The sequence below is a fragment of the Marinifilum sp. JC120 genome (genome assembly GCA_004923195.1).
Lineage (GTDB): Bacteria > Desulfobacterota > Desulfovibrionia > Desulfovibrionales > Desulfovibrionaceae > Maridesulfovibrio.
In genome coordinates this window covers 461,374-519,044 of the sequence record RDSB01000001.1, presented here as the reverse complement: position 1 = coordinate 519,044, position 57,671 = coordinate 461,374, and the positions used below count along the sequence as shown (strand labels likewise).

The 57,671-nt window shown below is 47.2% G+C and carries 52 protein-coding genes and 1 tRNA gene (2 of these 53 only partly in view); 30 read left to right on the top strand and 23 right to left on the bottom strand.

All coding sequences use genetic code 11. From position 1 onward, the window contains the following. From thrS to D0S45_02410, 8 genes are all read right to left on the bottom strand, one after another. Positions 1–151 carry the beginning of a threonine--tRNA ligase gene (gene thrS / locus D0S45_02445; GenBank protein ID TIH20220.1) on the bottom strand. Its footprint begins 1,778 nt before the window's first position, so only the first 151 of its 1,929 coding nucleotides appear in the window; it begins with the start codon at positions 149–151; the stop codon falls past the left edge of the window. Positions 152–552: 401 nt separating this feature from the next. After that, on the bottom strand, positions 553–822 hold the full coding sequence (locus tag D0S45_02440; GenBank protein TIH20219.1) for a hypothetical protein: 270 nt from the start codon (positions 820–822) through the stop codon (positions 553–555). Next, positions 755–2,008, bottom strand: coding sequence for an MFS transporter (locus D0S45_02435; GenBank protein ID TIH20218.1), 1,254 nt, complete (start codon positions 2,006–2,008; stop codon positions 755–757). The genes D0S45_02440 and D0S45_02435 overlap by 68 nt, the downstream gene beginning before the upstream one ends. A gap of 331 nt (positions 2,009–2,339) precedes the next feature. Continuing rightward, on the bottom strand, positions 2,340–4,016 hold the full coding sequence (locus D0S45_02430; protein TIH20217.1) for a hypothetical protein: 1,677 nt from the start codon (positions 4,014–4,016) through the stop codon (positions 2,340–2,342). Positions 4,017–4,080: 64 nt separating this feature from the next. Further along, positions 4,081–5,319 (bottom strand): anaerobic sulfatase maturase, encoded by a 1,239-nt coding sequence (locus tag D0S45_02425; protein TIH20216.1) that lies wholly within the window; start codon positions 5,317–5,319, stop codon positions 4,081–4,083. A 100-nt stretch (positions 5,320–5,419) separates the two neighbouring features. Continuing rightward, positions 5,420–6,145 (bottom strand): acyl-ACP thioesterase, encoded by a 726-nt coding sequence (locus tag D0S45_02420; GenBank protein TIH20215.1) that lies wholly within the window; start codon positions 6,143–6,145, stop codon positions 5,420–5,422. 2 nt (positions 6,146–6,147) lie between these two features. After that, entirely contained in the window at positions 6,148–8,265 is a 2,118-nt protein-coding gene (shc, locus tag D0S45_02415; GenBank protein ID TIH20214.1) for a squalene--hopene cyclase, read from the bottom strand. A 67-nt stretch (positions 8,266–8,332) separates the two neighbouring features. Next, positions 8,333–8,941, bottom strand: coding sequence for a TetR/AcrR family transcriptional regulator (locus D0S45_02410; GenBank protein ID TIH20213.1), 609 nt, complete (start codon positions 8,939–8,941; stop codon positions 8,333–8,335). 381 nt (positions 8,942–9,322) lie between these two features. Here D0S45_02410 and D0S45_02405 point away from each other — a divergent pair. Beyond that, positions 9,323–9,399, top strand: a tRNA-Arg gene (locus D0S45_02405). A 139-nt stretch (positions 9,400–9,538) separates the two neighbouring features. Here D0S45_02405 and D0S45_02400 read toward each other — a convergent pair. The 3 genes from D0S45_02400 to D0S45_02390 form a co-directional block, all read right to left on the bottom strand. Beyond that, entirely contained in the window at positions 9,539–10,330 is a 792-nt protein-coding gene (locus tag D0S45_02400; protein TIH20212.1) for a DUF4145 domain-containing protein, read from the bottom strand. 29 nt (positions 10,331–10,359) lie between these two features. Continuing rightward, on the bottom strand, positions 10,360–11,214 hold the full coding sequence (locus D0S45_02395; GenBank protein TIH20211.1) for a hypothetical protein: 855 nt from the start codon (positions 11,212–11,214) through the stop codon (positions 10,360–10,362). A 475-nt stretch (positions 11,215–11,689) separates the two neighbouring features. Further along, positions 11,690–12,319 (bottom strand): trimeric intracellular cation channel family protein, encoded by a 630-nt coding sequence (locus D0S45_02390; protein TIH20210.1) that lies wholly within the window; start codon positions 12,317–12,319, stop codon positions 11,690–11,692. A gap of 248 nt (positions 12,320–12,567) precedes the next feature. Here D0S45_02390 and D0S45_02385 point away from each other — a divergent pair, with 248 nt between their 5' ends. Beyond that, the gene (locus tag D0S45_02385; protein ID TIH20209.1) at positions 12,568–12,840 is read left to right on the top strand and encodes a Nif11-like leader peptide family natural product precursor; all 273 of its coding nucleotides are present in this window, start codon (positions 12,568–12,570) and stop codon (positions 12,838–12,840) included. A 135-nt stretch (positions 12,841–12,975) separates the two neighbouring features. Here the strand turns inward: D0S45_02385 and D0S45_02380 are convergent, their stop codons facing one another. From D0S45_02380 to D0S45_02340, 9 genes are all read right to left on the bottom strand, one after another. Continuing rightward, positions 12,976–13,644: a GntR family transcriptional regulator gene (locus tag D0S45_02380; GenBank protein TIH20208.1), complete on the bottom strand. Its 669-nt coding sequence runs from the start codon at positions 13,642–13,644 to the stop codon at positions 12,976–12,978. A 251-nt stretch (positions 13,645–13,895) separates the two neighbouring features. Beyond that, positions 13,896–15,125, bottom strand: a complete 1,230-nt coding sequence (locus tag D0S45_02375) for a hypothetical protein (GenBank protein TIH20207.1) — start codon at positions 15,123–15,125, stop codon at positions 13,896–13,898. Between the two features lie 60 nt (positions 15,126–15,185). Beyond that, positions 15,186–16,466, bottom strand: a complete 1,281-nt coding sequence (locus tag D0S45_02370; GenBank protein TIH20206.1) for a TRAP transporter large permease — start codon at positions 16,464–16,466, stop codon at positions 15,186–15,188. Between the two features lie 13 nt (positions 16,467–16,479). Next, positions 16,480–16,998: a TRAP transporter small permease gene (locus D0S45_02365; protein TIH20205.1), complete on the bottom strand. Its 519-nt coding sequence runs from the start codon at positions 16,996–16,998 to the stop codon at positions 16,480–16,482. 33 nt (positions 16,999–17,031) lie between these two features. Further along, a complete protein-coding gene (locus D0S45_02360; protein TIH20204.1) occupies positions 17,032–18,030 on the bottom strand; it encodes a TRAP transporter substrate-binding protein in 999 nt (332 codons plus the stop codon). A 129-nt stretch (positions 18,031–18,159) separates the two neighbouring features. Further along, positions 18,160–19,161 (bottom strand): D-cysteine desulfhydrase, encoded by a 1,002-nt coding sequence (locus tag D0S45_02355; protein TIH20203.1) that lies wholly within the window; start codon positions 19,159–19,161, stop codon positions 18,160–18,162. Between the two features lie 17 nt (positions 19,162–19,178). Then, the gene (locus D0S45_02350; GenBank protein ID TIH20202.1) at positions 19,179–19,562 is read right to left on the bottom strand and encodes a RidA family protein; all 384 of its coding nucleotides are present in this window, start codon (positions 19,560–19,562) and stop codon (positions 19,179–19,181) included. A 372-nt stretch (positions 19,563–19,934) separates the two neighbouring features. Continuing rightward, a complete protein-coding gene (locus D0S45_02345; GenBank protein TIH20201.1) occupies positions 19,935–21,167 on the bottom strand; it encodes a dicarboxylate/amino acid:cation symporter in 1,233 nt (410 codons plus the stop codon). A 410-nt stretch (positions 21,168–21,577) separates the two neighbouring features. Continuing rightward, entirely contained in the window at positions 21,578–21,859 is a 282-nt protein-coding gene (locus D0S45_02340; GenBank protein ID TIH20280.1) for a hypothetical protein, read from the bottom strand. 238 nt (positions 21,860–22,097) lie between these two features. On the opposite strand from D0S45_02340, the gene D0S45_02335 reads away from it, so the two are divergent. The 10 genes from D0S45_02335 to D0S45_02290 all read left to right on the top strand — a co-directional run bounded on the left by D0S45_02335 (position 22,098) and on the right by D0S45_02290 (position 32,020). Beyond that, positions 22,098–22,904 (top strand): ABC transporter permease, encoded by an 807-nt coding sequence (locus D0S45_02335; protein ID TIH20200.1) that lies wholly within the window; start codon positions 22,098–22,100, stop codon positions 22,902–22,904. Beyond that, on the top strand, positions 22,891–23,658 hold the full coding sequence (locus tag D0S45_02330; protein TIH20199.1) for an ABC transporter ATP-binding protein: 768 nt from the start codon (positions 22,891–22,893) through the stop codon (positions 23,656–23,658). The genes D0S45_02335 and D0S45_02330 overlap by 14 nt, the downstream gene beginning before the upstream one ends. Before the next feature lie 54 nt (positions 23,659–23,712). After that, positions 23,713–24,615 carry an aliphatic sulfonate ABC transporter gene (locus D0S45_02325; GenBank protein TIH20279.1) on the top strand — a complete coding sequence of 301 codons (903 nt, stop codon included), beginning with the start codon at positions 23,713–23,715 and terminating at the stop codon, positions 24,613–24,615. A 6-nt stretch (positions 24,616–24,621) separates the two neighbouring features. Beyond that, positions 24,622–25,161 carry a hypothetical protein gene (locus tag D0S45_02320; GenBank protein TIH20198.1) on the top strand — a complete coding sequence of 180 codons (540 nt, stop codon included), beginning with the start codon at positions 24,622–24,624 and terminating at the stop codon, positions 25,159–25,161. A gap of 233 nt (positions 25,162–25,394) precedes the next feature. Beyond that, a complete protein-coding gene (locus D0S45_02315; protein ID TIH20197.1) occupies positions 25,395–26,612 on the top strand; it encodes an HlyD family efflux transporter periplasmic adaptor subunit in 1,218 nt (405 codons plus the stop codon). Beyond that, the gene (locus D0S45_02310) at positions 26,609–27,526 is read left to right on the top strand and encodes a hypothetical protein (GenBank protein ID TIH20196.1); all 918 of its coding nucleotides are present in this window, start codon (positions 26,609–26,611) and stop codon (positions 27,524–27,526) included. The genes D0S45_02315 and D0S45_02310 overlap by 4 nt, the downstream gene beginning before the upstream one ends. A gap of 416 nt (positions 27,527–27,942) precedes the next feature. Then, entirely contained in the window at positions 27,943–28,938 is a 996-nt protein-coding gene (locus D0S45_02305; protein ID TIH20195.1) for a DUF1611 domain-containing protein, read from the top strand. Further along, a complete protein-coding gene (locus D0S45_02300; GenBank protein TIH20194.1) occupies positions 28,938–29,906 on the top strand; it encodes a dipeptide epimerase in 969 nt (322 codons plus the stop codon). The genes D0S45_02305 and D0S45_02300 overlap by 1 nt, the downstream gene beginning before the upstream one ends. A gap of 34 nt (positions 29,907–29,940) precedes the next feature. Beyond that, on the top strand, positions 29,941–30,786 hold the full coding sequence (locus D0S45_02295) for a D-amino-acid transaminase (GenBank protein ID TIH20193.1): 846 nt from the start codon (positions 29,941–29,943) through the stop codon (positions 30,784–30,786). A 187-nt stretch (positions 30,787–30,973) separates the two neighbouring features. Then, a complete protein-coding gene (locus tag D0S45_02290; GenBank protein TIH20192.1) occupies positions 30,974–32,020 on the top strand; it encodes a hypothetical protein in 1,047 nt (348 codons plus the stop codon). A gap of 14 nt (positions 32,021–32,034) precedes the next feature. Here D0S45_02290 and D0S45_02285 read toward each other — a convergent pair whose 3' ends face one another. Continuing rightward, entirely contained in the window at positions 32,035–33,582 is a 1,548-nt protein-coding gene (locus D0S45_02285; protein ID TIH20191.1) for an FAD-binding protein, read from the bottom strand. Positions 33,583–33,743: 161 nt separating this feature from the next. Here D0S45_02285 and D0S45_02280 point away from each other — a divergent pair, with 161 nt between their 5' ends. The 7 genes from D0S45_02280 (at position 33,744) to D0S45_02250 (ending at position 41,612) form a co-directional block, all read left to right on the top strand. After that, positions 33,744–34,346, top strand: a complete 603-nt coding sequence (locus tag D0S45_02280; protein TIH20190.1) for a flavodoxin family protein — start codon at positions 33,744–33,746, stop codon at positions 34,344–34,346. A 300-nt stretch (positions 34,347–34,646) separates the two neighbouring features. Then, complete coding sequence (locus D0S45_02275; protein ID TIH20189.1) at positions 34,647–34,862, top strand: hypothetical protein; 216 nt, start codon at positions 34,647–34,649, stop codon at positions 34,860–34,862. A 166-nt stretch (positions 34,863–35,028) separates the two neighbouring features. Further along, entirely contained in the window at positions 35,029–36,543 is a 1,515-nt protein-coding gene (locus D0S45_02270) for a hypothetical protein (GenBank protein ID TIH20188.1), read from the top strand. 2 nt (positions 36,544–36,545) lie between these two features. Beyond that, positions 36,546–38,312, top strand: coding sequence for a hypothetical protein (locus D0S45_02265; GenBank protein ID TIH20187.1), 1,767 nt, complete (start codon positions 36,546–36,548; stop codon positions 38,310–38,312). Between the two features lie 72 nt (positions 38,313–38,384). Further along, the gene (locus D0S45_02260) at positions 38,385–39,287 is read left to right on the top strand and encodes a formylglycine-generating enzyme family protein (protein ID TIH20186.1); all 903 of its coding nucleotides are present in this window, start codon (positions 38,385–38,387) and stop codon (positions 39,285–39,287) included. 27 nt (positions 39,288–39,314) lie between these two features. Continuing rightward, positions 39,315–40,238 (top strand): formylglycine-generating enzyme family protein, encoded by a 924-nt coding sequence (locus D0S45_02255; protein ID TIH20185.1) that lies wholly within the window; start codon positions 39,315–39,317, stop codon positions 40,236–40,238. Positions 40,239–40,445: 207 nt separating this feature from the next. Further along, positions 40,446–41,612 (top strand): MFS transporter, encoded by a 1,167-nt coding sequence (locus D0S45_02250; GenBank protein TIH20278.1) that lies wholly within the window; start codon positions 40,446–40,448, stop codon positions 41,610–41,612. Positions 41,613–42,139: 527 nt separating this feature from the next. Here D0S45_02250 and D0S45_02245 read toward each other — a convergent pair. Further along, the gene (locus tag D0S45_02245; protein ID TIH20184.1) at positions 42,140–44,548 is read right to left on the bottom strand and encodes a CoA-binding protein; all 2,409 of its coding nucleotides are present in this window, start codon (positions 44,546–44,548) and stop codon (positions 42,140–42,142) included. Between the two features lie 293 nt (positions 44,549–44,841). Here D0S45_02245 and D0S45_02240 point away from each other — a divergent pair, with 293 nt between their 5' ends. The 10 genes from D0S45_02240 to D0S45_02195 all read left to right on the top strand — a co-directional run bounded on the left by D0S45_02240 (position 44,842) and on the right by D0S45_02195 (position 55,980). Further along, positions 44,842–45,177, top strand: a complete 336-nt coding sequence (locus D0S45_02240) for a hypothetical protein (protein ID TIH20183.1) — start codon at positions 44,842–44,844, stop codon at positions 45,175–45,177. Beyond that, the gene (locus D0S45_02235; protein ID TIH20182.1) at positions 45,174–45,812 is read left to right on the top strand and encodes an endoprotease; all 639 of its coding nucleotides are present in this window, start codon (positions 45,174–45,176) and stop codon (positions 45,810–45,812) included. The genes D0S45_02240 and D0S45_02235 overlap by 4 nt, the downstream gene beginning before the upstream one ends. A gap of 205 nt (positions 45,813–46,017) precedes the next feature. Continuing rightward, positions 46,018–46,986, top strand: a complete 969-nt coding sequence (locus D0S45_02230; protein TIH20181.1) for a hypothetical protein — start codon at positions 46,018–46,020, stop codon at positions 46,984–46,986. A 17-nt stretch (positions 46,987–47,003) separates the two neighbouring features. Next, positions 47,004–47,396, top strand: a complete 393-nt coding sequence (locus D0S45_02225; GenBank protein TIH20180.1) for a hypothetical protein — start codon at positions 47,004–47,006, stop codon at positions 47,394–47,396. A 475-nt stretch (positions 47,397–47,871) separates the two neighbouring features. Next, positions 47,872–48,465 (top strand): hypothetical protein, encoded by a 594-nt coding sequence (locus D0S45_02220; GenBank protein ID TIH20179.1) that lies wholly within the window; start codon positions 47,872–47,874, stop codon positions 48,463–48,465. A gap of 2 nt (positions 48,466–48,467) precedes the next feature. Continuing rightward, positions 48,468–50,564, top strand: coding sequence for a hypothetical protein (locus D0S45_02215; GenBank protein TIH20178.1), 2,097 nt, complete (start codon positions 48,468–48,470; stop codon positions 50,562–50,564). Then, a complete protein-coding gene (locus D0S45_02210) occupies positions 50,561–51,058 on the top strand; it encodes a hypothetical protein (GenBank protein ID TIH20177.1) in 498 nt (165 codons plus the stop codon). Before D0S45_02215 ends, D0S45_02210 begins: the two co-directional genes overlap by 4 nt. A gap of 151 nt (positions 51,059–51,209) precedes the next feature. Then, complete coding sequence (locus D0S45_02205) at positions 51,210–51,935, top strand: hypothetical protein (GenBank protein ID TIH20277.1); 726 nt, start codon at positions 51,210–51,212, stop codon at positions 51,933–51,935. Between the two features lie 125 nt (positions 51,936–52,060). Then, positions 52,061–55,756 (top strand): hypothetical protein, encoded by a 3,696-nt coding sequence (locus D0S45_02200; GenBank protein ID TIH20176.1) that lies wholly within the window; start codon positions 52,061–52,063, stop codon positions 55,754–55,756. Beyond that, positions 55,756–55,980 (top strand): hypothetical protein, encoded by a 225-nt coding sequence (locus D0S45_02195; protein TIH20175.1) that lies wholly within the window; start codon positions 55,756–55,758, stop codon positions 55,978–55,980. Before D0S45_02200 ends, D0S45_02195 begins: the two co-directional genes overlap by 1 nt. Before the next feature lie 49 nt (positions 55,981–56,029). Here D0S45_02195 and D0S45_02190 read toward each other — a convergent pair whose 3' ends face one another. Further along, positions 56,030–57,016 carry a DUF3089 domain-containing protein gene (locus tag D0S45_02190; protein TIH20174.1) on the bottom strand — a complete coding sequence of 329 codons (987 nt, stop codon included), beginning with the start codon at positions 57,014–57,016 and terminating at the stop codon, positions 56,030–56,032. A gap of 243 nt (positions 57,017–57,259) precedes the next feature. Here D0S45_02190 and D0S45_02185 point away from each other — a divergent pair, with 243 nt between their 5' ends. Continuing rightward, positions 57,260–57,671: the 5' end (the start) of an 8-amino-7-oxononanoate synthase gene (locus tag D0S45_02185; protein TIH20173.1), read on the top strand. 764 nt of this gene lie beyond the right edge of the window; 412 of the gene's 1,176 nt are visible here — the first part of the coding sequence; its start codon is at positions 57,260–57,262; its stop codon lies off the right edge, out of view.

The window sequence follows — 57,671 nt, the reverse complement described above, 5'->3', positions numbered from 1 at the left end:
CGGCAGGCACGGTGGTGGTGAGGTCAAGAAGCGTTTCGCCACTTTTGGCAACTACAACGTTCTTGAACTGCTTCTTGGACAAGGCCTCTTTGAGGACCTCGCCGCAAAGCGCACCCTGCTGAACCTCAAGTTCTTTACCTGCAACTTGCATAATCCATTCTCTCTTTGCGGAAAAATTGTTAAATGCCCGGCAAGCCGGACAAGCATAAAAATGTCGTCGCGGGGATAATAATGTTGCCCTTGCAACTCACTATTATCCTTGAATTCATAAAAGGCGAAGACCTAGTACATCATAAAGAGCGCGCAATAATATTACTGCACGAAAGGCGGTATATTTAGCTGACAAATGATGGGAAGTCAAGCTGGATAGCGCATTAACCGTCTATTTTCGCGTATTTATTGTGATTAGGGAGGTGGGAATATGTATGAAGAGATGTAACTGCATTTAGCTCAGCTTGCGAATTGCGGAATGAGCTTATTTTCCTGTCTGGATTTGAACACGCCCGTCTTTACCAAAAGACGAGCGTGTTCAGCGGTCCGTGACTTAACATCTTAAAGTTCTGTCAGGTTATGGGAGTCCTCACTTGTCAAATCAAGTTCATATATCTTTTTTAGGTCTTGTATGCGTTGCAGGTTGTTTTCATTGAAAGGGGGTTTGCCGTCAAAGGAATGGAGCACGATACCTTCAATTAGGTCCCCTAGGCTTATGTCATGGTATTCAGCAAGTCCTTTTAGAACCTTAAGCAGTCTTTTTTCAAGTCTCACCCCGGTTTGAACCCGATGCACCTTCCGTGCTTCGGGCGCTGCATTTTTCCGTGTCATGTCTTTCCTCCTTGAATAGAACAAAAGCGATCAGGCCTAGTACTGTCAAGGCAAATCCTGAAATTGGAAGAAGATTTGAGTAGTCAGTGTAGTCCAACAGCAGTCCGAATATTATCATTGCTGCGGGGATTGACGCGTTTCCGATTGTTGACGCCACAGCAAAGATTCGTCCACCATAAGTGTTGTCAACATAGGTCTGAAGTATGGTCTTGAAGGAAACTGCGGCTCTGATCATTGCTGCTCCCCAAAGGAAGAAGCAAACAGCATAGCCTGCTGTTGCCATCTTGTTTGCGGGTGAAATAAACCATGTAAGAATCTGAACACCTCCCATAGCTATAACGGATGAAAATAAAGTGTTTTTCTCTTTTCCTGAAATTGTAAAACGACTGAGTATTAGGGACATTACAAGAATTCCCGCACCTAATGCCGCCTGAAATGCTCCCAGTGCCTGAGGTCCGTTTTCTGTGTGTTGGGCAATGATCGGCATGAAAACTTCTATGCCACCTACGAAGAAGTGAATGAGCATCACTAGGAACAGTACTATCAGCAGTGATCTGCTGCTGAAAAGGTATGAGTATCCGTCTATTAAGTCTCTCTTAAAACTTCCTTTGAATTTCTCTTTCGAGATTTTAGGAATCCTGATCAGGGATTCAAATCCCGCTGAGATTAGAAATGAGATGCCGTCTAGCGCAAATACCCACACATACCCGAGTGCGCCCACTGCAACACCTCCCAAGATAGCTCCACCGATCATGGCAAAGCTGTATACGCTCTGGTGCAAGGCATTGGCTTTGCTTAATTGTTTTTTTTTTACGATCTGGGGAATAATCGATGGAATTGCGGGATCAAAGAAAGCCGCATTAATGGACAAGATCACTTGCAGGATCAGAATCAGGTAAAAGTTCATCTGTCCCGAGGCCATCATCCATGCAAAAATCAATAGAACCAGTCCGCGGATTATATCTGTGCCGACGATGATAATCTTCCTTGGATAGCGGTCAATGACGACACCTGAAAACAAGCCCAGTATAAGGCCCGGGATCATTGAGGCTGCCAGTACTGTACCCATTTTTGCTGATGATCCGGTAGTCTCCAGTACCCATAACGCCAATGCAATCATATGAAATTTGTCGCCTACCTGTGAAACAAGTTGCCCACCTAAAAGCAGCTTAAAGTCTCTGTTCATGTCTTTTAATCCTTGAAAAATGTTAATAATAAGGTGTTTTTGGTAACATGTTACCGTGGTAACATCAACTGATTGTTGATTTCGAGCAGAGAATTAATGTGCTAGGTAACTATGTTTTAACTGGTAATATTTAAAAAATGATGGACTGAATTTTCAATTGCATAAAAAAAGCTCAGGATACGAAGAACGCATCCTGAGCTTTAATTATTAATATTTAACTAACTGAATCAATTTTACTTTTTTACGTCCCGTTGAACTTCTTGCAACTCGGCCTTCTAGGAAAGTGAATAGGGAATTATCTCATACTTATATTCGTATGCCGTTAACAGAACTATACGGATTCGGTTCCTGTCTTTGTAGGCCACTGGAACCCATTAGGCAGAGCCTTGTAGGTGACCAGTTCAGCTGTCAGCATGTCATGCAGCTTCTGCATCCGGACAAGGTTGGCTTTTTTTCGTGATCCCCAAGCCAGATTGATCATCTGTCCCGGATCATCGCTCAGATTGTACAACTCATACTCAAGTTTGCTGCCTTTATTTGTGAAGTATACAGCGTACATCCAGTTCTTGTAACGGATGCTGCGGATTTTCCCCGGTATTGTCTCATAGACATTGTTTATCCCGAGAAGTCCTTCAAAGAGTGATTCACAGTCCTCAGTGAAGAACATTATCCGGTCTCGTACGCTAGTCTTGGGATCGTCCATTACTGGAACAAGTGACTTGCCAAGGATGCCCGCTTTCTTCAGCTCTTCAGGAGTAGCGGCTCCGGTCAGTTCAGACACGGTGGGAACCAGATCGATCAGGCTTGAGAAGGATTCGGTTTTCTTTCCTTTTGGAAAAAGTTTCGGATTGGAGATGATTAGCGGGACATTGATGGTTTCCTGATAGCTGTTGACTCCTTTCTGGATCATTTGGTGGGACCAGCTTTGCTCTCCATGGTCTGCGAAACGGAAAATGACGGTATCCTCTGTGAGTCCCTTTTCTTCGAGTTTATCCAGAACTGCTGAAATCTGTTTGTCGACCACTCTATGCAGGTGGGCATAGAAGCGGCAGAATCCTACGCGGTCTTTTTTCGTGGGACAGCTGGATACCTTGTCGCAGAGTTTTTGGTATTCCTTTTGAGCGGACGGTTTTTCATCCAGATTGTCATTATAGTTTGGCGGCAGGTTGATTTCCGTGAGATCTGCATAGTCTTCCTTGGGGTAACCCCATTTACCCTGATCGGGCCAAGCACTGATGTCGTGCGGGTTGCCGAAGGAGGCGACCATTAGAAAAGGTTTGTCTCTTTCTGGATCATGGTTGTCCAGATATTCGAAAATAGTCTCGCCCTTGGTTATGGCGGGTGTCATGCGGTTGTAAGTATCCGGTACTCCATCAACAAAGCGCTGGTCGTTGCTTGGAGTTCCCCCGCCGATCCATGGGTTGCCGCCGATGTCTACTGCACAATCCGGTGGATTCCAGCGGTGGGCACTGTAGTTGTCCGAGGCCCATTTGATATCGTAGCTGGTGAAATTGTCTGTGGAAGGATTGCTCTGCGGGGTGAATAGATGCATTTTGCCTTTATAAGCTACGTCGTATCCGGCTTCTTCTACCAACTTGAATATATTGGTGATATCACTGCTTAGAGGAGGCTTGGGCGGAACCTGTGTTACGCCGTGAACACTTGGATAAACACCGGTCAGGAAGCTTGCACGGCTGGGAGAACATGCAGATGCTGCCGTAAAGTTGTTGGTAAAAGTCACGCCGTTCTGCTGCAAACGCGCCATACTGGGCATATGTTCTTCAATCCATCCAGTGGGCCAGTGCTGGGACTGCCGTTGCTGATCGGTGATGATCAGCATGATGTTGGGGCGTTTCTTCCCGGTCTTTTTTGCTGAGGTTTTTTTTTCGCCTTTGCTTGTGGATTTTGCCGAGGCTACTTTGGTGTCAGCCAGCACGCCGGAGGCCACAGCCCCTGCCGTGAGTGCAAGTCCGTCTTTCAAGAATTCACGCCGTGTTTTTTCTTTCATTGCCCGCTCCTTATACTTAAAACCACTATACGTGAAAATGATGAATAGGTGCAAGTTTTATTAATTATGCTCCGCAGCACCGCTTATACTTTTTCCCGCTTCCGCAGGGGCAGGGCTGATTTCTACCGAGTTTGTTGGAGCTCTTTTCTGTGTCGCGGCTTTTCGCCTGCATGGCAGAATATTGTTTTTTCCATTCTTGGGATAACTGGCGGAATCTTTTGTCTGAATATTCAAAGAACATCTTGTATGCCGGGCATAGATGGTTGAAGGCATTTCCGTCCTCAGTTGTAAATCGGTCCTTGGGACATCCGCCCCGGCAGAGAGGTAGCCAGCAGCAGTGGATACACTGGTTTGGCAGATTGGCTTTTCTACAACCGAAAGTCTGTTGCCTACCGGAATTCAGCATATCAGACAGGCTGGAATCTTTCAGACTCCCGAGATACCATTCCGGCTGAACAAAGAAGTCGCAGGAAAAGACATCGCCGTTGTGCTCCACCACCACATAGGTTCCGCATTCATCCAGCAGGGTGCATTCCGGCGGAGGGTGCCCTATGTAATGATGAAATAATGAATCAAACATGCGTACAGAAGTGGTAGGCGTAAGGCCTGAAAAATCTTCCATCCAAAGGTCGAAAATGCGGCATAGAAAAGAGCCGTATTCTTCGGCAGGAACTGAGAAAGATGATAGACAGGAGGGATCGTTGTTGTCCGTTTCCACACAGGGGATGAATTGCATATGAGTTAAACCAAGATATTTATGAAACTGGTATATCTCGTCTGGAAAACGAACCGTGTGATCGTTTACAACAATGAGTGCGTTTACTGCCAGATCGGCGACAAGCATTTTTTCGGCATTGGCTACGACATTTTTCCAAGTGCCGTTTCCGTTTCGGCTTTTGCGGTAGTGGTCGTGCACGTGCTCCGGGCCGTCCAGAGACAAACCTACGAGCCAGTTGTATGATTTAAGGAAATCTACCCATTCATCGTTAATGAGCAAACCGTTGGTCTGTAGTCCGTTGCCTACCATTTGCCCACGCCCGAAGCGTTGCTGCAACGCAACGCATTTTTGGTAGAATTCCAGCCCCATCAACGTAGGTTCTCCGCCCTGCCAGATAAAATTGACCTGATTATCCGATTGCTCCATGGTTTGGCGAATCAGCTCTTCCAGTACATCCCCAGACATGCGATGGATCGGGCTATCATTAAATAGTTCGTTTTTTTTCAGATAGAAACAATAGGTGCAGGCCATGTTGCAGTCCGGTCCTGCCGGTTTGATCAGGATGGTTTGGAGAGGTTTACGCATCCTTTTTTGTATCATCCTGGTGTGGTGATGTCTGCACAAAAAAGCTCAGGATACGAACATCGCATCCTGAGTTTCTAATCTTTATCTATAAATAAATTGTCTATTCAACTTTTATGGCAAAAGCAGCTTTTCCTTCAGTCTCATTCAATCCGATCAATTCAAACCCGCCATTTTCACAGCCACAATCCATCAAGTTTATAGAGTTGCCCTCAAAGACTTCAGACAAGAAGGCGATGCGGATGGAGCTGACTTTGTTTTGGTCAAATCCTTTTTGACGCAAACTGTCAAAGGACCAGCGCAGGTATTCGGTGTTGTTGACGTGACCATTGGCATCGAGGGAACTGTAGCCTACGTTTAGGGAACGTATTTCCTTTTCAGGTGTGCCCGGACGCAGCCGTTTCATTGCATCAGGGAATACACAGCGATCCTGCGCATGCAGATTTAGTCGCTGGTCGATGGCTATGGGCCTGCGCGTTTCAGCGTTCAGCACCATCCATTCGGAAGAGGCGCGGACGATCTCGCGACCGTTTTCATCACAGCCGGAAAACTCGCGGAAGGCACGCAGTTTCTTTGCTCCCCGTGACCATGTGGTCAGGGAAAATGTCTTTTCGCGTAATGGAAGTTCCTCGATCTCTATGCGCATGGAGGTCAGCACCCAGAAGCAGTTCAGCTCCGCCATATCTTTAATACCGAATCCCAGAGAGTCGGCATGGGCAGTGGCGGCCTCTTGCAATCTGCACATGAGCCAGTGGCAGTGCATGCGGTCATCAGGGCCTGTTTCATAGGCCGGGACCGTGTTGCTGATCAGAAGTGAACCGTTGTTCATTTCTACCACTTCCTGCCGAGGTCAAGCGGAGAAGTGCGGCGCATCATGATCTGTTTGGTGTCTTCCTCTGCTGAGAATCGCTGGTACACGCCCAGCGCCCACATGGGGAAGTATTGGGAGTAGCCGTGATAGCGCAGGTAGAATACACGCGGGAATCCGGTTCCGGTGTACAGGGTTTCATCCCAGCTGCCGTCCTCTTTCTGAGTATCCAGCAGGTAACGGACGCCTCGGCTGACAGCCTTGGAGTTTACCCGTCCGGCTGCCATGAGTCCCAGCAGGGCCCATGAGGTCTGGGAGGCGGTGGAATCACCAAGCCCGGCGTAATTCTTATCGTTGTAGCTCAGGCAGGATTCACCCCAGCCGCCGTCTTTGTTCTGGTGGTTTTCAAACCATTCCACAGCCTTGCAGACGTAGGAAGAATTCATGTCTTCCCCGGCCTGACGCAGACCGCAAAGCACGGACCATGTTCCATAAATATAGTTAACACCCCAGCGACCGAACCATGAACCGTCGTCTTCCTGTTCTTTTTTCAGGAATTCAATACCGTCCTTGATGGGGCGGAAGCTCTTGTCGTAACCGATTACGCCCAGCAGCTCGATAACACGGGCTGTCAGATCTGAAGTGGGCGGGTCGAGCAGGGCTCCGTGATCCGCAAAGGGGATGTCGTTCAGGTACTCAGCGCAGTTGTCGATATCGAATGCTGCCCAGCCGCCGTTGGAGGACTGCATGCCGATGAGCCAGTTTACGCCCTTGACGAAATTTTCGTTGTGCTCGGGCTGATCCAGAACCCCGGCGCGGCACATGGCCATGAGTACCATGGCGGTGTCATCAAGGTCCGGGTAGAAGGTGTTCTCGAACTGGAAAGCCCAGCCACCGCCTTCAAGCTTGGGGGCTTTGGAAATCCAGTCGCCACGGAAGAAAATCTGCTGATCCCAGAGCCATTTCAGGGACTGCTGAGTGCATTTGCTGTCATGATCTTCGCCCGCTTCCATCATGGCTGAAAGGGCCAAACAGGTATCCCAGATGGGAGAGTTGCAGGGCTGGCACATGGCCTGTTCAAGGTTCTCCGCAGTTCCGTGGTTGGGGGAAAGATCCAGTTCCGGTGCAGCAGAAAGCTCTGCGCCACCTGTGATTACAGTGTGTTCCCACGGAGATTTTTCAGGCACGTGGAATTTATCGACCATGAGATCGTCCACAGACTGCATGCCGCGTGCGAAATCCGGGTCCGATTCATCGTATCTGAGCAGGTGCATGGCTGTGACTGCATTAGCCATTGCCGGGAAGATAGCACCGATGCCGCCGCGTCCGGCCATGTGTTCGCGGGTCCATTTTTCCGCAAAGTTCAGGGCCTTTTTGTTGATGGACTTGGGCACCAGATGCATGGTCCGCTTGAGTACGCGGTCCAGCAGGATGAAAAGATTTTTGCGCCAGCCTTTATCACGGAACTTATCTATATGAATGTGTTCTTCCGCTGGTTTGCAGAAGAGTTCAGGCACAGCTTCTTCGGGACGCAAGCGGCAGACCGGCTGCTTGGCGTAAATGATCAGTAGCGGATAGATAACCGAGCGGGACCAGTAGGATACTTTATCCAGATGGAAAAAGAACCATTTAGGCAGCAGCACGATTTCAATGGGCATGGCCGGGGGGCAGTGCCACGGAATCTGGCCGAAGGTGGCAAGGCAGATGCGGGTGAAAACATTGGACGTTTCCGCTCCGCCCTTGGCAAGGATGATCTGGCGGGCTCGGACCATGTGTTCCGCATCTTTGTTATCGCCGAGAATTTTGAGGGCCATGTATGCTTTGACTGAAGCACTGATGTTCACCGGGCCGTCATTATCATGCAGGGGCCAGCCGCCATCGGGCATCTGTTTGGCGCGGATGTAGTTGCCCAGCCTTTCAGCAAGGCCTTTATCCATCTTGCGGCCCAGAAATCTATTGAACATGATGTATTCGGAAGGGATGGTTACATCCGCTTCAAGTGCGAAAACCCAGTATCCTTCAGGGGATTGCAGGGAGCGGAACCGTTTCATTACCCGGTTCAGGGCGTCCTTGGGCCGCAGGAGCGATACAACGTGGTTTTTGGCCTTCTTGTTTATTTTCATGGCGGTTTTCTTGTTCATGGTGAATTCCTTTATATAAGCGGATTTTATCCGACCCGTGCGAAAAAGATTTGTTCGATTATAGTAATCAGCCGATGGCGTCAACAGCGGAGTCAATTACCTGCGATTTTAACCTATCAAGCGGACCCCATTCAAAAGTGGGATAGGTGATCAAAAGGGAGGTCAGTCCGTGGGTGGCGGCGACCACTGAGTTGGCGGTGACTAGAATTTCTTCGTCGGAAGAATTGGCAGGTAGGCAATCCTTTACGCATTTATTGATGCGATTATACATGGTCTTGCCAAGTGGATTGTGCTGGAAGTGTGAATCGTGGTCCTTCCAGAGGTCGCTTTCCATCATAAAGCCCACCCGGTAGGCACTGGGGTTTTCAAGGCCCATGTCCACAAGGGTATAGAGAATATTTTTTAAAGCCTCACGCGGGGGAGGCGTAGTAGCGATGATTCGGTTTATGCGATGTAGGAAATCCCGGTAAGTCTCTTCGGTAAGGCAGAGGAAGAGTTCTTTTTTATCTTTAAAATGATGATAAATAGTAGTGGGCGAATAGCCGATGGTGGTAGCCAGCTTACGCATGGAAACCTGCGCGTACCCGTGCTCGGCAAAGAGCTTGCGGGCAGCGTCCAGAATTAGCATGCGCAAGGGCTGCTGCGGCGTATCTATTGTTTTTGAAGTAGCATTCATGGTTGATTCTCCTGTGCTTAACGGTGTTAAGCTGAGAGCGTTCTGTCATGAATGTATGCGGCTGTCAACAAAATGTAACGTCAGACAACTAAGAAAGCACCATCTGCGGCGTTGCTGCGAAAAAGGTTGAAACTCACGTATGTCAATATACGCTTCGTTCCAACCTTTTTCTTGCGCCTTGCATCTGGCACTTTCTTAGTTGTCTGAGAGCTTGATTCTGACAATTGGTGTGGTACGGGCGGACAACAGTGGTTATCCTGACTATGTAGAAAAATAAGAAGAATGTTTAAAAATTGCTTGCAATCAAAAACCGGTTTGGATATAAATTCTCGCCTCGGACGGAGAAATGCGTTAGCTTTTTTCCATCCGGCCACATAGGGTGGCCCCGTAGCTCAGTCGGATAGAGCACAGGATTCCTAATCCTGGTGCCGCAGGTTCGATTCCTGCCGGGGTCACCAATTAGTACAAAACTATTATAATATTAAAGGGTTAACTTATTTTCTGAGTTAACCCTTTTCTGCGTTTATTTGCGGTTTTTTTGGTGTGCTGCCAACCGGGGTGGGTGAGTAGTGTTGTGATTGTTGTTATAGTTAAATGTTATTGCTTATTATCTCTTTTTTCTATTCCGTCTAACTTAGACTGAGGAAGATCGCTATATAGGTCATCAATTTGTTTGGGACGTGAAATCATCTCATCTGCAATAATGTTAACTAAGTTAAAAAGTTTGTATGCAACGTCTTTGTTATCATTGAGGTCTATTTCGCCGGGGTGCACTGCGTCATTCCCTATAACTCGTACAATGTCTAAAGCTTTTTGAATTTTAGAATTAAGTCCTTTAGAGACTAAACTAGCGATATCTTTATTGATGTTTTTGCCGTCTTCTCCAAGATGTTTGCACATTTTTTGAATAGCTAGACGAAGTAAGGCTGCAGCTCCTCTAGGAGAGTTGTCGACAATGTTTCTGGCTTCTTCAAAGTCTGTCAGAATGTCATCGGGAATGTCTGCGTTAGGTTTGATATTATATTTTTGATTCGGGTAAATGAGTTTGTCATGTACCCAAATACAGATTTTTTTGCATGCAAAGCACTTACTTGTATGAACGTTTACAACATTTGTTGAGTTGTAAATGTTTTTTTCAGAACCCTCGTAAAAGATATTGCCTGCTCTGACTTCTTCAACATATTTTATGATTCCTTCTTTGGCTTCAAAGGAATGGTCATTGTTATTTCTTATGTCGTCAATAGTGCTCTGAGTGGGAATCCATGGTAAACCTGATTTGCCAATGTCTTTTAAACATAGTCTTTTCCATGATTGACTTGTGTAAGCCCCACAATGAGGACATTCGAATGCATTTTTTGAAATCGATGCTGGGTGGCTTTGTGTTTTCATTTGTTTATTTTATATGATTAAATGTTTATCTACGAATCAATCCAGTTGTTAATTCCTGAATCAGAAGTTATTATGCTTTTTTTGTCTAGTTTTCTGAAAAACATAAAACCTGATTTAGTTAATTCTCCTTCAGAATCAGCATAGCCACGTAAAATTAAAGCTGCTATAAACTCTTCTGGCATAGTTTTAATGCTCTGACGAAAATAGGCTTTACTTTTTGAATATCTTGAAAATGAAATTTTCTTAGCAAGATCTTTTGCAAACTGTATAAAGAATGGACCTTCGTCCGGAAAAACTTTTAATTCTTCGATCTCTCGTTCCTTTTCTCGTAGTGCAGCACTTAATTGTTCAATGCGAACAAGAAATTCATCAGCTTTAGCACTGTTGCCACTTTCTTTCTTAAATGTTTCTTTTACAAATTCTTTAAGCTCAGCTTTAGCATCCTCTACTTCTTCTTTCTTTTTATTTATTTCTTCAGGTGTGCCTTGTGGGGGTAAATAGTCAAATATTCTATCCTGCCACTTTGAATTATTTTCATCAATGTTGCGTAATTTTTCCCCAAATCCACTTTCTATCTTGGCAAGTAGTTCACTAATATCTTTGGTGAATTTATATGTATTGTCATAGAATAAGTTGCTGGACTCAGTAGCCTTAAAATAAAACAGGGCAGAAATAAGAATGGAAAAGAATGCCAAGACAAGTGAGAGTAAAGTGGGAAAATCAATTGTCAAATCTGTTTTGACTGTCACTATTTTATAGCCACAGACTGCAACAAAAATGATAGTGCAAATAGATTTGACCAAGTCCCATAATGTTGCTGTTTTTATCTTATATCTTTGAGACATTGTTTTATTTTCAACCATATTTCTTTGACTCTCTGACATTTCGATCGCTCCTGAAACGATTAAAAAATATACAAATTTCTATATACCCAGCAAAAACAAAAAGGAAGTCATAAATCGAAATAACATATATTGACCTGATTTTTTGTTTCATGGGTGTCTCTTCATGTTCAACAGCGTATAACAAAATAAACTTCGGTCAACCGAAGAATCCGAGCAACCACGACGATCAAAAGAAAAACAGTATCCAAATCTAATCAAACAATCAGACCACACCACAACCTGATCCACAGAATCACCAAAAAAATCAACCCACCCCAGTGACCAAATCAAACCAATCAGGATAACCTTCAATTTTCATAATTATTTAACAATATGAAATTGAAGGAGATTTGCTGATGCACGGACTTGACGACTCACTGTTTAACGTAATCTTTTCATACACCAGAAAGCAGGCAATCGAAGACGGAAACCTGATCGATGTGACCGGGCAGGCGAAAGAAACCGAATTCAAGGTTCAATTGTTATCCTGACTGTCATCACCACAATAAGTCAGCCAGCGCGGATAATATAAGTTGTAATGAATTGCGAGAAGGCGAAAAGCAATTATCGTTGCGACACCGCATAGCCATGAACTGTTGAAAGCTGGGAAAAATTGGTCGAGTAGTGCATACAGAATTGCACCTAAGAGAGCAGGGGTTGCATAGAATTCTCTTCCAAGTAGCAAAGGCATTCTTCCGGTGAGAACGTCACGCAGCATGCCGCCTGAAATACCGGTGACAAGTCCCATCAGTACTGAAACCGTATAGTTGTTACCTAGGCTCAGGGCTTTTTGCATGGCGGTTATAGTAAATAGGGCCATTCCGAATGTATCAATATAGACAAAAAATTTCAGGATGCGGGAAACGTGGCGGACACAAAAGAATGTAACGATTGCAGCGATTATAGCCACCCATAGATAGGTCAGGTCCGCTATCCAGAATACCGGGTGGGAATCGAGAATCATGTCCCTTAAAGTTCCGCCGCCGAGTGCTGTAACTACGCCGAGCAAGACGATACTGAATATATCCATATTCCGTTTTCCTGCTGCAATTACTCCTGTTACGGAAAAAGCAACAATTCCCAACATTCCAAAATAATACACCATGGAGATTTATCCTTTGCCTATTTAAGGTAATCTATAGTCGTAACCGAATCAGCGCAGTGGCTGAAATAACTCAAAATACCTCAAAATAACAACCACTCCTTTCTGTCCCTGCAATTCAAAAATGGATCTATCACGGCAAGTGTCTAGCCTTAATCTGTGTGAAAAAATATACCTTACCTTGCTCCAAATCACAGCCCAAGTTAATATCAGACATGACCGTGTAACCCAAAGACCGTTGGAGGGCAGGTATGTCAGTCGAAAATGCCAGAGCTTTTATTGAAAAGGTCAAGTCGGACGGCGCGTTCAGCGCACAAATCAACAATGCAGAATCCAAAGAGGCGCGTGTGCGGATAGCCAAGGAGGCTGGATTAGAATTTACCGAGCAGGAATATCAGGACGTAACCTCGCAACTTCCAACTTGGACCATGGATGACTGGCTGGCGGCCCGGCGGGCTTATGACGCTTTCGAGACAAGTTGGCTGGCAGGTGAATTTAATCCTTGGCGTAGCGACTTAGAGTAGCCTCGAAGCTGAAACATTAAATATACGTCAGTTCCTAAAAGTACGTGTGCCGGACACAATAAAAAAGGGTTAACTCTTAAGCAGAGCTAACCCTTTCCAATTCCATTAAGAATCAAAATATCTTAACTAAAAAAACTACCCCTTATGAACATCCACGCCATACTTGGACATGCGCTTTCCGGAATCGGTGTAGTGCTTGCGGATGGTCTTTTCCAATCTGCTCGGACGCCCGGATTTGAGGGCTTCCAGAATTTCGAGATGGCGTTCGTATACCTGCGTGGAGGTGTAGAGGTTGATCCAGTATTTGTAGAGCAGGAATTTTGAGATGCCCTGACAGGATCTGCGGCAGAGCTCGATGAGCAGTTCATTATCAATGCGTGAGAAAAGGATATTGTGAAACGTGGTATCCAGCTTGGTCAAAGATGCATGGTCCTTGCCGGACTCGGCTACTTCGCGCATTTGTTCTAAAATCTGCTCAAGATTGGAAATATCTTCGTCTGTGTAGAGCGGCAGGGCCTGTGTTACGGCTGCGGCTTCCAGCACTCCACCTGTGAAGTAACTGTCTACTATCTGCTTGGCTGTGAGGGCTGAAACGTGTTTGCCTTTCTGCGGCTCGGATTTGATGAGTCCTTCTCTGGCAAGTATCTGTAATGCTTCACGGATGGGCGCACGGCTGATACCGAGTTTCTCTGCAAGCAGCACTTCCTTGACCTGATCGCCGGGGGACAGTTCTCCCTCAAGGATGGATTGCTTAATATATTCAGCAACTTGTTCGCTGTATGTGAGTTTCTTGATGCCGTCCATGGAATCTCCGGTACTGAAAGGGTCGTGTGTATCTGATAGTATTTTATTAAAAATTTGTGTCATTTAGATATCGTGAAGTTTATGGGTTGTCGAGTTTTACCAGCAGGAATTTTCTGTGGAACGGTGTGTCCGCGCCGCGTTCAGTGCTTGGTCTTGCGGAGAAATGTTAATGAGTTTTCGGGTCTTACTGGTTGAAAAACAGAAGCAGACCTTCCATTTGGAAGGCCTGCATGTCAATATTATTAATCTGTTTAGAACAAAAATGAATGTTCAGCCGGGCTGAATGCGAAACGCTCTTCCAATTGGGCCTGTGCTTTTTCGGCATTTGCTGCCAGCACAGGTAATGAGCGTCCGATTACATCCATGTATTTGGTTGCGTCAGCGGTGTTGAATGCCGGGATCTTCCATTCATTGATGTAACCTTCGGAAACAGCCATAGATAGTACCGCGCTGGTGCCGGGCATAATTCCGCCACCACCAACCTGATCGTTCATGTGCGAACTCATGAAAGTTACGCCGCCTGCGTCCTGACTTACGATTAAAGCCAGCTCGCTGATGAGCTTTACCTTTTCTGCGGAAGTTGCCGCATTGGTAAAAGTTTCGCCGATTTCGGTGATGCGTTTGCCGAGAGCCTGCACCGCGTCTTTGAGTTCGCCAGTGTGGCGGGGGTAGGCTGCGTCGGAATTGATATAGGGCAGGCCTGCTGCTTCTGCGCCGGAAAGCAGGGCTTCGTATACGTACTGGTTGTCCGCTTCGGCATTGATGCGCACCCACATGCGGTCATGATCAATGCCTGCGCAAAGGGACGGGACGTAGGCTTTGCTCTCGAGGATGATGGTCGGCAGACGCTCAAGCCCGAGATCTTTCATGGCCCGGCCCTTGTCACCGAGGGCGATGTTGCCTTCGAGATCTTCGTCAGGCCCAAGGCCGCCTTCATTGGCGTTGACCAGTGCCATTACGGAGACCGGAATTTCATCTATGAGCAGACGGGTTCCGATGCAGCCGCCGATTTTGTTGGGCATGTCTTCATTGCCGCGAATGAAACTGCCGGGAAATTTCTTTTCAAAGGTGTCCATTACAGCCAGACAGCAGGCAGCCTGAAATGCCACCGGACCTTCCAGAACTCCCTGACCATAAATACGGCCGAAGACCTGAAAAGCTACGGACTGACTGTATGTTGCATCCAGACCTTTTGCGGAAGTGACGAAGGTGGCTTCGTACGGGGTAAAGCTGCGGCGGGCGGTGGCCTTGCCTGTGCCGCCGTCTGTGGTGGTGACAGTCACTTCGCCGGAAAGGACGTCTACTGATGCTTCGGCGATGGTGGTGTCAGCGGGATAGGCTTTTTTGATGATCTCAATGGCGGTGGCGAATCCGGCGGAATCATCCTGCACAAAACCGCAATGGCTGTGTACGTGTCCGACTCCGGCATGGCCGGAAATACCGAGGATGCTTTTTCCTTCAGGATGGGGAGTAATCTGCATGCGTTTTGCTCCGAAAAATGATTGCCCGCCGTCTGGAGGAAGACGGCGGGCAAAGTATTATTACAGCCCGGGCAGCCAGAGTGCCAAGGGCGGGAAGAAGACAATAACAAGAAGTGCCAGAATCATAGTGAACAGGAAGGGCATAACTGCGGCACTGAGTTTCTCAATGCTGATGTTACCGATACTGCAACCTACGAAGAGGTTAACGCCAACCGGAGGAGTCAGGAAGCCCATGGAAGCACAGACGATCATGACAATACCGAAGTGGATCGGGTTCATGCCCAGAACCTTGACCACAGGCAGGAGCAGCGGGGTCAGGATCAGGATGTTTGCAAGTGCGTCCATGAAAGTACCCATGATCAGCAGGAATACCAGAATGATCGGGATGAGAACGTACTTGTTATCGGAAACTCCAACAAGGAAGTTAACGAGCATGTCGGGCACATTGTAAAATAGCAGGATCTGACCCAGCGCAGTCGCTGTTGCAACCACCAGAAATATGGATGCGGTGGTCAGGGCAGTACCCTTGAAGATTTCAGTTACCTTGTTCCAGCTCAGGGTGCGCAGTACAAGTCCTTCGGCAACAAAGGCGTAGAGAACCGCGATAACACCTGCTTCGGTGGGAGTGGTCAGACCGCCGTAAATGCCGCCGAGAACGATGAGCGGAACCATGAGAGCAACGATGGAGTCTTTGAGAGCAACCATGATTTCTTTGAAGGTGGCGCGTTCACCGGAACCGGTGTAGCCGTACTTCTTGGAAAGAAAGTAGCTGCATGCCATGAGGCAGAGACCAACGAAGATACCGGGAAGAACACCTGCGATGAACAGGTCACCGACAGAAACACCGGCTGTGGTGCCGTAAATGATCAGCGGAACACTGGGCGGAATCATAACGCCCAGACAACCTGCTGCGGTGTTGACGGCAGTAGAGAAGGAGGTGCTGTATCCTTCTTTTTTCATGGAGGGGACCATGATTCCGCCAACAGCCGCAACAGTTGCAGGTGCTGAACCGGACAATGCTCCGTAGAACATGCTGGTTAGGATGGAAATGTGGGCCATTCCGCCGGTGATGTGGCCGACGAGGCGCTTAGAAACGGTCAGCAGACGCTGGGCCATACTTCCTTTCTGCATGATCTCACCCGCCATAATGAAGAACGGGACAGCCATGAGCGGGAAGACATCAAGAGATGTGACCATTTTCTGAATCAGGAACTCGTAGGGCAGCATGTCGCCTGCCCAGATACCCACGACAACGCTCATTCCGATGGCGACGCCGATGGGCACGCTCAGGAACAGAAACGACGCGAGTGAAAGAAATGTAAGAACAATTGCGGTATCCATATATATAAACCTTCTATTTTTCCACCGGGGAGGCGAATTTAATATCTCCCCGCAGGATGGAGAGCACGCGCTGTGCGGTGCGGATGGCCATGAAGCTCATACCGACGGGAACACTAAGGAAGACCCAGTACATTTGGATTTCAAGGGCTGGAGTCTTCTGGCCTGTGCCTGCGAGGAAGTTAACCATCTGAAACCCCCAGACTGCGGTGCAGACGCAGAATCCTATGGTGCATACATAGGCTGCAAGGGTCACATATTTTGCGAAATTATGGCCGAAGGTGCGGAGAATGGTTACTTCCAGATGGCGGTCTTTTTGGGTTGCGTAGCTACAACCGACATAGACGGACCAGATGAAGAGGTAGCGGGCCAACTCTTCAGACCAGTCCAGCGAACTTTGCAGGACGTAGCGCATGAAGACCTGCACTGCGATGATCAGGGCCATGCCTGCGAGACAGGTAGACGAGACGACCCCTTCGACTTTATCGAATAAATTTTTACTCATGGCGCTCACGCTTTTTTGAACAGCGGCCACCGGGAAAGGTTGTTCCGGTGGCCGCTGTATGTTTTATTTATTGCCGGAAGCGATAGTTGCTTTAGCTCTTTCAATCAGGTCTTTACCGATACGTTTTTCAAACTGTGCGTATACGCCTTTGGTGGCTTCAGCCCAGCGAGCACGTTCTTCAGGAGTGAGAGTGTAAACGGTCACGCCTTTGTCGGCCAGTTTAGCCATGATTTCTTTTTCGCCGTCACGGATAAGCTTACGCTCGTACAGTTTAGCTTCTTCGAAAGCTTCGAGAACGATTACTTTGTCAGCGTCGTCGAGAGAGTCGAGGAAACGCTTGGACATCATAACGAGGTGGGGGGAGTACAGGGAGTTAACGATGGTCAGGTTGTTGTTAACTTCGGGGAAGTTGTTGTGCCATGCGAGGTTCAGGTCGATGTCGATACCATCAACAGTTTTCTGCTGCAAAGCGGTGTATACTTCACCCCAGGAAATAGGAGTGGGGTTGATGCCGAGAGCCTTCAGAGTTGCGATGTGTGCTTTAGAAGGAGTGGAGCGGATTTTGAGGCCCTTGGCGTCTGCAAGAGTCTTAACGGTGCGTTGGTTGTTCCAGAGGTTACGGAAACCGATTTCAATGTAGCCGAGGCCGATGATGCCGGTTTTTTCCAGTGCTTTAGCTGCGGTCATGCCGATAGGACCGTCGGTGATAAGGTCAGCGGACTCGTAAGTGGGGAACAGGAAGGGCAGGTCGAAAATCAGGAAATCATCGGAAAAAGGTGCCAGGTTCGGAGTGGAAGCGGAGCCCATCTGCAACATGTTGAACTGCAAGCCCTGAACTACTGCGTCAAAGTTACCGAATTTGGAACTGTCGTAAATATCGACACGGAACTTGCCGTCAGTGCGGGTTTCAACGAGTTCTTTGAATTTTTCAAAAGCCTGACCCATGGGATGCTGGGGGACGTTGGGGTGGGCCAATTTGATAACAGTGGGACCTGCAAACGCGGCGGTGGACATAACCAGAACAGCCACGAGAGCGATCAGCATTGCGGAAATACGAGACATTGATTTCTCCTCATTTGGGGAAGCGATTCAACAAGAGTCGTGCCGCTTCTCATTACAGAACCTTATACCTTAATAACTTTAATCCATTATTGAAAGGCCCGCACTTAAAAAGCACGGGCCATTAATTCTTTAGTCGCGAAAGGTGTCCAGGTATGCATACAGAGCGGGGGAGCCGCCAGTGTGCAGGAAGAGTACATTGGAACCTTCGGGGAAGTGTCCTTTGCGGACGAGATCTACCAGACCGGCCATTGCTTTACCGGAGTATACCGGGTCAAGCAGGATACCTTCGGTGGAAGCGAGCAGTTTAACAGCTTCAACCATGGAATCGGTGGGCAGGGAGTAGCCGGGGCCGACGTAAGAATCGAAGCATTCAATTGCTTCAGCGGGGATGCCGCCTTTTACGCCAACGCGCTCAGCAGTTTCAACTGCCAGCTTGTGAACGATTCCTTCCTGAACATCTTTAGGACGGCTTACGTTAACACCGGATACGGGGATGTTTGCGTTGCAGCCGTACATACCGACAACGATACCTGCGTGGGTTCCTGCGGAACCGGAAGGTACAACCATGTGGTCGATGTTGAGGCCCATTTCGAAGAGCTGCTGCAAAGTTTCTTCTGCGCAGGAAACATAACCGGTAGCACCGATGGTGTTGGATGCGCCGCCGGGGATGATGTAAGGCTTTTTGCCTTCAGCTTCCAGCTTTGCAGCCAGTTTTTTCATTTCGCCCATCATATCGGAGCCGCCGGGAACTACGTCGATGGATTTAACGCCCATGATCTGGAAGAGGAAGTTGTTACCGGAAGCTTCAGGTTTGTAGCTGCCTTTAACACGTTCTTCAAGGATCAGGTGGCAATCCATACCTTCTTTCACTGCCCAGGAAAGAGTCAGGCGAGCATGGTTGGACTGAACAGCGCCGCAGGTGATGATGGTGTCAGCACCGTTGTCGATAGCATCAGCGATGCAGAAGTCGAGCTTACGGGTCTTGTTACCACCGGAGCAACCGGGGAGCAGGTCATCACGTTTGATGAAGATGTTTACTTTACCACCAAGAGCTTCGGAGAAAGCCGGAACAGCTTCGATGGGAGTTGCGGACTGAACATATCCACGACGGGAAAATTTAGCGAGGTTCATAGTAATTTCCTCTTGAATTATTTAAGGTTGATGATTGCTTCAACTTCGATGTCCGAGCCGAGGGGCAGAGCTGCGACCTGAAATGCGCTGCGGGCAGGGAAGGGCTTGTTAAAATATTCACCATATACGCCGTTTACTGACTGAAAGTCAGCAATGTCAGCGAGGTAGACGGTGGTCTTGACTGCATTGTCCAGAGAGGTTCCTGCCTCTTCTGCGATTGCGCTCAGGTTCTTGAAAACCTGATGAGCACGATCTTCGATGCTGCCTTCCACCATTTTTCCGGTTGCCGGATCAATGGGCAGTGCGCCGGAAGTAAAGAGCAGATCGCCTGTTGCTACAGCCTGAGAGTAAGGGCCAATAGCGGCGGGAGCGTTGGGAGTGTCGATGATTTTTTTGGTCATCTGTAAATTTCTCCGTTTAGAAATTCGGTTTATTTGTTTAAATGACGACTGTCTAATGTCGACATTTTGAAAACGTGAATACTTTCTAGCTTTGGACGGTTTCTCTGTCAATAGAAATGTGCTTGATTTCACAAATGAATAACAGGTGTTTCTTTTAACTAATCAATATTATTGTGTTTTTTTTGAGTTAAAAAATGAAAATAAAGTGTGTTTGATTAGAGAAAAAAGTATCTAATCGAGTAAATGGAATCATTACTTTGCTCTGGATAAACAATTATTCATGGTTGTATTTATGGCTTGTTGGGAAGAAAAAACCCCAAAAGCTGAGTGCCAGCTTTTGGGGGAGTGGGATATGTTGTAATGTTCGGTTGTTTATTTATGGGCTTCGGCCTCTTCCAGTTTGTCAAGGCTAGTTGCGGCAACTTCACGATCAAGTTCACCACCGAGGGAAGCAACGACTACACCTGCGGAGTTGTCGCCGAAGATATTTGTAGTTGTACGGAACATATCAAGAATTCTGTCAATACCGGCTACAATGGCGATGCCTTCCAGCGGAAGTCCTACGGATTCAAGCACCATCGTCAACATGATTAATCCTCCTCCGGGGATGCTGGCGGTGCCGACTGAAGCCAAAACAGCAGTAAGAACAATGGTCGCCTGCTGAGTAATGGTCAGCTCAATGCCGAAGGCATTAGCCACGAACATAGCTGCTACAGACTGGTATAACGCTGTACCATCCATGTTAATGGTCAAAGCCATAGGCATAGTGAATCCGAAAACTTTTTTTGGTACACCAAGTTGTTTCTGGGCACGCATGGAAAAGGGGAATGCTGCTGCTGCGCTGCATGTTGAAAGACCTACCAATGCGGGTTCCATTACTTTTTTGAGAAAGGCAACGGGGGAAACTCGTCCGATCAGGGCAATTAAGCCTGTGTATGTGAATAAGATGTGAGCGGTGCAGGCAAGAAAAGTCGCTGCAATCAGTTTGGCCATGGGCATAAGAATATCAAGTCCGAATTTACCAGTAGTCCATGCGATCAAGGCAAAAACACCATAAGGTGCGAAGCTGATAACAATGTCGGAAACTTTGAACATGACTTCCGCAATGCCTTCAAAGAATTTTTTGACAGGCTCACCGGCTTCACCAGTCATTGATAGGCCTGCTCCGAAAAGAAGGGCAAAGACGATGATTTGCAGCACGCGTCCTTTGGCAAGAGCTTCCATGGGGTTGATTGGGAACATGCTGACGAGCATTTCCATTGGTCCCACAGTTTCAGGGCGTTGGATAGCTGCAATTTCTCCAAGAGAAAGTCCTGTGCCTGGCTGTACGAAGTTAGCTACGATAAGGCCGATAACAACAGCTACAGTTGTTGTGCCCATAAAATAGGCGAGAGTTCTGAATCCGAGTTTACCTAAGTTGCGGACATCTCCGGTACTTACAACGCCGGTAATCAATGTAGAAAGAATCAGGGGGACAACAATAAGTCTGAGGCAACGGATGAAAATGTCGCCTATCGGTTTCAAGTATGCTGCTTTATCACCTAGGATTAATCCAGTTATTATTCCTAGTATTAGGCCAAGTAGTATTTTGTGGTAAAGTTTCATCCGTTACTCCTGGAAAGTTAAATGTTTCTGCATTTCTAGTTTGCCAAAGAAACTTTCTTGTATAAATGGCGATTGTCAAATGTCGACATTACTTAGAAGGATGAGTGCTTTCTAATGTTTAGATTAGTCTTTTGTCAATCTAAATGTGCAGAAATTCACAATCAGCAGAAGCAACTTGTTGTTTTGTTGTTGAAGTAATGTTTTGTATTTGGATAGTTGTTTTAGTATATTAAGCTAAGGGAATATAAGACAATTCGAGTGATAGAGGAGCGTGGAAGGAGCTATTGATACATTTAAAAGTAGAGCCATAAATGAATTAGGCGAGCTGAGTGTGTAGCAAGTAGGACAAGAAAAAAGCCATAAAGACGCTAGCGGTTTTTATGGCCTTTTTGAGTTGGATATGAAAGAGTTTAGTCGTTATCCCTGTTGCGGATATCATCACGCCAGGGCATGAGGGGCGCGCAGCAGCCTTCTCCTTCAAACAGTTGGTGTTTGGCGTCGTCACCTTCTTCCGGGTGTCCCATAAGCAGGCAGAGATAACGCCCTTTGTCTTCGGACCAGAATAGATCCGGGCATCTTCGGACATAACCGTATTTTCTGTGTGAAACCTCACACTGGTCTGAGATACAGCACCAGCCGCATCCTACACATGGTTTAATGGACAAATGACATACCGCCCCTGCGGACGGCAGATGGCATATTGAACGAGAGGACATCTACTGCCCTTGATGTAAAAAAAGACATTAAAGTGTATCCTGAAAAGAGTTGAGGCAGTATTGCATCACTATGTTAATTTAATAAAGATCTATATACAGGAAGCAAGAAATGCAAGGCCGTATGACGGGCTGGCTGTATACATAAGGGGAGCTTGATCCAAAAAAAATCCAGTTGACATTGAATTCATTTATTAAGTAGACCACTCCAATGAGAATGAAAGTGGATTTCAATATCAAATCAAAGTTAAGCCTATTAACTCCCTTTGTTTTTCCGGCCTTGATACTTCTTGTGTGGTGGTGGGTAAGTGTCAGTAACCTGGTGAATCCTTATCTGATCCCCTCACCTGAGGAGGTCTTTGAAGCAGGGAGGGATTTATTTTTGTCTGGGAAGTTGTATCTTCACACTGTTGCCAGTCTTAAAAGGGCCTTGCTGGGTTTTTCCATAACCGCCCTTATTGCGACATTGCTGGCGACGATACTTTATTTCATCCCGGTGATGGAGTCTTTTTTGAATTTTCCACTCGAATTTGTACGTACAACGCCGCCCTTAGCCGCAATTCCATTGTTGATTCTCTGGTTCGGAATCGGTGAAGGGGCAAAGCTTGCAATTATCATTTTGGCGTCCTTTTTTCCTATTTTTCTTAATACCTTGGATGGGTTGAAAAATGCGGATGCAAATTTGTTGGAAATGGGAAAAACTCTAGATTTGAACCGGGTGGAGGTCTTTCGCTTTATTCTACTCCCGGCAGCAATTCCATCTGTCATCACTGGCCTTCGGCTTGGATTCGGTTATAGCTGGCGTGCTTTGATCGGGGCTGAACTGGTCGCAGCATCTTCCGGCCTCGGCTACATGATTTTGGACGCAGAGGAATTGGCCCGCACTGATTATGTATTTGTAGGAATCATGCTTATTGGCGGGCTGGGCTTTGTATTTGATTATCTTTTCAAGAAAGCAACTGATCGAATTGTTTTATTCCTTCATCTGAAGGAATCTTTTGGAGGTGCTGATGGTCGGTATTGAGGTCAGGGGATTGTCCAAAACATATCAGGTTGATGACCGCAGCATCGACGCTCTGTCCAATGTTTCATTCACAATAGAGCCGGGTTCATTCACCGCCATTGTCGGATATAGCGGGTGCGGCAAGACCACGCTTTTCCGACATTTGGCAAGGCTGGAGTCTCCTGATGCTGGTTCCCATGCCTTTTTGTCGCAAGCAGGTGCATCAATGTCCGACTCACTTTGTCTGGGGATGATGTTTCAGGAACCGCGTTTATTACCGTGGTTGACGGTTGCCGGAAACATTAAAATAGCTTTGCGGCATAGTCGTATTTTTAATCATGAAAAAGCAATTAATGATGCTTTGGACACCGTAGGGTTGGCAAAGTTCAAGAATGCTTATCCCAAGCAACTGTCAGGAGGGATGGCGCAGCGTGTTGCGCTGGCCCGAGCCTTGTGTAGGCAGCCCGATCTCCTTTTGATGGATGAACCGTTTGGCGCTTTGGATGCCTTGACCAAAATTCAGCTGCAACGGCAATTGGCCCAGATTTGGGCAGCTCGGCCTACAACCATACTTTTTATTACTCACGATATTTCCGAAGCCGTTCTGTTGGCTGACCGGGTGCTGGTTATGGCTGATGGGCGGATTGTTGATGAGATAGCTGTTCCTCTTGCACGGCCACGCTCTGCCGGAATGCAGGATGTGGAACAGATTGCAAGTAGGCTGATGCAACGAATTGTTAACCGGACATACAGTCAAAATGGGAGTGTTCAATAAATGAAAATGTATAAAGGAATTGGTTTTTGCCTGTTAGCTTTAGCCATATGCGCTATGGCGATACCAGCTCAGGCGGAGGAATTGAAGGAGATTAATATCTCGTATGTGAAGAGTCCTTTTAATCTCCAGATCATGGTTATCAAAGAGAAAATGCTTCTTGAAAAGGAATTCACAAAAGATGGAATAAAAGTAAATTGGCACACAATTACCAGTGGTGCCAAACAGGCGCAGGCTATGGCCGCCGGATCACTTGATCTTGCTTCCGTTATTAACAGTACTTCGGTTCTGCTGGCTAACGCAGCTGGTAATAAAGTCCGCATTGTCGGCGGGGTGAGCCGTCCGGCAAAGACCTTTGCAATTGTAGCAGGGAAAAACGGCCCTCGTACAATTGAGGAGTTAAAAGGTAAAACCATTGCCGGACCTAAGGGGACTGTTTTGCATCAGATGCTGGTCGCAGCTCTCGAGAGTAAAGGTTTGAAAGAAAGTGACGTTAAAATGCTTTCCATGGGGCTTCCTAAGGCCCGTACCGCTATGCTGGGTGGTCAGGTAGATGCCGCTCTTCTGGCAGCTAGTCTGGTAATTAAGTCCGAAGAGGCAGGTGCCCACGTAGTTGCTACTGCTGACGGGCTTGTTTCGCCCAAGTTGGTGGTCGGCGCGCGGGATGAGTTCGCTCAGCAGCATCCTGATATGATTGCGAGATATCTTAAGGTTCAGCGCGAGGCTATGGATTTTATAGTCAATAACCAGAAGGAAGCAATTACCATTGGTGCTAAGGAGCAGGGAATTTCCATTAAAGATGCGACTATCCTCTTTAGTCAGTCTGGATATACCAATGCAATCACTATTGGTGATGTGGAAAGTATGCGCGAAGATTTGGCCTTCCTTCATAAGAACAACATGGTCAAGAAAACTATTAACCCTGCCGAAGCCTGCCTGCCAGTAGCTTTTATGGAGTAAATCCTGATGAATTTATTTTTTACTATTGCCGAAAGAGGCATTGAAATTCCAGTCACCCGGGAAAGTTTTATCCATTATTCCGGACCGTCACAAGTGATCGCAACCGCGCTTATGTTGCGGTTATTTTGCACTGCGATAAACGACTTGTCGCCTGGCCGGGTTCCGGAACGATCTGATATCACCGCGCTTACCGCTTTTCCGGGGCAAGGGATCAAGGATTGTATTGAATACGTAACCCGCGGAAAGACTCTGCATGAGGGGGGGCTTGAGATTGATAGTGATGCTATGCCACCTGCCCCGCACAAAGCTGCGCCTGCTCTTGTTGGCCGTTTTTACTTTGAGGTTGAGATTCGTGGAAAACGTAATGGATATTGGCCCAAGGATGGAATTTTCACTGATCACTTCAGGGAGATGGTTACAAAATGGCAGGACGGCAAAGGTTCTGCGGAGGATGAAGCTGCATATCAGCAGTTCAAACAGGAAATTATTTCGAAATTGCTTGGAACACCGGAAGGGCAGTTGTTTCATTCGGTTAAAATAAAGTAATATATTTGAGTTGATATCAATATCTCGTGTTCCCGGAGAAGTTCAAACGTTGAACTTTTCCGGGATTTTTATTTGAGTATGTTTCATTATAATTTTTGAGTTGTTCAATTCTATTTAGATGTTCATATTCTTTGTAGGTGAATATGTTTACTGATTGGATGAAAAGTGGATAAGGTGCGTAACATAGTCCGTTTATGGCTCTTTGTTGACGTATTTTAGTGATCTGGGGCAGTATGCTTGATCGTCCGTTTCACTGGCGGTGTTCTCGTTATCCTTTTTTCAAGGAGTCTTTATCCATGAAGTCCTTTCTGTGCCGTAAGTCTACTCTCTGGATTGTGTTAATTTTAATTGCGTTGCTTCCGCTTCCTTCCATCATCAGTTACATGCAGCGTTTTGTAGTGCGAAATGGCGTGGTTACCGCTTATCGTTATGAGGTTCATGCGCCAATTGACGGAGTTGTGGAAGCTATGGCCATTGTGCCGGGTATGGTTTCGCAGGGTGGAGCGGCACTGAAGATCGGCAACCGCAGAACTTCCGGGCAATATGAGACTCTTGAAAGGGAGCTGGTTGCTCTTGAAGAGAGGCTGGTAGTAAGCCGCAAGAAGCTGGATGGCTATATGGATCGCTTGATAAAGGATATTGATCAGAGCCTTGCTATTCTTTCGGCTCGTATAAAAGGAGAGAAAGCAGCTTTTAAAGAGGCGAAGCATCGCCGTAACCGCATCGCCAAGCTGGCGAAAGCCTCTGTTGCCACCAGTGAAGATGAGGACAAGGCTGAGTCGGAGTTTTTGAGAGCTGATGCAAAGGTGAGATCCACTCAGCTTGAAATGGGACAGTTGAAGCATAGGCGGGGAATGCTTAACCAGAGCATGTTGCCTAATGATCTTTCAGACGGGGCATTGCAGGTTCAAAAGCGAATAAATGATCTGGAACAAAATATTCTCGCTTGTAAGAGGCGGATGAGTGAAATTGAGAATGCCTCCGGGGTCGATGATGTGCAGAATACCCGTAACACCCGTGCGGCAGTTGCTCTGCCCGAAACTGCTGTGGTTTGGGAAGTGGATGTTCAGGATGGAATGGAGGTCAGCAAGGGGGACAGGCTTCTATCATATATAGATAGAAGCAGGCTTATGGTTGAGGTAGCTGTGGATGATGCCACACTTGAACTGGTTACTCCCGGTCAGCCGGTTAAGGTACGTCTTTACGGCAGGTCTGAGTTTATTGAAGGTAAGGTCAGCCGGGTCATGGGTTCCGGTGGGATCTGGCATTCCAATCTTTTTGCTGCCGGGATTAAAGCCCGCTCACCGCGTGATGGACGTGTGCTGGTGTTAATCGATGACCCGCAACTCTACGGGCGGGTGGAAAAGTTTTGTGGAGTCGGGCGTACTGCCTATGCAGAGTTTGAGGGGATAGGTCTTATGGAGCAGTATTTTGGAGTGTTCCTGCGATGAGTACCTCTTCCGTTTCCACTAAGTTGACGCAGGACCAGCTTACCAAGGAAAAGGCCGTATTCTGGGCCATTATTCTTGATACCGCGATTCTGGTTTTTTTTGCTGTGGCCGGATTGCTTTCCGGGTCCATGACCGCATTGTCCGAGGTTATCAGGATTCTTTTGCTGCTGACCATTGAGATTGTTTCGTACATAGTGCTTAAGCGGGCTCACCGGGGACGGTTTATGGAGTTTGAGTACGGTATCGGAAAGATCGAGCGGATTACAAATCTGCTGGTGGCTTTCGGACTGCTATTAAGCGGCATGTATATTTTGTCTAAAATCTTTTCCATGGAAGCGGGGAGCACTATATCTACCAGTATCATGATGCTGGCCATTGTAAGTGCTGCGGCTAATTTAATGGCTAATTACTATTTTTCTATCGCCTTCATCCGCTCCAATGAAAAGGAAAGTTCGGTAATCATCTCTTCCCAAATCGCTGCGAGAATTGCCAAGACAGTGGCTTCGATTATCGTGCTGGCAATCCTTATGATTACCCTTTGGCTGCCTGATCCAAGATCCGCGCGTATGGTGGACCTTTTCGGGTCATTATTCATGGTTGGCTATATGGTGGTCATAGCCGTGGGGCTGATCCGGGAAAGTCTTCCCGAGATTCTGGATCGTACAATCCCGGAACCGGAGCATTATCAACTCCTGCGCATATTGGCCCGCTATTTTGACAATTATGATGGATTTAATGGTTACAAGGCTCGCAGGTCCGGCAAGGATTTGTTTATTCTGATTAATCTGGGTTTTAATTCTGACAGAACGATTGGGCAGATTGAAGAGCTTATGAGTCCTATTCGCGTGGCAGTAGAGTCCGACTTGCCGGGGGCTTCGGTAACGATTGAGCCGCAGATAATCGTCAAAGTATAAGTACGGTTATCTTCTGTAGTTGTCTTTGTTTGTTGAGTTTAGGGTATTCCGTTTGGAATGCCCTTTTTTGTTGGTATAAGCGGGTTCTTTTGGGTTTTGTACAATTATGTAAATGTGGTGCAAAATCATTTTTTTTAATTTGAGCTAAAAACGTATAAAATTTAAAAAAGAGATAAAGTTTTAGAATTAAATTCAAGTAATAACGTTTTTGTTGAACGTTAACTCTGGTAAAAACCGTGCTTAGACAATTTTATGCATTTGTGAGGTTCGATTCGGACTGTTTTTTTGAGGGCTTTGGTTTTGTGATTTGTAACTCACTGTTATGCTGACGTTTTGTCAATTGTAGACAAATGATGGCATGCAAATTGATAAATCATCGAAACCAAATAAAAACATAAGATAAAGGGGTAGTGACAATGTTTGAAGCACCATATTTACTTTTTCTCGGAGATGCTCCCGATGCTCTGGCTGCAAAAATGGCTCAGGGTATCTATGACTGGAGACCTGAAGCTGTTGCCGGACAGTTTCGTATGGAAGATTGCGGGGCCGATCTCGGAATTAAGGATCTTTCCATTAAAGAGGCGGCTGAAGCAGGCGCAAAAACTTTGGTCATCGGCGTTGTAAACCGCGGCGGAGTTATTTCCGAGAGCTGGAAGTCCATTTTAGTAGAAGCTCTCGAGGCCGGTATGGATATCGCGTCAGGTTTGCATACTTTGTTGCGTGATCAGCCTGAGCTTGTTGAGGCTGCCGAGAAAAACGGACGTTCCTTGCACGATGTGCGTATCCCTACTGTAAGTTATCCCATTGCAAATGGTAAAAAGCGCGCTGGCAAACGTTGCCTTGCCGTGGGTACAGACTGTTCTGTTGGTAAAATGTACACCACTCTCGCCATGGATCGCGAGATGAAAAAACAGGGACGTAAATCAACTTTTCGTCCAACAGGACAAACCGGAATTCTTATTGAAGGTAACGGTGTTCCTCTTGATGCTGTTATTGCCGACTTTATGGCTGGATCAGTTGAATACATCACTCCTGAGAATGATGCAGATCACTGGGATTTTATTGAAGGGCAGGGTAGCCTCTTTCATGCCTCATATTCCGGCGTGACCATGGCCTTGATCCATGGCGGACAGCCCGATGCTTTGATTCTTTGCCACGAGCCTACCCGTGAAACCATGCGCGGGCTCCCTGATTACACCTTGCCTTCTCTTGAAGAATTGCGGGGAATGGTTATGCCCATTGCCAAAGTTGTTAATCCCGATTGTAAGGCTGTTGCCTGTTCCATTAATACTCAGCACATGTCTGAAGATGAGGCCATGACCTATCTTGCCGAAGTGGAAAAACAAATGGGCCTTCCCGCTGTTGATCCTTTCCGTCAGGGTGCGCAGCGTCTGGTTGAGGCTCTGGGCTAATGAAAATATCGGTTACAAAAGATGTTTTTCCACTGGCGCAGGTTTTTACCATTGCGCGTGGATCGCGGACCGAAGCTGTCGTGCTGCGGGTCGAAATTGAGGAAAACGGTTTTACCGGGCGTGGGGAATGCGTTCCCTATGCCCGTTACAACGAAACCGTTGAATCTGTGACAGCCCAGATTGAAGGGATGGATATTCCATTGACTCTCGAGGAATTGCAATCCGTCTTGCCTGCCGGAGCGGCTCGTAATGCTGTAGATTGCGCTCTTTGGGACCTTGAAGCCAAAAAAGCAGGAGTCTCCGTTTGGAAGCTGGCAGGAATCAGTGAGCCGACACCGGAAATAACCGCTTACACCCTTTCTCTCGGCACCCCGGAAGCAATGGAAAAACAGGCTGCTGAGAATTCCGATCGTCCTTTGCTGAAAACAAAACTCGGCGGTGGAATCGAAGATATCTCCCGCATTGAGGCTGTACGCAGGGGAGCACCTGATGCCCGCATAATCGTGGACGCCAATGAGGGCTGGACCGCAGATATTTATCGTGAAATGGCTCCGGTGCTGGTTCGTCTCGGGGTGGAAATGGTTGAACAGCCGCTTCCCGCTTCAAACGATGACGCCTTGCTGGAGATCGAAAGAGTTCTTCCTGTCTGCGCCGATGAATCCTGTCATGACCGGGATTCTTTGGCTTCCTTGAAGGGCAAGTATGATATGATCAACATCAAGCTGGATAAAACTGGCGGTCTGACCGAAGCCTTGAAACTTCGTGAAGCTGCTTTGGCTGAAGGGTATAAGGTTATGGTCGGTTGCATGGTCGGTTCTTCGCTGGCTATGGCTCCCGCAGTGCTGGTGGCCAGTGGTGCCGCTATCGTAGACCTTGACGGGCCTTTGCTTTTGGCCGAAGACAGGGAATATCCTCTGGAATACGATGACAAATTTGTCTTTCCCCCGCAAAGTTCTTTGTGGGGTTAGTAGTTAATCTCTCATATTGGAATAAGTGAATATAATGAGTCGTACTGTATTTGTTAATGGTGCTTATGTGTCTGAAGAAGACGCAAAAGTTTCTGTTTTCGATCGTGGTTTTTTGTTTGCGGATGGTATTTATGAAGTTACCGCTGTAGTAGATGGTAAAATCTGTGAGTGGGATGGGCATGTGACTCGTCTTGAGCGTTCTCTTGGTGAAATCGGAATGGCTATGCCCATGAGTGCAGCTGAACTTCTTGAAGTCCACCGCGAGATGGTTAAGCGCAATGACCTTGAGGAAGGCGCAATTTATCTTCAGGTTACCCGTGGTGCCACTGACCGTGATTTTGTCATGCCCGAAGGTCTTGAACAGACAGTGGTCCTCTTTACTCAGGCCAAGATCCTTACCGGTAAAAAATCCGGTTTGCGCGTAATTTCTGTTCCCGATATCCGTTGGGGCCGTCGTGATATCAAGACCGTGCAGTTGCTGGCAGCTTCTCTGGTCAAGACCGAAGCCAAGAAACAAGGTAAGGATGATGCATGGATGGTGGAAGACGGTTTTGTAACCGAAGGTTCTTCCAACAATACCTACATTGTGACTAAAGAAGGGAAGATTATTACCCGTAATCTTACCAATTCCATCCTGCCGGGCATAACCCGCAAATCCGTGCTTCGTCTCGCTGATGAAATGAAAATGGAAATCGAAGAGCGTCCTTTTACTATCGAGGAAGCTCAGCATGCAGTAGAAGCTTTTATGACCGCAGCAACCTCTTTTGTCACTCCGGTTATTGAAGTTGACGGAGTTCAACTCGGCGACGGCACTCCCGGTCCGGTGAGCAAGCGTCTCAGCGAAGTTTATATTGAGGAAAGCCGCAAAGCTTCCTGTTAAATAAATTTGCGTGACTTGGGGAAGTTTACGCTCCTGAACAGACAGCAGTCTGTGTTTATTGCTTAAAAGGCGGTCCATCTCGATTGAGATGGACCGCCTGTTTTATTATTGAGATTGTTGGGTGATGGGTATTTTACTGAAAAAGACAGGAGGTTGTAAAAGAGGTTGCTGCTATGATATATGTTAAATGATGTATGCAATAAATTTGAGACAAATAATATATCCGTTTGAGAATATATCAACGCTGATTTGTGTTTTATCCGCGTTGATGGGGGTTCTTTTTGTTTCGTACACCCCTGCAATAGCCATGGATAAGAGTGTTGTTATCGTTAACAGTTACAACAAGGATTTTAAGTGGGTGCAAGAGCATAACGGTGTTTTGCAAAGAGGATTAGCTGGAAAGGCAGATGTATTTTTTCACTACCTTGATTTTAAAAGGCTGGGTAAAGATCAGTGTGAGCGAAATGTTGAAGTCATCAAAACCATTGTGGATGAACAAAGGCCGGACGTTGTTGTTTTGACTGATGATTATGCGCTTAAGGTTTTGGGGCAGTATCTTGTGGATAGGGATATTCCGGTCGTTTTTTTGGGTATAAACGGCAATGCCCGGGGCTATGTGGATAATATCCGCAAGATTACGGGGGTTTTTGAACGTCCTCTTGTTAAACGGTCCGTTGCGTATTTAAAGGAAATTATGGGGCCGGGTAAGTTTCTTGTGCTTATGGATGATAGTTTGAGTTCAAAGGTGTTTGTGCGGGAGTCCTTGAATGACAAGCTGGAGCTTGATGTTTCTGGAGCCCATGCTGATATTGTTTTGATTGATGATTATCAGGACTGGCAAGAGCAGGTGAGAAGGGCAAAAGTTGAAGAATATTTGTGTATCGTCATAGGTACGTATCACATTTTTAAAGATAAACAGGGTAACCATATTTCCAGTGCGGATGTTATAAAATGGACTTCAAAGCATGCGCCTGTCCCTGTGTTTGCGCTTTGGGGTTTCTCTGTAGGACAGGGCAAGGCCGTGGGCGGTTATGTGCTTTCCGGTGTTGATCAGGGGCGCGAAGCATTAAAGATGGTTAAAAGAATACTTGCCGGGGAAAATCCGGACGCAATTCATCCCGTTATAGGTAAAAAAGGGCAGCTTTTATTCAGTGAACCTGAAATGAAGCGTTGGGATGTTAATATCCCAACATCTTTGAGTTTCAGAGGTTTTCAGGTTAGGATAATTCGCTGATATTTAATGTCTTTCTAGGTCAACATTCGTGAGGCTGCCAGTGCACATTTCTCGCCGTCCATAGCGGCGGAAATAATACCTCCTGCATATCCGGCTCCTTCTCCGCAGGGGAAAAGTCCTTTAATCTGTACATGTTCCAATGTTTCGCGATCCCTTGGTATGCGTACCGGGGAACTCGTGCGTGATTCCACAGCCAGCACCTTGGCCTCGGTGGAATCAAATCCCTTAAACTTCTTGCCTAATTCTTTGAGGCCGTTGCGCAGAGCCTCAGACTGAATGAAGGGCAGCAGTTCATGTACCGGGGCTGAGTATGTACCGGGGATGTATGATGTTTTGGGGATGGATTTTGATACACGTCCGGCAATGAAATCGTTGACTCGCTGGGCCGGAGCCTGTTGGGTTTTGCCGTCCCCGGCTGCGAACATTTGTTTTTCCGCAGCCGCCTGATAATCCAGCGCGCAGAATGGGTTACCCTGATTTTCCAGATCTTCAAGCTTTACTTCCGCCACAAGGCCTGCGTTGGCAAAGGGGGCATTGCGTGCGGCAAGGCTCATTCCGTTCAGGACTAATTCTCCCGGAGCAGTTGAGGCCGGAACAATGTATCCGCCCGGACACATGCAGAATGAAAATACCCCGCGTCCCATAGCCTGAGTTGAAATACGGTAGCTGGCGGCAGGCAGATTTTCGTGGCGCGGTGATTGGTGATAGAAAATTTTATCGATCAAAGGCTGAGGGTGTTCGATTCGGACGCCCAAAGCAAATGGTTTTGCTTCAATTCTGATGTCCTGATCATTGAGGGCATGAAAGATATCCCGCGCAGAATGTCCGGTGGCGAGGATGACGGCGTCAGCTTTGATCTCGTTGCCTTTTGCAATCACTCCGGTCATGCGGCCATCATTAAGGATGAAGGAGTCCACGCGGGTGTTGAAGTGGACTTCCCCGCCGCAGGAAATAATGTCGTCTCGCATTTTGTTAACAATACGCGGCAGTACGTTGGAACCGAGGTGGGGGTGGGCGTCAATGCGGATATCACCCGGTGCGCCATTAGCGATGAGCAGGTCGAGGATGCGGCCTACATTGCCGCGTTTGGTTGCCCGGGTATATAGCTTGCCGTCTGAGTATGTTCCGGCTCCGCCTTCACCGAAGCAGTAGTTGGAATCCGGGTTGATCAGCCCTTCGGTGTAAATTTTTTTCAGGTCCTTGCGGCGATCATTTACGGTACGACCGCGTTCAATGATGATCGGCTTGATTCCCTGCTCAAGTAGAGTGATGGCTGCAAAATATCCAGCGGGTCCGGCCCCGGCAATGACCACCTGTTTGCCGTTCAAAGGTTGGGGAGTGAATACTGATTCCTGCGGTTCCACGGTATCCGGGTCGCCAATGGTAACATGAAGTACAAAGTGCGGTTTGCGGGAGCGGGCATCAATTGAACGACGCAGCACGCGGGTAGAAATGGTTTTATCATCCGGCAACCCGGCAGCTTTCAAGGCTTCCTTGCGAATAGCATCGGGAAGGTTGATCTGTTCGGGGTTTATTTTGATCTGTACTTTTATCTGTTTCATGACGGCGGCCCTCTTTAATTATTGAAGTCAGGTTACCTCTACTGACTGGCCTGTTAAAGTCAACGATAAATTGTGTTGCTAGGTGGGCAGTTTGTTTTTCATACTTTTAGTTGATTCCCATCATCCAAGCTTTGGTTACTTTTCTTAAAAGGAGAATAAATATGAAAGTAACTATTGTTAATGGGAGTGCCAGGAAGAAAGGGAATTCCCATGCCATTGTTAATGCTTTGTGTGAGACCCTTGCTGATAGGGCCGAAATCAATACTTACGAGTTGGGTAGTATGGAAAATTCCGGGTGTCTCGGTTGTATGTCCTGCAAGGGCAAAACCGAACGTTGCGCTATAAATGATGACCTTGCTCCGGTTTATGATGCAATGCATGAAAGTGATGTGCTCGTTTTGGCTAGCCCGGTATATTTTGGCGATGTGAGTGGTCAGGCCAAAATTTTTATAGATCGCCTTTATCATCTTTTTACTCCTGATTTTCATGAAGCTCTTGAGTTTGAAGCCGGTTCCGAAGAAGGCAGACGGTTCAGCCGTCTCAAAAATGGTGTTAAGCTTGTCTTCGTTCTTTCGCAGGGTGCTCTCATGGAAGACATGTACGCGGATATTCAGGAACGTTATCCGGTGTTTTTTAAATATCTTGGATTTTCAGAAGTTCACACTATACGGGGGCTTGGTGATCCCGTTTTTTATCCTGATGCACACCGCATGGAAGATGCGCTTGAGCAGGCCCGTGAGCTTGGCAGGAAATTGAGCAATTAAGAGGGCATTTTTGCTTAAGTCACTCGAATCCTTACGAATTGTTTAGCCGGATGTTTGGCTTGTTAAAAAGCGAACAATGGAAACGTTTTTTTACTAAATGATGAAGCCGTCACCTTCTTGGTGGCGGCTTTTTTTGTTAAAAATTATGCAAAATGAATTTTTGAAAGCAGTGAAGTTCTAAATTGTGAAAATAAGCGTAAAGTTTATTTAAATGTGAAAAAAAGAATTAATAAAAAACTGTTGACGAGGGTGCTTTTCGGCGTATGTTTTTCTTAACGTCTTTCAAAAAGGAGCTAAGAGATGGCATTAGAATTGTATTTCGCACTAACTCTATTGTTTTTTGTTTCTGTGAGTGCTGTGGCTGAAGCAGAGCAGTATGTTGAGGATAATGTTTCAATTAAATCAAAAAGAATTAATGGTGTAATTGAATTGTTAAAAGATAGAATTGCAAAATTTTATCGTAATGATGATGAATTTTACTGTTTTTTTAAAAAAGATGCATTTGATTTGAACTAATTTAATTAAAAATTAATTCGTATCAAAACAAAAACCCCGCTCTGATTTTTGGAGCGGGGTTTTTGTTGTGGGCAGTTTTTTGGGATAAATCGCGTGTCCATTCTCTTATAATTATGTATTATATTGTCAGGAGTCTGTTTTTACGGAGCAAAAGCTATCAGGAAGGATGCATATGAGGAAGGTTATATTTTTTTCTTTATTATTGCTGGTCATGGCTGGAGATGGGGTGGCAAAAGACCTTTGTCTTGGCGCGAGGACATTGGCCGATGTGGCGGTCAAGACTTTCAAGAGCGATAAGAAAAAAGGCCTCTCTTCCATGATCCGGGCCTCGAAGATGTGTCCGAAAGACAAGGAGATCAGCTACAATCTCGGGGTGATGTATTACAGGTACAAACGTCCGGATAAGGCTTATGAGATTCTTGCAGCGTTGGCGGAAGAGTCCGGTTCCGCAAAGGACGCCGCCACGGTGGGCTGGCTGGCCTTTAAGCTTGGTCGTTATGATCTTGCTGAGAAATGGGCTCTCAAGGCTGGGGGCAAGGATAAAAATTCATCTCGCCTAAGGGTGGAATGTCTTTACCGCAAGGGGAAGTATCGCGAAGCATTGAAGTATGTCTCCGCACGCAAGGGGCTGCTGCCGGGTGAAGATAAGAAGGCTGCCGGGTATCTGGCTGAACAGCAGTGGCAGTTGTTCCGTCGCGGCGATAAAGAGCAAGCCCTGCAAGGAATGGCTGAATTATCGCATGAATTTGCTAAAATACCACTTTTCAGCGAGGAAGTTGCCAAGATGGCTGCGGCACTTGGTGATGATTCCATGATCCCCCTGCCCGAGCCGCTCCCGGATCAGGTGGCGGGAGTGCCTACAGTAGGGACTGCCACTTTTTCAGAGCAGAACGAGGTTTTGGATATTCGCGGGGCAAAACAGTCCATGAAGACGACTGATAAGGCCTATGCGGTGATAGTAGGTATCCGCAATTACCGGAATATCAAGGGGCCGCGTTATGCGGATAACGATGCCCGACAGATGTACAACCTGCTGACCCGCCGGGCCGGATTCAAGAACGACAGTGGGCATGTGAAATTGTTGCTCAACCGTGAAGCTACCTACGGCAATATCATAAATGCCCTGAATTGGCTGGATAAGAAAGCTCGGCTTAATCCCGGTGCAAAGATTGTCTTTTATTTTTCAGGTCATGGTTCACCCGTCCTGAGTGCTGACAATAAAAACTTTGCAGACGGACTGCTGGTTCCCAGTGAAGCGATTCTTTCAGGGATCAGTGGTCGTACAGCCATTTCCATGAAGGAGTTGGATCGGCAGTTCGGACGAATTAGAAATAATAATATTATCATGATCGTGGATGCTTGTTTTTCCGGTACGAAGTCCGCAACCGGGTTGAAATTGATTGTACCCAAGGTAAAAAAATCCTTCTTTTCCGCTAAGAAACAGGTCATCACCGCTTCGTCATCGGACCGTCCGGCTGAAGAGTATTCCTCCGGCAGGCAGGGGGCGTTCAGTTACTTTTTCATCAAGGCCATGCTGGGTGAAGGCGATGCAGACGGTAACGGCTGGGTCGATACTCAGGAAGCGTTTAGTTATGCCAGATCAAAGTTGAATGCTCTTGATCTGGACCAGAATCCGCAAATTACCACCAAGTCCAAACATAAGCTTTGCAAGGTGAAGTAAGTATGTTGCGCGTCATGTTGTTCATATTAATGTTCTGTATGACCGTCCCGGCATATGCGGTGGAACCAGACAAGTTCATTGATCTTCAGTTCCGGCAGCAGGGGCAGAAGAAAAAGCCTGCGCCTGCTCCGGAAGCTTCCAAACCCAAAATTACCCAAGAGACATCCAAGCAAACAACTATTCGAAAAGTACCCGCACAAACATACAGAGCTGGAGATACTTGGACTGAACCGATTACAGGTATGGAATTCGTCTGGGTTCCGGGCGGGTGTTTCAAGATGGGGGAATCTTTTTCATCTAGGCGCAATGACGATGAAGGGCCGGACCATGAGGTTTGTGTTGATGGATTCTGGATGGGTAAATTTGAGGTGACCAACGGACAGTTCAGAAAACTCAAAAGTTCTCACAAAAGCTATGAATATGAAGGGCAATCATTTAACGGGTTCACTCAGCCAGCTAAAGTTTCATGGGATGATGCCACAGCTTTTGCTAAATGGTTATCAAAGAAGGGTAATGTTCAGTATCGCCTGCCTACTGAGGCGGAATGGGAATATGCCTGTCGTGCCGGGTCAACCGATAGGTATTTTTGGGGGTATTCCGATGCTCATATCTGTCGCTATGCGAATGTAAGTGACTCCACTGCACGCAGGGTCTTTAAGCCCTCTGATGCTACTTATTCTTGTGATGACGGGTATGCCGCGACTGCTCCGGTGGGCAGCTATGAGCCTAACAGGTTCGGTTTGCATGATATGCTGGGCAATCTCTCTGAGTGGTGTGAAGATTGGTATGATAAGGAAGCATATTCAAAACACGATCATAAGAATCCTGTTAATAAGGTTGAAGGCAAGAGTCGTGTCCATCGTGGAGGTAGCTGGCATGACGGTTTTGGAAGGGTGCGGACAGCAGATCGCAATTGGGAAGATCCATCCAACAAATACGCCGGTGTCGGTTTTCGTCTGGTGCTGAAGGGGAAGGTTGATCTCGGCTCAGCAAAATTAGTAACTTCACACCCGATTCCCAAGGGGATTAAAACTTGGACTGAACCGACCACAGGTATGAAGTTTGTCCGGGTTCCGTCCGGGTGTTTCAAGATGGGCGCACCTCTTTCTGAAAAAGGCAGGGACGACAGGGATGAAGGCCCGGTCCATGAGGTCTGTGTAGATGGTTTCTGGATGGGGATGTTTGAGGTGACCAATGCGCAGTTCAGAAACTATATGCCTGACCATGACAGCAAAGAGAATAAGGGCAAATCCTTGGATGGAGATACTCAGCCCGCAGTTTATGTTTCATGGAACGATGCCACAGCTTTTGCCAAATGGTTGTCGGGTAAAGGCAATGGCAGGTTTCGTCTGCCTACAGAAGCTGAATGGGAATATGCCTGCCGTGCCGGGACAAATACTCCTTTCTTTTTTGGTGAGACTATCAGTACTGATCTGGTCAACTATCATGGTTACCATATTTATGGTCGTGGACGGCAAGGGGTTATCAGGAAGATGTCTCTTTCCGTAGGTTCTTTGGTCCCCAACGATTTCGGTCTCTACGATATGCATGGCAATGTCTGGGAATGGGTTGAGGATTGGTACAACCAGAAGGCTTATTCGACTCTTCCCCGTAAGAATCCTGTTTATTCGGCCGATGGTTATGAGCGGGTCTACCGTGGGGGTAGTTGGTATGGCCGACCCGAGAATTCCAGATCTGCCAGTCGTGGCGGTAGTTATCCTTCTTTAAAAACCAACAATGTTGGTTTTCGTTTGGTGAGGATAGAATAATTTATAGGTTCATGAATTTATTGGCGCAGGTTAACAGCAAGCCCGGATTTAAATTCTGCAAGGTGAGGTCATATGCTGCGTATCTTTTCTATTTTCATCCTCCTGCTGACTCTGGCTATCCCCGCCCATGCCGTAAACCCCGACGAGTTCATCGGGCTTGAGTTTCGGGAGCAGACACAGAAGAAAAAGTTTGCTCCTTCTCCGGCTATTTCCAAGCCTTTCAAGTCCGGCAAGATTCCCAAAGCAGGTCAGGTCTGGACCGAACCGAGCACAGGTATGGAATTCGTCTGGATTCCGGGCGGATGTTTTATGATGGGCAGTAGTAAGGGGCGTGCGGTTGAGCTTCCTGTGCACGAGGTCTGTGTTGATGGGTTCTGGATGGGGCGGTACGAGGTGACAAACGGTCAATATCGCAAGTTTCGTGCAGGTCATAATAGTAAAGATTATAAAGGAAAAAGCCTGAATCAAGATCGTCAGCCCGTGGTCTTTGTCTCGTGGCACGAGGCCCGGAGTTTTGCCGATTGGTTGAGTTCTCAAGGATATGGGGATTTCAAATTACCCACTGAGGCTGAGTGGGAATATGCCTGTCGGGCGAGGACGTCAACACCATATTATTTTGGCGAAACCATTAGTTCTGACCAAGCCAACTATAACGCAAATTACGTATATGGAAACGGACATAAGGGAGTTTATAGAAAGGTGTCGACTTTGGTCGGGGCTTTTACAGCCAATGCCTTTGGACTCTATGATATGCACGGTAATGTTGAAGAATGGTGTGAGGATTTTTTCGAGATAGATGCTTATACCAAACACACAAGAAAGAATCCCGTAGTTAAGGGTAAATTGCGTAAGCCTGTTTTACGCGGCGGCAGTTGGATGAATATGCCAGCGTGGCTCAGGTCCGCCAGCCGTTCAAACTCTGATGCTGATAGTAGAAAAAATAACTATGGATTTCGCCTGATCCGTAAGCCCTGAAAACAACCAGTTTTAAAAGGTGCGACCATGCTATATCGATTATTTACTCTGATCCTGTTGATTGCTTTGGCTGTCCCCGCCCATGCCGTGGACCCCGACGAATTTATCGGGCTTGAGTTTCGTCAGCAGACGCAGAAGAAAAAGCCTGTCCCGTCTCCGGCAGTTTCCAAGACTTCCAAATCCGGCAAGACTCCCAAAGCAGGGCAGCTCTGGACCGAGCCGACTACAGGCATGCAGTTTGTCTGGGTGCCGGGTGGGTGTTTTATGATGGGCAGCAGTGATGGAGAAAGTGATGAGAAGCCTGTTCATGAGGTCTGCGTGGATGGTTTCTGGATGGGGAAATATGAAATCACCAATGCGCAGTATCGGAGGTTTAAGGCTAATCATAACAGCAAACGTTATGACGGTCTTCAATTGAATAGTGATACCCAGCCTGTAGTACGTGTTACTTGGAAAGATGCTGTTGAATTTGCGAAGTGGCTGTCAGCAAAGGGGCAGGGTACATTTTTTTTGCCTACTGAGGCCCAGTGGGAATACGCAGCCAGAGCGGGGGCTGCCTCCAGATATTATTGGGGAAATTCCGATTCCAGTGCCTGCCTGTATGAAAATCTGTCCGACAAAAGTTTTACTGCAAGCAGGCCATCATGGGGATCGTTTCCTTGCAATGATGGTTATGAAGTCAGCTCTATGGTAGGAAAATTCAAGCCTAATAAGTTCGGGCTGCATGATATGCTTGGGAATGTCAGCGAGTGGTGTCTGGATTGTTATGACGAGAAGGCATACGAGAAGCATCCTCGTAGTAATCCAGTGATAAAAGGGCAGCGCTATTCGCGTGTTGTGCGGGGCGGGACCTGGAAGCATCATCCTTGGAATTTGTGTTCTGATCGTTATTCGATGGGAATGATAGACAAAACTAAAACTACTGGTTTCCGGTTGGTGATGGTGAAATGAAGACTTTTACTGCTTTTTAAAAAAGATGCATTTGATTTGAACTAATTTAATTAAAAATTAATTCATATTGAATTCAAAACCCCCGCTCTGTTCACGGAGCGGGGTTTTTGTTTGCTTGATAAAAATTAGTTTTCGGAGCAATGATAAGTAATGTAATTAATGTGCTTTGTTAATGACTGTGTCTGTCCGGCCTGGAAGGAAATGCTGATGAATAATATCGTCAAAATACAGCTCGCGGTTTTTGCTCTGGTCTCGGCATCTTTTACCAATATATATCTTCCGCAACCAGTCCTGCCTATTCTTCAGTCTGAATTCCAGATCAGTCCTGTGCAGGCTTCATTTTCAGTTTCATTCGTAATTCTGGGGATTGTGCTTTCAAACCTGTTCTTTGGCTATTTGTCGGATAGATATTCGATTAAACCCATAATCGTTGCCGGTGGTGTTTTCGTAGCGGCTGGTGGATTCGTTTGTGCATTGACTCATAACTATACAGTTCTTGTCAGCGCAAGATTGTTGCAGGGACTTTTCATCCCGGCTTTGACCACAAGCCTTGCCGCATGGCTGGCTCGCACTCTTCCGGCGCAGCGGCTCAGTGTAGTTATGGGATCATATGTTTCCGCCACTATACTGGGCGGACTGGGCGGAAGGTTGCTCGGAGGATGGATTCATCCGCCTCTTCATTGGAGGTATGCGTTTACCACAGCCTCAATATTTATTCTGATCACAACTGTTCTGGCAGTCCTTATTTTGCCTGCCACTGGCAAAAAAGAGATTGCTGCCTCGCGCACGAATAACGGAAAAGAAACATATGCTTCACTGCTGAAACGCAAGGAACTTCTTCTTCTCTATGGTTGTGGTGCAGGAAGTTTGCTGATTTTTTCCCCGGTTTTTAATTACCTGCCGTACAGGCTTTCACACCCCCCGTTTGATTTTACTACTGAGACAATTACACTTGTTTATCTGGTTTATATACTAGGTATATTTTTGGGTCCGCTTGCCGGAAGGTTCAGCAGTCGTTTCGGGGGAGGGGCGATGCTGACTTTCGGCTCCATTCTTTTGGGGCTATCGCTTTTAATGCTTTTGTTACCGTCAGTCACAGCTGTAATCGTCGGATTGATGGGAGTGTGCGCCGGATTTTTTACTATCCACACTGTGGCTGTTGTCCTCCTGAATCGTAAATTGACTTGCAGCCATGGCAAAGCCAATGCCCTTTATGTTCTGTTTTACTACACAGGTGGGTGGCTGGGGATTACCGGAGCTGGATTCGCATATGAATATGCAGGGTGGAAGGGCGTGATTCTTTTCCTTGTTGCCTTTTTAGTTATTCCTTTTAGTACCGGAATGATTGAGCGAAGAAATGAGAAACGGACATAAGAACGTACTGTTGATTAGATTTAGTGGGGTTCTCATGAGAATTCAAGGCGGCCACTTTGTTTTGCAAAGTGGCTTTTTTAAGGTCCTTTGAATGAGTATTCAGCTGTATTTAATTCTTTGTTTCAGTAGTTTGTGAGTGTTTAATGAATGTCGATATAAAATGTGAAAAAAAGAATTAATTGAATCTCATTGACGAAGAGTCTTTTCTGCGTACACTGAAAATAAGTGTTCCAAAAGAAATTTGAAAATAGTTTTTTGAATGTACTTTTAAGTTGTTGGAGAGATTTTATGTTTATGTGCTGGCTTTGTGGAATAGCAAGATTCGTTGAAAATGTTTTTTTCCAGAACGCGGAAAGGGCTTACGTTGTTGTTGAGAAATCCGACAGAGCAGAGAAACTAGCCAGCCGTAGTAACGATAGATACTAAGAATAAATTTTATAGATATTTACTGTTTAGCATTCTTCCTCCTCAAAAAGTACAGGCCGTGGTTCATTGTGAATCACGGCCTGTACTTTTATGGTGCTAATTTAATCACAGCCATGGGCCAGCCGGATCACCTCGGCGCGCATGCGAGCTTTGGAGTATAGGGCTATGGCGGCTACAGCGCGGTCGCAGACCGGGAAGACCGGGACTCCGTTTGCCAGTAACATGTCTCGCAGGGGATCATACAACCTGCCGCCGTCAACAACTGCCAGCACTGGTTTGTCGCTCTTTTGAACAATTTTAATGAGCAGTTTGCCAAGGGCATTTTCGTCTTCCATGGAAAAGGCGGGAATTGTCGGTTCGGCCAATGTGTGCATGGACGGGGAGAGCGGGTCAAGCCCGATGACAATTGAGTCCACAGCCGGGTCTTTGACCATAATTTCAGCCATGGAAGCATGTACCATATCATTAGAGCCCGGAGTAAGATCCAGCGGATTCTGGATGGTAACCAATGATTTCAGTTTTCTGGCTTCCAGAATTTCATCAATGGCCTTGATTGATTTCTTACTGAATCGTGCCAGTTCAATGTCATAATCATCCGACTGGATGGAGTCGGCCATGCCTACTGCTTCAAATCCGGCTCCGCTTACAGCGGCAAGCCTGTCTCCGCAGATGGTTTTACCGCTCAGTTTTTCCGCCAGCATGAACAGATCCTGAAATTCCTGAAAAGTACGGGCAACGATTGCTCCGGCCTGCCGCACGCAGCTTTCGCAAACCATATAGTCCCCGGCCAGCGAGGCGGTATGTCCGCTGGTGGCAGTCTTGCCTTCTGGGGTTCTTCCTGCTTTGTAAAAGACCACTTCTTTGCCGTTCATCACCGCTTGGCGCACTGCCCGGCAGAATTCCAGCCCGTCAAGGTCGTTGAATCCTTCGGCGTAGACCGCAATGACGTCCACTTCTTCTGAGTCTTTAAAGTAATGGACCATGTCTCCAAGAGTGAGGTCGGTCTGGTTGCCCATGGAAACCATGTAGGCCGGATTCAGTTCCGGGCACTGGCTGGAGCGGAAGACCATGAAAGCCCCGCTCTGGCTGATCAGGGCTGCCCGCTGGTATGGAGCGTTGCGGTCTTTGGGCAGTTTTTCGTCCGGGATAAACCATGTGTCGTAACCTCCGGGACGGGAAACCACACCCATGCAGTTGGCCCCGATGAAAACCGGCCCGCCGTCAGCTTCAGCATGTTTTGCATTGATGCTGGCGATGACCTGCTCTGCCCGTTCCTTGCTGTCTTCGGTTTCGCCCATGCCGCCGGGAATGAGCATAACGCTTTTGGCTGAGTCCAGTTCAATCACTTCGTCCACCAGATCAGGAACATGCTGGGCGGCAATGGCAACGACGAAAAGGTCCAGTTGGTGATCCAGTGCATCGAGGTTTGGAACGCAGCGTACTCCGTCTACTTCCTCACATCCTTCACGGATGATGATTACGTCTTCCTTTGCGTATCCTTCAGCCAGAACATTATCGAGGATAATGCGTCCGAAATTGCGGCGGGTGGATGATACCCCGATGATACCGATTTTTTTTGGGTGGAGCAGGTTGTGGATTTTTTTTACCGGACGGGCCAGCGGCATTTCGTCCGGTCTTGAGAAGCGGCACAGACCGTCCAGCGGAACCATCAGGTATTCGGTGAAGGCAAAGGGGTTGATTTCCAGTTCTTCAATGATGAATTCCGCTTTGGAATTGGAAGGAGAAAAATATTTACCCATCTCAATAAAGGAATCAAAGCACTCAATGAGCTGTTCGTCGGTGACAATGCGTCGCTGTCCGCGGGTCAGTCCGGCCAGTTTTTTATATGAAATGGTGTTTTTGAAGAGTTGAAAGAAAGATTGCCCGTCCACCATTTGCACGGAAGCAGCAACAATAGCCTGACCTTTGCGGAATCGTTCGGCGTAAAGCTCGGTATCGGTTCCGCCGAGTCCCGCACTGATGATGGTTCCGAATTCGCGGGTCCGGCGCAAGCCCACAATAAGTTCGTTGCCGAAGGAATTTGAGTCCGGGGGCATGAACTGGACCTGCAAAACTCCTTTGAGGTCGCGGCTGATGGCCTTAACAAGAGCCTCTCCGTGTAGCCCCTTGTATTCTTCGGGGCCATGGTCCGGGTTGCGTTCGATATATGCGGCGTAGTTCTCCGGTACCTCATACATCATGCCGCGCACGGCGGACCGGATTTTGGATGGTTCTTTTTTTACGATGCGTACTCCGCCAACTTCGGTTTTGTGGATGATAGTCGGGGATACTATTTTCAGCACTGCCTTTTCGCCCGGAATGGAGGTCAGTTCTTCGTCTGAAAAACGTGCTCCGCGTGGCAGTAAGTTTGCCGCGGGAGGTGTTTCAGCTCCTGAGTTAGCCAGCAGGTTGTATACTTCATATTCAAAAAGATAATCGCGCCCTTCATTGTCAGCATTGCTGAACAGGTCATCGATAGCCTCAAAGCTGATTTCATTTTCTATAAACATGTGCACTCACTTTGGATGAATTTAATGCCTCACTGACATATGCCACATCTTCTTTAAAGGATACAAGATGGATTTTAGCGTAATAAAGTTCATTTTTATTAAAAAATAAACACAGGGCGGACCTGAGTCACCTGACTCAGGTCCGCCCTGAGACATATTATGTATTTTGAAGGGGGCGAATGAGGCTGCTGAAGTGACCGCATGATTCGTTGATTCGTATATAGCGGGACGTTTCGAAAGCCATGTTTCCTCTAGAAAATTGTTATTAATATTTATCAAGGAGGCAGGATTAAATGACAACCGAGTCCGGTTTTCTGGAGGATGAACAGCGCGAGGAAGAAAAGGTCCGCGAGGAACAACGCCGGATCAACGAGTTGTTTTTTTCAGATGTGCGGGCCACATTCAACACCCCGCACGGCAAACGTATTTTTACTTTCTTGCTGGAGCAGGGGGGCGTGAATGCGACCCTGTTTGCCAAAGAGAGCGACATTTACCGTAACGTGGCTGTTCATGATTTTGTGATTGAAAATGTTTTTGGCCCGGTGATTACCGCTGATGAGGATATTTACCTTTCCATCATTCGTGAACGGGCTGAACAAATGAGAAAAGACGAGGAGGATAGAAAATGATGGATTTTCCGGTGGGTGATGATTCGCAGCCGGATCATTATTCCCCACAGGCAAAGATGAAGGATGAGTTGGCCGAACCTGTGCTTGGCGGAGACTCTTTGCTGGAAGAAGATTCTTCCGAAGAGCAGGATGGGCCTACCATTGAGGAGGCCGAGCAGCTTACCGATAACCCGGTCCCCAATGCTCCGGAAGCTTATGAATTGAATTACGGTCTTCCGGACGGGATCGATCCGCATGTGGACAGCCAGTTCCGGCAGTTTGCCCATGAAAACGGGGTCAGCGGGGAAATGGCTCAGAAACTGGTGGATTTTCATAACACCCTTGAAGCTGCCCGTTTTCAGGATCATCAGACTCAGACAGGGGATTGGGAGCGGCAGACCCGTTCACTTCCCGGCTGGCATGGCAATAATTATCGCAAGAATATGGGGGTGGCTAATAAGGGCTTGCAGGCTTTTGCTTCCCCGGCCCTTGCAAAGATGATCAGGGAATCCGGTTATTCCTGTCATCCCGAAGTGGTCCAAACCTTTTACAATGTCGGTAGGCGTCTTAGCGAAGATTCCTACGTGGACAGCAACAGGAACACTCCCCGCAAAAAAACAATGGGGGAGATCCTGTATCCCAACCAGCCGATTTAAAAGAATTATGATGGTTTGTGACTTATGATGCGAAGCTTATTAAAAGATTTTGGGATTCTTAAACCCTTTTGTAAAAGGGTTTAAGCTGCCGGAGGCGAAATCTCATATAAAAAGCGCGTAGCGCATCGAAAAGACTTGAACGCTTGAAGCGTCATAAAAAATCAAGAGCTCCGAGAGGGCCGAATCTCTACAAGGAGAATTAATTATGGCTACTCTCGGACTTAACGCACTTACTCTTTCTGACTGGGGCGGTCGTCTTGATCCTAACGGCAAGGTCGCTGAAATTACTGAAGCACTGACTAAGACCAACGAAGTTCTCGACGATGCCGCATGGGTTGAGGGTAACCTGCCCACCGGTCACAGAACCACCGTGCGCACCGATCTTCCCACCGTCAGTTGGCGTAAACTCAACTACGGTATCAAGCCCAGTAAATCCCGCACCAAGCAGATCGATGACAGCTGCGGTATGCTTGAATCTTATGCTGAAATGGACAAGGCCCTCTCCGATCTCAACGGCCATTCCTCCAATTTCCGTACCTCTGAGGAACGAGCTTTCCTTGAAGCTATGAATAAGGAATTCGCTGATACTTTTGTTTACGGCGATACCGCTCTGGAACCTGAAAAATTCCTCGGCCTTGCTCCGCGTTTCAATTCCCTTGAGCACAAGAACGTCATTAACTTCGGCGGCACCGGAAACAACTGCACTTCCATCTGGGTTGTTTGCTGGTCTGATCAGACCGTGCACTTTACCTTTCCCAGAGGCAGCTCCAACGGTCTGAACCATAAGGACCTTGGTGAAGTTACCCTCGAAGATGCCGGCGGCGGTAAATATCAGGGGCTGCGCACCCACTATAAGTGGACTCCCGGTCTTGTTGTCCGTGACTGGCGTTATGTGGTGCGCATTGCGTCCATTGATCCCAAGAATATCGGTTCCAATTCCCTGCGTCATGCATTGATCGAAGGCTTGAACATGATCCCCAACACCAATATGGGCAGGACAGCTATTTACTGCAACCAGACCGTGAAAACCCTGCTCGACATTGAAGCATCCGACAAGAACAACGTCATGCTCAAAAGCGAGAACTGGGAAGGCAAGCCCGTAACCACTTTCTGGGGTTGTCCGGTCCGTCGTGTGGATTCCATTCTTAACACCGAAGCTGCAATTACTGCTTAATTTAAAAGGAGAAAAATATGTATCTCGATAAAGAACTTTGTTTTTGTGAAGAACAGGCGGTTACTTCCAGCGCGGTTTCCCAGAATGTCATCAATGTCGGCGAGGATTGCGGTTCTGGCGGTAATGTTAAGCTTAAGGTGATGGTTGATGGCGAGGATTTCGTATCCCTGACCAGCCTGCGTGTAGGCTTGCAGGCATCCGAGGCGGAGGATTTTTCCCTTTTTGATACTCTTTTTGAATCCGGTTCCATTTCCGTGGCTGATCTCAAACAGGGCTATAGCTTTCCGTTGCCTTCCCTGCCTGTGACCCATAAGGGCTTTCTGAGGCTTTCCTTTACCGTGACCGGAAGCAATGCCACTGCCGGTAGAGTCAGCGGCTATCTGATCATGGACGATCAGACCAACATTTAAGGCTGGTGGATAAGTGAAGTACGTTTGCAAGAAAGATTGTTACGTGAGGAATCCGCAAGGTAAATTGCAGCATTTCAAAGCTGGAATGTGTGTTGATTATCCAGCCGGAGCTGATGTTGCGGAACATTTTGAACCAGTTGATGGCGGCAAGGCTAAGCCTGCTGAGAAGAAGGCTGTTCGTGGAAGGAAAAAGGAAGCGGAAACAAAATAAGTAAAGTTTATTTTTGATTTCATTGTTTTATAGATTCATGTTTAATCCTCTGATAAACACCCCCGACTTTTTTAAAGTCGGGGGTGTAACTTTATCCTTTCCGGTTATGTACGAATAAATTTGTTGTAAACAAATCAACTTCTAAAAAAGAACAGTCTGAAGGGCGGACCTGAGTTAGGTTACTCAGGTCCGCCCTTCATTTTATCCTGACTATGAAAAGGGGAACGAAATTAATCGTATGCCTTAAACATATCAGGAGAAAATATGGCGGTTTCAGAGGTTAAAATATGTAATCTCGCTTTGAGGAAACTTGGGGCGAGACTCATTGAATCATTAAGCGACAGTTCACAGGAAGCAGTGACCTGCAATCTTTTTTACGATCAAGTCCGTGACGCTGTACTGCGTGAACATCCTTGGAATTTTGCTGCCTCGCGCACAAGGCTGGGTAAGCTGGCGGATAATCCTGCTTTCGGATTTGCCCATCAATACCAGCTCCCTTCAGATTGCCTGCATCTCAGACAACTTAATTCACCGGCCGATGAATTCGTGGTCGAAGGCGATAAAGTTTTAACTGATCGTGACGGAGCTTCAGCTGTCTACACCATAAAGGTCAGCAATCCGGTTCTTTTTGATCCATCATTTGTCATGGCCTTTGCCGCCCGTCTGGCAGCGGAGATGGCTGATGATATCACCGGTTCCACCACTAAGGCCCGTGAAATGTGGACTCTGTATCTCAATGCCATGCAATCTGCTCGGCTGGCGGATTCCGCTGAAGGCCGGGAGGACAACATCGTCAATGACCCGTGGCTGGAAGCAAGGGGGATTCATGGCATGGATTCTCCGGTTTGGAGGGCATAGGTATGTCTGTATCTCTCATCATGACCAACTTCAGTGCCGGGGAATTGTCGCCCCGGTTGGGCGGCAGGGTTGATCTTGCCAAGTATACCAACGGACTGGCCGAGCTGGAAAACATGTTCACGCATCCCCACGGCGGAGCTTCGCGTCGGACCGGATTTCGTTTCATCCGTGAAGTCACGGGCCGCAATCGGTTGCCCGCTGCAAGTCTTAATTCTACAACAGAATGGACTCTTGGATCTGGTTGGGCTGTCGGGGCGGCTAAAGCAAGTTGTGACGGTAGTCAGGCAGGAAAATCAGTACTCAGTCGTGACCTGAAGCTTGCGGAGGACCGTGTTTACGAGATCAGTTTTAAAGTCTCCGGGTATTTGTCCGGGGAGGTATGCGTCAGTGCCGGAAGCGGGAGTGTGAGCGAATTTGTTTCCGCTGACGGGAGTTATGCTTTTCGATCCAAGGCGGATGAAAGCGGGCAGCTTTCTATTATTGCCGATGCTGAATTTTCCGGGGCTGTTGAAGCTGTTCAGGTTCGGGAAACAAATCCTGCAACCCGTCTGATTCCTTTTGAATTCTCAACTGAGCAAGCCTACGTTCTGGAGTTCTCAGATCGTAATGTCAGGATATTTAAGAATGGTGGAATCGTTGTAGATGAGTCTGGCGATCCAGTGGAAATTGAAATTCCCTATAAGGAAAATGACCTGTCGAGGATTCGTTTTACTCAGTCCGCAGATGTGATGTATCTGGTCCACCCGGAAGTGCAGCCCTACAAGTTGTCGCGAACATCCCATGTGGATTGGAAAATGGAATTGGTTTCGTTCAGTTCGCCTCCTGCTGAATGGAACAGCGAAAAGGGTTTTCCTTCCTGCGTAACTTTTTTTGAGGAACGGCTCTGTTTTGCTGCAAGCCCGGCCAATCCCCAGACCATTTGGATGAGTAAAGCCGGATCATATGAAAATTTCGGGGTTTCTTCCCCAGTTGTGGATGATGATGCCTGCACCTACACTCTTTCTGCTGATCAGGTGAACGCAATCCGCTGGATGGTCAGTTCCAAGAAGTTGATCATGGGCACTTCCGGCGGGGAATGGTGGCTTTCCGGTGGCAGCAGTGCTGATGCTGTCACCCCCAATTCGGTTATGGTCCGCCGTGAGACAACCCATGGTTCTGCTGCAATTCCTCCGGTTATTGTGGGCGGGTTGATGATCTTCTTGCAACGCGAAGGACGAACCATTCGTGAACTTTCCTATTCTTTTGAATCCGATGGATACGTGGCCCCGGATTTGACTATTCTCGCCGAGCATCTGACCCGCTCTAATTCCATCACTGAATGGGCTTACCAGCAATCCCCGGATTCCGTCATCTGGATGATCCGTGATGATGGGGTCATGGTCGGTCTTACCTATCAACGCGAGCATGAGGTGGTGGGTTTTCATCGTCATTTAACAGACGGTAAATTTCGCTCTGTGTGTACCATTCCCGGCCCGACTCAGGAGGAAGTCTGGGTGGCAGTAGAGCGGGAGGTTGACGGTATTTCCCGGAAATATGTCGAGCGCATGGAGAAACAGTTCGTCGGCGAAGGTTCGGTGGATGCTTTTTTTGTAGATTCGGGTCTGACTTACGATCAGGGCGTGGAGGATACAGTCTTTACCGGACTGGAACATCTGGAAGGTAAGACCGTCTCTGTGTTGGCTGACGGGGCTGTGCGCCCTGATGTAGTGGTTAAGGATGGCTCCATTACTCTGACTGCTCCTGCAAAAGTGGTCCATGCCGGACTTACTTATGTTTCAAATATGAAGACCCTGCGTATTGAGGGCGGAGCCATGTCCGGCGGAACTGCGCAAGGCAAAAAGAAGCGCATATCACATGTGATTGTGCGGTTATTTCAATCTCTTGGTTTGCAGGTCGGCTATGATGGCGAACATCTTGAGCGTGCTCCATTCCGTACCTCGGCAGATAAAGTAGGTGGCGCCCCGGCACTTTATACCGGGGATTATGAGGTCAAATTCAACCGGGGCTATGATCGTGACGGACAGATCTATATTCGGCAGGACCAGCCTTTGCCGCTCTCCGTTTTGGCATTGATACCGGAAGTATCGGTGTATTCATGAGTCGGTTAAAAAATGGGTCAGCCTTAAAGCTGGGGATTCCTGCGTTGGAGGATCTTGACTTTGTCGCCGCAAATATCCGTGAAAGTGACCGTTGCGATTTGGAAGGATTGCATCCTGGAGAGTCCGTGCGTGAGATCATTATGGGCGATGTGGAATATTCCAGATTAGTTTACGGATTGTATCTGGATGGTTCTGTTCAGGGGATTTTTGGGGTTATTCCCCTTGCTGCCGGAGTCGGCACTCCGTGGGTTGTGGGGATTCGGGCGGTGGATGAAAGACCGTTACCTTTTGCAAGGTCTTCCAGAAGGATGCTTGACATGTTGCAGCGCACTTTTCCGCTGCTGGATACATGGGTTTGTGCGCGAAATAGTAAAAGCGTGCTCTGGCATAAGTGGTGCGGTTTTGAATTTGAAAAAGTTAAAGTTCGCTTGGGCAGGGACGATTATTATCGTGCCCTGCGTCGGGCTGGAAATATAAAGATGGAGGTGAGTTAAGATGGCAACAGGGATAGCCACAATGTTTTATAGTGCAGTAAGCAGTACCGTTATCGGCGCGGCGTCAAAGGGGATTTCCGGGCAGAAAATAACGAGCGGTAGTCTTGGTATGGATGCTCTTGGCGGGGCAGTAGGTGGTGGCTTTGGGGCCATGGGCGGAGGTTCAGGGGGCGGACTTTCAAGTCTGATGGGCAGTTTCGGCGGAGTTTCAGGAGGCGGTATCAGCAGCTTAACTGGACAGGGGACTGGAGTCTTTTCCAGTCTGATGAGTAGTTCCGGTACAAGTGGGGCTTCGTCCGGAGCAACTTCATCAACAGGGGGCAGTCTGCTTGGCGGCGGAATTGGCGGAAACAGCTATATGGGTATGATGTCTCAGTTCGGGCAGTCTGTGCTTGGCAGCAGTCAGGCCCGTGGTGAAGTGGAATACAATTCCCAGATGACCGAGATGAATAACTATCATCTCATGCAGCAGGGCGTTTATAATCGTCGGGTTAATTACAAAGAAGCGGAGCTTATCAAGCAGGATGCTGAAATTAAATTAGCAACCTTGCGTCGTGAATTGTACCGCCGCAACCATTCTATTTCCGGGCATAAGGGGGTGCGTCTGGATTCCGGTTCCGTTGTGGATGTGCGTGAAGACACTATCAAGCAGGCCGCTTATGATGCTGAAATCGTAAAATATCAGGCTGAGGTTAGTTCCAACAGGATGATCGAGCGGGGTGATCTGTCAGTCTGGTCGGCGCATAGTAAGTCTGTGTTGAACTATAACCAGACGCAGGAGGAAACCAATACGGATAATTCCGCAATAAATAGCGGGCTTATGAATCAGGGGATGAGTATGGCTGGAAGTCTGCTGAGTTCAAAGATGGGCGGATAATTTACCTTAACGGAATTCTTGGCAGGGCGGACCTGAGTTGGGTTACTCAGGTCCGCCTTTGTTTTTAAACTATAAATATCAGGCAGGTAATTTAATGGGTTAGTAACAATTAACAGGAGAAATTTATGACCGTGGTTTCAAGCAGTAACAACATCACTTTTGCGGGGGATGGTGTTCAGGTCTTTTTTGATTTTAATTTTCGTATCTTCACGGCCGAGGATCTCTGCGCTGTTGTGTGTGACAGTGAAGGCAGGGAGGAGCGGCTTATTGCGGGGAGCGATTTCAAAATCGTTTCCGGCCTCGGTGCTGATTCAGGGGGGCGGGTGCAATATCCTGTTTCCGGTGAGCCTCTTCCGGCAGGAAAAAGTATTACTCTTTACCGGGAAATTCCTTATACGCAGGAATTGGAACTGGTGGATAATGACCCTTTTTCCGCACAACTTTTGAATGAAGCTTTTGACCGCGGAGTAATGCGTGACCAGCAGTTGCAGGAGCAGTTGGATAGGGCGCTTAAATACGATATTTCAACTCCGGGCGAAGAGCGTCTTTCACCTAAAGAAATGGTGCAGACTATCACAACTGCAAGGGATGATGCTGTTTTTGCCCGCAGCGGGGCGATTGAAGCTGAGGGAAATTCCCGTGATTTGCTTGCAGATGCAAAGGCCGCAAGGGTTGGTTCGGAAGCTGCTCGGGATAAAGCTGAAGCAGCCCAGACTGCAGCCGAGGATGCAAGGGATTCTGCAATACAAATTGCTGTAGGCGACTTAAGTCCCCTGCGCAGCCCTGCTCCTGTGCTTACTGCTCCGGCTGAGGCCCCGGAAGGAACGACTGTTTCTATAGTTATATCTGATTATTCGGAAGACGGGTTGACCTCATATGAGATAAATACTTTAGGATTCGGTACGGCCTCAATTTCCGGCAATACTATCCGTTGGACGCTTGAAACTACAGGTGCGGATGTTTCTAAAAGTATTGAAGTGGTCAGGAGACGGAGAGGGGAGCTTTATTCTGACGCAGCATCTCATCAGCTTCTGGTTAAACATATTCCAGTGCAAGATGGTCCGACCATGGCTTTTGCTGATTCTAGCGCAGGGTATCCCGGCGCAACCGTTAATGCCGACGGGGTCCATGCTCCGGCGCATTCTGTTGCCGCCGAAAATGCCAGCCAAATCGTATCTGCCAAGCCTGAGATTGTGCCGACTGGCGGTAAGTTGAGTCTATTGTCCGGTACAACTGAAAGTGTGCTTAAGCTGGATGAGAATTACACTGGCCCGGTTATAACGGATCAGGGGGAGGGGGAAATTGTCGGTATTGATCCTGCCCAAGAACTGTCTCAAGAACTCGTTGACATGACTGCTCTTGCTTCAGGTGGCCTGTCATTTAGTAATTCGGACTTCATGGCTATTAAGTTCACGCCGTCTGTGGATACATCTTTGAAAGACATCACCCCGCTGTTTCTTGAGGGTAGTATTGTTGCAGGAGCGAAAGGTTTTGCAAAGATATGGGCAGACAACAACGGAGTACCGGGAGCTGCTGTAACCGGAGACGGGTCGTTGGTCGATATTGTTGCAGGGACTGCCGTCGTCTTGCCTTTCCCTACTAACAGCTTAATTGCCGGAATTACTTATTGGATCGGTTTTGATGTAGACACTGCGGGTGACACTGTCGTTCACCATACATCGCCTACGACTGCTTATCCTGCATACGCAGCCAATCGAGTTTATTCTGATTTATCGATTGCATGTAGAATTACGATTGACGTTGAATATACCGCAACCCTCGCCCAGCCTTTGCCCGGAGTGCCGACCAAGGCTTTCAAAAACCCTCTTTGGACTCCTCTTGCATTAGGTACAGGCTCTACTACTACGGAGCTTAAGCTTAACGAGGAGTACACTGGTCAGATTAAAACGAATCAGGGTGATGGAGTTATCAGCAGTTCTGTTAAAGATACCTCTGGAAACGTACAGAATTTCGGGAATGTTGATAGTAACAAGATTATTGGGGTTGAATTTACTGCCCAGAAAACAAAATACGAAACAGTAACATTCAAAGTTGCAGAAGTTATAGGTTCTGGTGCGACTGTCAGTGCTGCTCTTTACTCGATTTATGCTGGACCAGAACCTGATAACTGGCTTTATCCGAGTAGTGCTATTGCTGGCTACACTACACCTGTTACGGTTAACTCTGTAGGCGACGTTGTTATAAATCTGAATGATCACACCCTTACTGTCGGTACGGTGTATGAGGTACTGATTAAAGTTGAGACGGTTTCCGCTGCTAACTATTTAAAGCTTGCTAGTGGTACAAATTCTAATCCAATTTTTACTGGATGTGGAGCAGCACTTACAGGGAATTTAGCTAAACTGGCCACTTTTATTTACGTCAAACTTGATTCGGATGAAACAACTGGAGTATTTGCAAGCTATGTTGCAACCCTTGCTAGTCCTCTACCCGGAGTACCTACTGCTGCAAGTAAGGCTAGCGATTTGGCTTTAAAAGTCGGTGCAGGTGCAGCGGGCGAAGATCTGGGACCAGAAGAGAAGCTCACTTTAGCTTCTGCGGGTGATCAGGAAATTTCTGTGAGCACATCCATCTTATCCGCTTATAGTGATCCCTACAACCATGATCCGTTTGTTGCAGAAGAAGACAATGGTGGACTGATTTCTTTCTATTCGACCATTCCCGCACTTAACACTGCGTATTTTGGTTCCGGCTTTGCCGAGCAAGTAAGGATTAATAAAATTCGCATAACTCCTTATTCTAACAGTGTTTTTAATTCTGCCTCATACATGTTGCAGACTAGTGTTGATGGCATTGAATGGACAAACGTTGAAGCCTTTACTGGATTGGCATCTTTGACGCCGTACACCTTAGAACTGACGACTCCATTAAGCACATCTTATGCGCGACTGCTCTGTACATCTGCCCCCGGTGGTGATGGTCGTTTAGTAATACCTGCGGCTAGATGGTTAACAACTGTTACAGCGTCCACGACCACACAGGTGAAAACTGTGGGAGCTAAGTCTCTCTTGAACAGGTTTACTGGCCTGCACAAGACCTTGATGGTAGGCGATCAGCTGGTTGAGGTTGCGTCGGTGAGTGAGATCACTGTCGAAGGTGATCCTGAAGTTCTTTCAGATCAGGGTACATTCATCCATAGTACTATCACGCCAGGCTACGAGAACATAAATCCTTTTGCCCTTCCTTTAGACACCACTCTCCTTGTCGGTTTAAATGATACTGGTCCCAGTGTCGTAAACACAGGGTATTACGGTAGTGCATTTGCTGAGCCTACTAAAATAACAGGTTTTCACCTGAGACAAGGTGGTAATAACGCAAGCAGTGGCTCAAATCAGATGGGATCGGTGAGATTACAGAAAAGTGAGGATGGTGTAACTTGGACAGATGTTGAAACAATAAACCTCACATATAGTCTAGATGTTGTTTATTACCAGTTATCTGCACCTGTACCAGTCAGCTACCTACGTATACTGGCAGCTGCTGACACGCTGTGCAGTGCCTGCGGATGGAGTGTTGAGTATCTGCGCTGGTCAGGCTCATCTTCTATAATTGAAGCCACACTCACCCTGAAAACCCCACTTGCGACCGCCCCCACAGCAGGCACTGTGGTATCCATCCCGGACCGTTGTATTCTGACTCCGGCTAGCTACACATGTACAATTGCTGGTGACGACCTCAAAATCACCGGGGCTGAGATTGCGCTTGAGGATAATCCGGCACTTAAGCGGCTTGCTATGGCGGTGAGCGGTGCAGGTGTAACTTTTAAGAGTGGTAAGATTTATATTAAGGAGAAACTGTAATGGGTGAAATGATACATAAAGTTGAAGAGCAACCCGGAGTTTCCATTCATCGTGAAGTTCCGGCAAAGCGGAGCCATGAGGATTTTGATATCAGCCAGATGAGTGCCGAGACCCGTGCTGCATTTGCTCGGGTTTGCAGGGATGGTGGGGCCACGCCTGATGATTATAAGCATGTTTTCGAGTCCGTGCTGGGCAGGAACGTGGTCAGTGATATTTTGCAATAATTGTAAATGAGAAAGGGGTTGGTGATAATTATCGCCAACCCCGATTTTGTTATTTGTGTTTATTCAGATAAGCATCGCAGCGTTGTTTTACGTTTTTCTGCACGTTGTAGAAAAAGAAGTCATAATCATAGCGGTGGTAGACTTCCTTACCTAGAGACATGTTTAGTTGTTCCAATATTTCCGGTTTAGGAGTGGGGACTTCCAGTGCGCCATTTTCATTGATACGGGCGGCAGTGAAGTTTTTGATAAGGAGATTTTTACTGGGATTGATGAAAATTTTAGCTTTTATGTTCATGGATGCCGGAAATTCTTTTGTCTCGGTATTCCATGAGAGCGGATTAACGCAGCGCGCGCCTTCTTGGATTGTGGGAGATATTCCGCCGGGACCGATGGTGTTCCAAGTGATCAGGCATCCGGTCTGGTCCGGTTTTTCGCTCAGTTTGAATTTAAGGTCGCTGAGGTCCTTATCTGTAAATGTCCAGCCGGGCATGTAGGCTGCAACCAGTTTGTTCCTGTCCAGCAGTTTCGGATTTTTGCGCAGCAGAGTCAGCAGAACTTTTGAACCCTGACTGTGGCTGGCCAGAATAAAGGGCCGACCATTGTTTAGGTTGTTGAGGTAATATTTGAAGGCTGCTTCAATATCTGAAACCGGAGTTTTTAGATAAGTCTGCAACCGCTGATCTTCCATTTGTAATACTTCGATATTCATCTGCCGGTATCGGGGAGCAAAAACATTACACGAATCAGCAAAAGCGGCAGTGATCCACTGCACGGTATCCCGGTCAGTGACTTCATTGAGTTCCTGATCGTTCAGATCGGCTATGAAATGTCCGTTTGCCGGAGGTCCGTAAGTTGTGGGATGTACGAAAAAAACATCGATTTTATGAGTAATATTATTATCTTTAATGGACCAGGATTTATCTTGGGCGTAGTCGGGTGCATCCGGCAAAGGGGTGGTGTTTTTGGTGTTGCAGGCACATATAATGAAGCTTATGCTTAGTAAAATAGCGTAGCTGGCAATTTTCTTTAATCTCATTTGCTTTCTCCGGGTTGCATTTATGATTATGTGAATTGGTTATAGACTTAATCCTGTTGCTGTCAACGAAGTATGTTGATTTTTCGGAGTCTGTGTATGGAAATAAGGCCAATAAACACGGGCTGTGAGGCATAAAATTATTTTAGCTGAAAAACATGGTTGCTATTCTGGCCCATGGGCTTTATTTTTTCCGTTCACCATTTGGAAATTCCCGTTTATTTTTGACTGCCGGATTTTATTTCTATGACCCCAAAGAGTTTTTATCGCCGTATTGAGGGTGAATTGGCTGAACTTGAAAGTAGTTCCCTGCTTAGAAGTGTTCCCGATGTTGATTGCGGGGCAGAGAAGGAACTTGTTTTCAAGGACAGGAAGCTGCTCAACCTTGCTTCCAATGACTATCTCGGACTTGCTAATGACGAACTTCTTGCGCGTTCTGCAATCAAGGCTGTGGAGCAATATGGTTGCGGTTCGGCTGCTTCGCGGCTTGTAACCGGTAATTTCCGTCTTTACGATGAGTTGGAACGGGAACTTGCTGCTTTCAAGGAGCAGGAAGAGTCCATGCTTTTTACTTCCGGCTATGCAGCTAATCTTGCCATCATGGACAGCTTTGCCACTCGCCGCACAATTGTTTTTTCCGATAAGCTTAACCATGCCA

Bases quoted from the DNA above. Each gene is read 5' to 3' on its own strand.
- D0S45_02210 (TIH20177.1), top strand. From the start codon at position 50,561: ATGAGTCGGTTAAAAAATGGGTCAGCCTTAAAGCTGGGGATTCCTGCG.
- D0S45_02290 (TIH20192.1), top strand. From the start codon at position 30,974: ATGATGTATGCAATAAATTTGAGACAAATAATATATCCGTTTGAGAAT.
- D0S45_02230 (TIH20181.1), top strand. From the start codon at position 46,018: ATGGCTACTCTCGGACTTAACGCACTTACTCTTTCTGACTGGGGCGGT.
- D0S45_02425 (TIH20216.1), bottom strand. From the start codon at position 5,319: ATGCGTAAACCTCTCCAAACCATCCTGATCAAACCGGCAGGACCGGAC.
- D0S45_02285 (TIH20191.1), bottom strand. From the start codon at position 33,582: ATGAAACAGATAAAAGTACAGATCAAAATAAACCCCGAACAGATCAAC.
- D0S45_02295 (TIH20193.1), top strand. From the start codon at position 29,941: ATGAGTCGTACTGTATTTGTTAATGGTGCTTATGTGTCTGAAGAAGAC.
- D0S45_02270 (TIH20188.1), top strand. From the start codon at position 35,029: ATGCATATGAGGAAGGTTATATTTTTTTCTTTATTATTGCTGGTCATG.
- D0S45_02325 (TIH20279.1), top strand. From the start codon at position 23,713: ATGGCGATACCAGCTCAGGCGGAGGAATTGAAGGAGATTAATATCTCG.
- D0S45_02255 (TIH20185.1), top strand. From the start codon at position 39,315: ATGCTATATCGATTATTTACTCTGATCCTGTTGATTGCTTTGGCTGTC.
- D0S45_02260 (TIH20186.1), top strand. From the start codon at position 38,385: ATGCTGCGTATCTTTTCTATTTTCATCCTCCTGCTGACTCTGGCTATC.
- D0S45_02380 (TIH20208.1), bottom strand. From the start codon at position 13,644: ATGGACGGCATCAAGAAACTCACATACAGCGAACAAGTTGCTGAATAT.
- D0S45_02385 (TIH20209.1), top strand. From the start codon at position 12,568: ATGTCAGTCGAAAATGCCAGAGCTTTTATTGAAAAGGTCAAGTCGGAC.
- D0S45_02395 (TIH20211.1), bottom strand. From the start codon at position 11,214: ATGTCAGAGAGTCAAAGAAATATGGTTGAAAATAAAACAATGTCTCAA.
- D0S45_02390 (TIH20210.1), bottom strand. From the start codon at position 12,319: ATGGTGTATTATTTTGGAATGTTGGGAATTGTTGCTTTTTCCGTAACA.
- D0S45_02330 (TIH20199.1), top strand. From the start codon at position 22,891: ATGGTCGGTATTGAGGTCAGGGGATTGTCCAAAACATATCAGGTTGAT.
- D0S45_02195 (TIH20175.1), top strand. From the start codon at position 55,756: ATGGGTGAAATGATACATAAAGTTGAAGAGCAACCCGGAGTTTCCATT.
- D0S45_02410 (TIH20213.1), bottom strand. From the start codon at position 8,941: ATGAATGCTACTTCAAAAACAATAGATACGCCGCAGCAGCCCTTGCGC.
- D0S45_02420 (TIH20215.1), bottom strand. From the start codon at position 6,145: ATGAACAACGGTTCACTTCTGATCAGCAACACGGTCCCGGCCTATGAA.
- D0S45_02275 (TIH20189.1), top strand. From the start codon at position 34,647: ATGGCATTAGAATTGTATTTCGCACTAACTCTATTGTTTTTTGTTTCT.
- D0S45_02310 (TIH20196.1), top strand. From the start codon at position 26,609: ATGAGTACCTCTTCCGTTTCCACTAAGTTGACGCAGGACCAGCTTACC.
- D0S45_02355 (TIH20203.1), bottom strand. From the start codon at position 19,161: ATGAACCTCGCTAAATTTTCCCGTCGTGGATATGTTCAGTCCGCAACT.
- D0S45_02440 (TIH20219.1), bottom strand. From the start codon at position 822: ATGACACGGAAAAATGCAGCGCCCGAAGCACGGAAGGTGCATCGGGTT.
- D0S45_02305 (TIH20195.1), top strand. From the start codon at position 27,943: ATGTTTGAAGCACCATATTTACTTTTTCTCGGAGATGCTCCCGATGCT.
- D0S45_02200 (TIH20176.1), top strand. From the start codon at position 52,061: ATGACCGTGGTTTCAAGCAGTAACAACATCACTTTTGCGGGGGATGGT.
- D0S45_02215 (TIH20178.1), top strand. From the start codon at position 48,468: ATGTCTGTATCTCTCATCATGACCAACTTCAGTGCCGGGGAATTGTCG.
- D0S45_02235 (TIH20182.1), top strand. From the start codon at position 45,174: ATGATGGATTTTCCGGTGGGTGATGATTCGCAGCCGGATCATTATTCC.
- D0S45_02280 (TIH20190.1), top strand. From the start codon at position 33,744: ATGAAAGTAACTATTGTTAATGGGAGTGCCAGGAAGAAAGGGAATTCC.
- D0S45_02360 (TIH20204.1), bottom strand. From the start codon at position 18,030: ATGTCTCGTATTTCCGCAATGCTGATCGCTCTCGTGGCTGTTCTGGTT.
- D0S45_02205 (TIH20277.1), top strand. From the start codon at position 51,210: ATGGGCGGAGGTTCAGGGGGCGGACTTTCAAGTCTGATGGGCAGTTTC.
- D0S45_02265 (TIH20187.1), top strand. From the start codon at position 36,546: ATGTTGCGCGTCATGTTGTTCATATTAATGTTCTGTATGACCGTCCCG.
- D0S45_02345 (TIH20201.1), bottom strand. From the start codon at position 21,167: ATGAAACTTTACCACAAAATACTACTTGGCCTAATACTAGGAATAATA.
- D0S45_02400 (TIH20212.1), bottom strand. From the start codon at position 10,330: ATGAAAACACAAAGCCACCCAGCATCGATTTCAAAAAATGCATTCGAA.
- D0S45_02315 (TIH20197.1), top strand. From the start codon at position 25,395: ATGCTTGATCGTCCGTTTCACTGGCGGTGTTCTCGTTATCCTTTTTTC.
- D0S45_02350 (TIH20202.1), bottom strand. From the start codon at position 19,562: ATGACCAAAAAAATCATCGACACTCCCAACGCTCCCGCCGCTATTGGC.
- D0S45_02335 (TIH20200.1), top strand. From the start codon at position 22,098: ATGAAAGTGGATTTCAATATCAAATCAAAGTTAAGCCTATTAACTCCC.
- D0S45_02190 (TIH20174.1), bottom strand. From the start codon at position 57,016: ATGAGATTAAAGAAAATTGCCAGCTACGCTATTTTACTAAGCATAAGC.
- D0S45_02220 (TIH20179.1), top strand. From the start codon at position 47,872: ATGGCGGTTTCAGAGGTTAAAATATGTAATCTCGCTTTGAGGAAACTT.
- D0S45_02250 (TIH20278.1), top strand. From the start codon at position 40,446: ATGAATAATATCGTCAAAATACAGCTCGCGGTTTTTGCTCTGGTCTCG.
- D0S45_02370 (TIH20206.1), bottom strand. From the start codon at position 16,466: ATGGATACCGCAATTGTTCTTACATTTCTTTCACTCGCGTCGTTTCTG.
- D0S45_02245 (TIH20184.1), bottom strand. From the start codon at position 44,548: ATGTTTATAGAAAATGAAATCAGCTTTGAGGCTATCGATGACCTGTTC.
- D0S45_02240 (TIH20183.1), top strand. From the start codon at position 44,842: ATGACAACCGAGTCCGGTTTTCTGGAGGATGAACAGCGCGAGGAAGAA.
- D0S45_02375 (TIH20207.1), bottom strand. From the start codon at position 15,125: ATGCAGATTACTCCCCATCCTGAAGGAAAAAGCATCCTCGGTATTTCC.
- shc (TIH20214.1), bottom strand. From the start codon at position 8,265: ATGAACAAGAAAACCGCCATGAAAATAAACAAGAAGGCCAAAAACCAC.
- D0S45_02320 (TIH20198.1), top strand. From the start codon at position 24,622: ATGAATTTATTTTTTACTATTGCCGAAAGAGGCATTGAAATTCCAGTC.
- D0S45_02300 (TIH20194.1), top strand. From the start codon at position 28,938: ATGAAAATATCGGTTACAAAAGATGTTTTTCCACTGGCGCAGGTTTTT.
- D0S45_02225 (TIH20180.1), top strand. From the start codon at position 47,004: ATGTATCTCGATAAAGAACTTTGTTTTTGTGAAGAACAGGCGGTTACT.
- D0S45_02430 (TIH20217.1), bottom strand. From the start codon at position 4,016: ATGAAAGAAAAAACACGGCGTGAATTCTTGAAAGACGGACTTGCACTC.
- D0S45_02435 (TIH20218.1), bottom strand. From the start codon at position 2,008: ATGAACAGAGACTTTAAGCTGCTTTTAGGTGGGCAACTTGTTTCACAG.